Annotated in this window: 55 protein-coding genes, 1 pseudogene and 1 riboswitch; of the genes and pseudogenes, 35 read left to right on the plus strand and 21 right to left on the minus strand. The window is 65.2% G+C overall.

Annotation, left to right across the window (positions count from 1 at the left end; translation table 11 throughout):
• Window positions 1-359: 359 nt before the first annotated feature.
• Window positions 360-2912: an ATP-dependent Clp protease ATP-binding subunit gene (locus tag ACL02S_RS17530; protein ID WP_412803515.1), complete on the plus strand. Its 2553-nt coding sequence runs from the start codon at window positions 360-362 to the stop codon at window positions 2910-2912.
• 182 nt (window positions 2913-3094) lie between these two features.
• Here the strand turns inward: ACL02S_RS17530 and ACL02S_RS17535 are convergent, their stop codons facing one another.
• Window positions 3095-4474 carry a sensor histidine kinase gene (locus ACL02S_RS17535; protein WP_412803516.1) on the minus strand — a complete coding sequence of 460 codons (1380 nt, stop codon included), beginning with the start codon at window positions 4472-4474 and terminating at the stop codon, window positions 3095-3097.
• 120 nt (window positions 4475-4594) lie between these two features.
• On the opposite strand from ACL02S_RS17535, the gene ACL02S_RS17540 reads away from it, so the two are divergent.
• Both ACL02S_RS17540 and ACL02S_RS17545 read left to right on the plus strand, forming a co-directional pair.
• The gene (locus tag ACL02S_RS17540; protein ID WP_412803517.1) at window positions 4595-4732 is read left to right on the plus strand and encodes a hypothetical protein; all 138 of its coding nucleotides are present in this window, start codon (window positions 4595-4597) and stop codon (window positions 4730-4732) included.
• A gap of 104 nt (window positions 4733-4836) precedes the next feature.
• On the plus strand, window positions 4837-5277 hold the full coding sequence (locus ACL02S_RS17545) for an OsmC family peroxiredoxin (protein WP_412803518.1): 441 nt from the start codon (window positions 4837-4839) through the stop codon (window positions 5275-5277).
• Between the two features lie 85 nt (window positions 5278-5362).
• Here ACL02S_RS17545 and ACL02S_RS17550 read toward each other — a convergent pair whose 3' ends face one another.
• From ACL02S_RS17550 to ACL02S_RS17560, 3 genes are all read right to left on the minus strand, one after another.
• Entirely contained in the window at window positions 5363-6202 is an 840-nt protein-coding gene (locus tag ACL02S_RS17550) for a CbtA family protein (RefSeq protein WP_412803519.1), read from the minus strand.
• Complete coding sequence (locus ACL02S_RS17555; protein ID WP_412803520.1) at window positions 6193-6387, minus strand: CbtB domain-containing protein; 195 nt, start codon at window positions 6385-6387, stop codon at window positions 6193-6195. The genes ACL02S_RS17550 and ACL02S_RS17555 overlap by 10 nt, the downstream gene beginning before the upstream one ends.
• Before the next feature lie 30 nt (window positions 6388-6417).
• A riboswitch (cobalamin riboswitch) is annotated at window positions 6418-6570 on the minus strand.
• Between the two features lie 90 nt (window positions 6571-6660).
• Window positions 6661-6975, minus strand: a complete 315-nt coding sequence (locus tag ACL02S_RS17560) for an antibiotic biosynthesis monooxygenase family protein (RefSeq protein ID WP_412803521.1) — start codon at window positions 6973-6975, stop codon at window positions 6661-6663.
• A gap of 74 nt (window positions 6976-7049) precedes the next feature.
• Here ACL02S_RS17560 and ACL02S_RS17565 point away from each other — a divergent pair, with 74 nt between their 5' ends.
• Window positions 7050-7796, plus strand: coding sequence for an alpha/beta fold hydrolase (locus ACL02S_RS17565; RefSeq protein WP_412803522.1), 747 nt, complete (start codon window positions 7050-7052; stop codon window positions 7794-7796).
• A 23-nt stretch (window positions 7797-7819) separates the two neighbouring features.
• Here the strand turns inward: ACL02S_RS17565 and ACL02S_RS17570 are convergent, their stop codons facing one another.
• Window positions 7820-8728: an HhH-GPD family protein gene (locus tag ACL02S_RS17570; protein WP_412803523.1), complete on the minus strand. Its 909-nt coding sequence runs from the start codon at window positions 8726-8728 to the stop codon at window positions 7820-7822.
• A gap of 99 nt (window positions 8729-8827) precedes the next feature.
• Between ACL02S_RS17570 and ACL02S_RS17575 the strand changes: the two genes are divergently transcribed.
• Both ACL02S_RS17575 and ACL02S_RS17580 read left to right on the plus strand, forming a co-directional pair.
• Window positions 8828-9451, plus strand: a complete 624-nt coding sequence (locus ACL02S_RS17575; protein WP_412803524.1) for a carbonic anhydrase — start codon at window positions 8828-8830, stop codon at window positions 9449-9451.
• A 156-nt stretch (window positions 9452-9607) separates the two neighbouring features.
• Entirely contained in the window at window positions 9608-10249 is a 642-nt protein-coding gene (locus ACL02S_RS17580; RefSeq protein ID WP_412803525.1) for a hypothetical protein, read from the plus strand.
• Between the two features lie 18 nt (window positions 10250-10267).
• On the opposite strand, the gene radA is transcribed toward ACL02S_RS17580, so the two are convergent.
• Both radA and ACL02S_RS17590 read right to left on the minus strand, forming a co-directional pair.
• Window positions 10268-11665, minus strand: a complete 1398-nt coding sequence (gene radA, locus ACL02S_RS17585; protein WP_412803631.1) for a DNA repair protein RadA — start codon at window positions 11663-11665, stop codon at window positions 10268-10270.
• 50 nt (window positions 11666-11715) lie between these two features.
• Window positions 11716-12390, minus strand: a complete 675-nt coding sequence (locus ACL02S_RS17590; protein WP_412803526.1) for a copper chaperone PCu(A)C domain-containing protein — start codon at window positions 12388-12390, stop codon at window positions 11716-11718.
• Between the two features lie 429 nt (window positions 12391-12819).
• Here ACL02S_RS17590 and ACL02S_RS17595 point away from each other — a divergent pair, with 429 nt between their 5' ends.
• The 6 genes from ACL02S_RS17595 to ACL02S_RS17620 all read left to right on the plus strand — a co-directional run bounded on the left by ACL02S_RS17595 (window position 12820) and on the right by ACL02S_RS17620 (window position 17385).
• Window positions 12820-13308, plus strand: a complete 489-nt coding sequence (locus ACL02S_RS17595; RefSeq protein WP_028476308.1) for a CarD family transcriptional regulator — start codon at window positions 12820-12822, stop codon at window positions 13306-13308.
• Between the two features lie 2 nt (window positions 13309-13310).
• Window positions 13311-14036: a 2-C-methyl-D-erythritol 4-phosphate cytidylyltransferase gene (gene ispD, locus ACL02S_RS17600; RefSeq protein WP_412803527.1), complete on the plus strand. Its 726-nt coding sequence runs from the start codon at window positions 13311-13313 to the stop codon at window positions 14034-14036.
• A gap of 2 nt (window positions 14037-14038) precedes the next feature.
• Window positions 14039-14506 carry a 2-C-methyl-D-erythritol 2,4-cyclodiphosphate synthase gene (gene ispF / locus ACL02S_RS17605; protein ID WP_412803632.1) on the plus strand — a complete coding sequence of 156 codons (468 nt, stop codon included), beginning with the start codon at window positions 14039-14041 and terminating at the stop codon, window positions 14504-14506.
• 71 nt (window positions 14507-14577) lie between these two features.
• Window positions 14578-15984 carry a cysteine--tRNA ligase gene (cysS, locus tag ACL02S_RS17610; RefSeq protein WP_412803528.1) on the plus strand — a complete coding sequence of 469 codons (1407 nt, stop codon included), beginning with the start codon at window positions 14578-14580 and terminating at the stop codon, window positions 15982-15984.
• The gene (gene rlmB / locus ACL02S_RS17615; RefSeq protein ID WP_412803529.1) at window positions 15984-16958 is read left to right on the plus strand and encodes a 23S rRNA (guanosine(2251)-2'-O)-methyltransferase RlmB; all 975 of its coding nucleotides are present in this window, start codon (window positions 15984-15986) and stop codon (window positions 16956-16958) included. The genes cysS and rlmB overlap by 1 nt, the downstream gene beginning before the upstream one ends.
• A gap of 148 nt (window positions 16959-17106) precedes the next feature.
• Complete coding sequence (locus ACL02S_RS17620; RefSeq protein WP_412803530.1) at window positions 17107-17385, plus strand: DUF4190 domain-containing protein; 279 nt, start codon at window positions 17107-17109, stop codon at window positions 17383-17385.
• Here ACL02S_RS17620 and ACL02S_RS17625 read toward each other — a convergent pair.
• The 7 genes and pseudogenes from ACL02S_RS17625 to kstR all read right to left on the minus strand — a co-directional run bounded on the left by ACL02S_RS17625 (window position 17356) and on the right by kstR (window position 26116).
• The gene (locus ACL02S_RS17625) at window positions 17356-18189 is read right to left on the minus strand and encodes an enoyl-CoA hydratase/isomerase family protein (RefSeq protein WP_412803531.1); all 834 of its coding nucleotides are present in this window, start codon (window positions 18187-18189) and stop codon (window positions 17356-17358) included. The two genes, ACL02S_RS17620 and ACL02S_RS17625, sit on opposite strands and share 30 nt — an antisense overlap.
• Before the next feature lie 55 nt (window positions 18190-18244).
• A complete protein-coding gene (locus ACL02S_RS17630; protein WP_412803633.1) occupies window positions 18245-19417 on the minus strand; it encodes an acyl-CoA dehydrogenase family protein in 1173 nt (390 codons plus the stop codon).
• A 185-nt stretch (window positions 19418-19602) separates the two neighbouring features.
• On the minus strand, window positions 19603-20472 hold the full coding sequence (locus tag ACL02S_RS17635; RefSeq protein WP_412803532.1) for a metal ABC transporter permease: 870 nt from the start codon (window positions 20470-20472) through the stop codon (window positions 19603-19605).
• A gap of 275 nt (window positions 20473-20747) precedes the next feature.
• A pseudogene (locus tag ACL02S_RS17640) lies at window positions 20748-21575 on the minus strand (metal ABC transporter ATP-binding protein); the annotation flags it as partial.
• Between the two features lie 25 nt (window positions 21576-21600).
• Entirely contained in the window at window positions 21601-22485 is an 885-nt protein-coding gene (locus ACL02S_RS17645; RefSeq protein ID WP_412803533.1) for a metal ABC transporter solute-binding protein, Zn/Mn family, read from the minus strand.
• Window positions 22486-22638: 153 nt separating this feature from the next.
• Window positions 22639-25212, minus strand: a complete 2574-nt coding sequence (gene otsB, locus ACL02S_RS17650; protein WP_412803534.1) for a trehalose-phosphatase — start codon at window positions 25210-25212, stop codon at window positions 22639-22641.
• A 253-nt stretch (window positions 25213-25465) separates the two neighbouring features.
• Entirely contained in the window at window positions 25466-26116 is a 651-nt protein-coding gene (kstR, locus tag ACL02S_RS17655; RefSeq protein WP_412803535.1) for a cholesterol catabolism transcriptional regulator KstR, read from the minus strand.
• 142 nt (window positions 26117-26258) lie between these two features.
• Between kstR and ACL02S_RS17660 the strand changes: the two genes are divergently transcribed.
• The 6 genes from ACL02S_RS17660 to ACL02S_RS17685 are packed head-to-tail and all read left to right on the plus strand — an operon-like array spanning window position 26259 to window position 33270.
• On the plus strand, window positions 26259-28421 hold the full coding sequence (locus ACL02S_RS17660) for an acyl-CoA dehydrogenase family protein (protein ID WP_412803536.1): 2163 nt from the start codon (window positions 26259-26261) through the stop codon (window positions 28419-28421).
• 25 nt (window positions 28422-28446) lie between these two features.
• Window positions 28447-29511, plus strand: a complete 1065-nt coding sequence (locus tag ACL02S_RS17665; protein WP_412803537.1) for an acyl-CoA dehydrogenase family protein — start codon at window positions 28447-28449, stop codon at window positions 29509-29511.
• The gene (locus ACL02S_RS17670; protein ID WP_412803538.1) at window positions 29496-30710 is read left to right on the plus strand and encodes an acyl-CoA dehydrogenase family protein; all 1215 of its coding nucleotides are present in this window, start codon (window positions 29496-29498) and stop codon (window positions 30708-30710) included. The genes ACL02S_RS17665 and ACL02S_RS17670 overlap by 16 nt, the downstream gene beginning before the upstream one ends.
• Window positions 30711-30728: 18 nt before the next feature.
• Entirely contained in the window at window positions 30729-31664 is a 936-nt protein-coding gene (locus ACL02S_RS17675) for a bifunctional MaoC family dehydratase N-terminal/OB-fold nucleic acid binding domain-containing protein (protein ID WP_412803539.1), read from the plus strand.
• Entirely contained in the window at window positions 31661-32095 is a 435-nt protein-coding gene (locus ACL02S_RS17680) for a MaoC family dehydratase (RefSeq protein ID WP_412803540.1), read from the plus strand. The genes ACL02S_RS17675 and ACL02S_RS17680 overlap by 4 nt, the downstream gene beginning before the upstream one ends.
• A complete protein-coding gene (locus tag ACL02S_RS17685) occupies window positions 32092-33270 on the plus strand; it encodes a lipid-transfer protein (RefSeq protein WP_412803541.1) in 1179 nt (392 codons plus the stop codon). The genes ACL02S_RS17680 and ACL02S_RS17685 overlap by 4 nt, the downstream gene beginning before the upstream one ends.
• A gap of 26 nt (window positions 33271-33296) precedes the next feature.
• Here ACL02S_RS17685 and ACL02S_RS17690 read toward each other — a convergent pair whose 3' ends face one another.
• From ACL02S_RS17690 to ACL02S_RS17700, 3 genes are all read right to left on the minus strand, one after another.
• Window positions 33297-35036 carry an alkaline phosphatase D family protein gene (locus ACL02S_RS17690; protein ID WP_412803542.1) on the minus strand — a complete coding sequence of 580 codons (1740 nt, stop codon included), beginning with the start codon at window positions 35034-35036 and terminating at the stop codon, window positions 33297-33299.
• Between the two features lie 605 nt (window positions 35037-35641).
• Window positions 35642-35902, minus strand: coding sequence for a toxin-antitoxin system YwqK family antitoxin (locus tag ACL02S_RS17695; RefSeq protein WP_412803543.1), 261 nt, complete (start codon window positions 35900-35902; stop codon window positions 35642-35644).
• A 75-nt stretch (window positions 35903-35977) separates the two neighbouring features.
• On the minus strand, window positions 35978-36106 hold the full coding sequence (locus ACL02S_RS17700) for a hypothetical protein (protein ID WP_412803544.1): 129 nt from the start codon (window positions 36104-36106) through the stop codon (window positions 35978-35980).
• Between the two features lie 78 nt (window positions 36107-36184).
• On the opposite strand from ACL02S_RS17700, the gene ACL02S_RS17705 reads away from it, so the two are divergent.
• Window positions 36185-36619 carry an NUDIX hydrolase gene (locus tag ACL02S_RS17705; RefSeq protein WP_412803545.1) on the plus strand — a complete coding sequence of 145 codons (435 nt, stop codon included), beginning with the start codon at window positions 36185-36187 and terminating at the stop codon, window positions 36617-36619.
• A gap of 23 nt (window positions 36620-36642) precedes the next feature.
• On the opposite strand, the gene ACL02S_RS17710 is transcribed toward ACL02S_RS17705, so the two are convergent.
• Entirely contained in the window at window positions 36643-37245 is a 603-nt protein-coding gene (locus ACL02S_RS17710; RefSeq protein ID WP_412803546.1) for a TetR/AcrR family transcriptional regulator, read from the minus strand.
• A gap of 62 nt (window positions 37246-37307) precedes the next feature.
• Here ACL02S_RS17710 and zapE point away from each other — a divergent pair, with 62 nt between their 5' ends.
• From zapE to ACL02S_RS17755, 9 genes are all read left to right on the plus strand, one after another.
• Window positions 37308-38366: a cell division protein ZapE gene (gene zapE / locus ACL02S_RS17715; RefSeq protein WP_412803547.1), complete on the plus strand. Its 1059-nt coding sequence runs from the start codon at window positions 37308-37310 to the stop codon at window positions 38364-38366.
• A gap of 166 nt (window positions 38367-38532) precedes the next feature.
• On the plus strand, window positions 38533-39450 hold the full coding sequence (locus ACL02S_RS17720) for a DUF4129 domain-containing protein (RefSeq protein WP_412803548.1): 918 nt from the start codon (window positions 38533-38535) through the stop codon (window positions 39448-39450).
• 223 nt (window positions 39451-39673) lie between these two features.
• Window positions 39674-40171 (plus strand): hypothetical protein, encoded by a 498-nt coding sequence (locus ACL02S_RS17725; RefSeq protein ID WP_412803549.1) that lies wholly within the window; start codon window positions 39674-39676, stop codon window positions 40169-40171.
• A 29-nt stretch (window positions 40172-40200) separates the two neighbouring features.
• On the plus strand, window positions 40201-41163 hold the full coding sequence (locus tag ACL02S_RS17730; RefSeq protein ID WP_412803550.1) for an AAA family ATPase: 963 nt from the start codon (window positions 40201-40203) through the stop codon (window positions 41161-41163).
• Window positions 41160-42434: a DUF58 domain-containing protein gene (locus tag ACL02S_RS17735; protein WP_412803551.1), complete on the plus strand. Its 1275-nt coding sequence runs from the start codon at window positions 41160-41162 to the stop codon at window positions 42432-42434. The genes ACL02S_RS17730 and ACL02S_RS17735 overlap by 4 nt, the downstream gene beginning before the upstream one ends.
• Window positions 42431-42868, plus strand: coding sequence for a hypothetical protein (locus tag ACL02S_RS17740; protein ID WP_412803552.1), 438 nt, complete (start codon window positions 42431-42433; stop codon window positions 42866-42868). The genes ACL02S_RS17735 and ACL02S_RS17740 overlap by 4 nt, the downstream gene beginning before the upstream one ends.
• Window positions 42869-42989: 121 nt before the next feature.
• Window positions 42990-44141 (plus strand): alpha/beta hydrolase family protein, encoded by a 1152-nt coding sequence (locus tag ACL02S_RS17745; RefSeq protein ID WP_412803553.1) that lies wholly within the window; start codon window positions 42990-42992, stop codon window positions 44139-44141.
• A gap of 131 nt (window positions 44142-44272) precedes the next feature.
• The gene (locus ACL02S_RS17750) at window positions 44273-44515 is read left to right on the plus strand and encodes a hypothetical protein (RefSeq protein ID WP_412803554.1); all 243 of its coding nucleotides are present in this window, start codon (window positions 44273-44275) and stop codon (window positions 44513-44515) included.
• Window positions 44512-44838 (plus strand): hypothetical protein, encoded by a 327-nt coding sequence (locus ACL02S_RS17755; protein WP_412803555.1) that lies wholly within the window; start codon window positions 44512-44514, stop codon window positions 44836-44838. The genes ACL02S_RS17750 and ACL02S_RS17755 overlap by 4 nt, the downstream gene beginning before the upstream one ends.
• Before the next feature lie 71 nt (window positions 44839-44909).
• Here the strand turns inward: ACL02S_RS17755 and chsH3 are convergent, their stop codons facing one another.
• Both chsH3 and kstD read right to left on the minus strand, forming a co-directional pair.
• Complete coding sequence (gene chsH3, locus ACL02S_RS17760) at window positions 44910-45785, minus strand: enoyl-CoA hydratase ChsH3 (protein WP_412803556.1); 876 nt, start codon at window positions 45783-45785, stop codon at window positions 44910-44912.
• Window positions 45786-45964: 179 nt separating this feature from the next.
• The gene (kstD, locus tag ACL02S_RS17765) at window positions 45965-47665 is read right to left on the minus strand and encodes a 3-oxosteroid 1-dehydrogenase (RefSeq protein ID WP_412803557.1); all 1701 of its coding nucleotides are present in this window, start codon (window positions 47663-47665) and stop codon (window positions 45965-45967) included.
• Window positions 47666-47779: 114 nt separating this feature from the next.
• On the opposite strand from kstD, the gene ACL02S_RS17770 reads away from it, so the two are divergent.
• The 5 genes from ACL02S_RS17770 to ACL02S_RS17790 all read left to right on the plus strand — a co-directional run bounded on the left by ACL02S_RS17770 (window position 47780) and on the right by ACL02S_RS17790 (window position 53357).
• Window positions 47780-49435: an FAD-binding protein gene (locus ACL02S_RS17770; RefSeq protein ID WP_412803634.1), complete on the plus strand. Its 1656-nt coding sequence runs from the start codon at window positions 47780-47782 to the stop codon at window positions 49433-49435.
• Between the two features lies 1 nt (window position 49436).
• A complete protein-coding gene (locus ACL02S_RS17775) occupies window positions 49437-50222 on the plus strand; it encodes a 2-keto-4-pentenoate hydratase (RefSeq protein WP_412803558.1) in 786 nt (261 codons plus the stop codon).
• 16 nt (window positions 50223-50238) lie between these two features.
• Window positions 50239-51177: an acetaldehyde dehydrogenase (acetylating) gene (locus ACL02S_RS17780; protein WP_412803635.1), complete on the plus strand. Its 939-nt coding sequence runs from the start codon at window positions 50239-50241 to the stop codon at window positions 51175-51177.
• 12 nt (window positions 51178-51189) lie between these two features.
• Window positions 51190-52227, plus strand: coding sequence for a 4-hydroxy-2-oxovalerate aldolase (dmpG, locus tag ACL02S_RS17785; protein WP_412803559.1), 1038 nt, complete (start codon window positions 51190-51192; stop codon window positions 52225-52227).
• Window positions 52228-52538: 311 nt separating this feature from the next.
• On the plus strand, window positions 52539-53357 hold the full coding sequence (locus tag ACL02S_RS17790) for an alpha/beta fold hydrolase (protein ID WP_412803560.1): 819 nt from the start codon (window positions 52539-52541) through the stop codon (window positions 53355-53357).
• Here the strand turns inward: ACL02S_RS17790 and ACL02S_RS17795 are convergent.
• Entirely contained in the window at window positions 53331-54080 is a 750-nt protein-coding gene (locus ACL02S_RS17795; RefSeq protein ID WP_412803561.1) for an MmyB family transcriptional regulator, read from the minus strand. The two genes, ACL02S_RS17790 and ACL02S_RS17795, sit on opposite strands and share 27 nt — an antisense overlap.
• A 404-nt stretch (window positions 54081-54484) precedes the next feature.
• Here ACL02S_RS17795 and ACL02S_RS17800 point away from each other — a divergent pair, with 404 nt between their 5' ends.
• The gene (locus ACL02S_RS17800; RefSeq protein ID WP_412803562.1) at window positions 54485-56248 is read left to right on the plus strand and encodes a RodZ family helix-turn-helix domain-containing protein; all 1764 of its coding nucleotides are present in this window, start codon (window positions 54485-54487) and stop codon (window positions 56246-56248) included.
• Between the two features lie 31 nt (window positions 56249-56279).
• On the plus strand, window positions 56280-56609 hold the full coding sequence (locus ACL02S_RS17805) for a hypothetical protein (RefSeq protein ID WP_412803563.1): 330 nt from the start codon (window positions 56280-56282) through the stop codon (window positions 56607-56609).
• Window positions 56610-56816 lie beyond the last annotated feature (207 nt).

The raw sequence follows: 56816 nt of genomic DNA on the forward strand, positions 1-56816 counted from the left end.
CAGTCCACGGGCTGCCGCCTATGTGCTCAATGCGCTCGATCCCGCGCATCCACGTCCGGTGCCCTGCGAGTTCATCCCCCCGTTCACCGGGTAGGCAGCCGTCCCGACCGCCGGGTGCTCTGTTCGCTGAGGGCAAAACTGGGCCGGAAACGAATGCCGCGACGTCCGCGTTATGAGTGAATGACGGTGCTGTCGCGGGTCGGCAATAGGGTGGACTAGCGACGGTGGCATCCTCCGCCAACTAGAGTGGGAGGTGGGGGCCGCAACCCCCGGGCTTCATGGCAGGTTGACGCCCACGGTTGTAGACAGCGCAGGCGGCGTCTGTTGCCAGAATGTCGGAGCAGGAGAGTGAGGGAGCGATGTTCGAGAGGTTCACCGACCGCGCGAGGCGTGTCGTCGTCTTGGCCCAGGAAGAGGCCAGGATGCTCAACCACAACTACATCGGCACCGAGCACATCCTGCTGGGGCTGATCCACGAGGGCGAGGGTGTCGCGGCCAAGTCGTTGGAGTCGCTCGGCATCTCGCTGGAAGGCGTGCGCAGCCAGGTGGAGGAGATCATCGGTCAGGGGCAGCAGGCTCCGTCCGGTCACATTCCGTTCACCCCGCGTGCCAAGAAGGTGCTCGAGCTGAGCCTCCGTGAGGCTTTGCAGCTCGGCCACAACTACATCGGCACCGAGCACATCCTGCTGGGGCTGATCCGCGAGGGCGAGGGTGTGGCAGCCCAGGTGCTGGTGAAGCTGGGCGCCGATCTCAACCGCGTGCGTCAGCAGGTCATCCAGCTGCTGTCCGGATATCAGGGCAAAGAGCCGGTCGAATCCGGCTCGCGTGGTGAGGCGGGTACTCCGTCCACCTCGCTGGTGCTCGACCAGTTCGGTCGTAACCTGACCCAGGCCGCGTTGGAGGGCAAGCTCGACCCGGTCATCGGCCGGGCCAAGGAAATCGAGCGGGTCATGCAGGTGCTCAGCCGCCGCACCAAGAACAACCCGGTGCTGATCGGCGAGCCCGGCGTCGGTAAGACTGCCGTGGTCGAGGGTCTCGCGCAGGCCATCGTCAACGGCGAGGTTCCGGAGACGCTGAAGGACAAGCAGCTCTACACCCTCGATCTGGGTTCTCTGGTCGCGGGCAGCCGCTACCGCGGTGACTTCGAAGAGCGTCTGAAGAAGGTGCTCAAGGAGATCAACACCCGCGGCGACATCATCCTGTTCATCGACGAGCTGCATACGCTGGTCGGTGCCGGCGCCGCCGAGGGCGCTATCGACGCGGCCTCGATCCTGAAGCCGAAGCTGGCCCGCGGTGAGTTGCAGACCATCGGTGCGACAACTCTCGACGAGTACCGCAAGTACATCGAGAAGGACGCCGCCCTCGAGCGCCGGTTCCAGCCGGTACAGGTGGGTGAGCCGACCGTCGAGCACACCATCAACATCCTCAAGGGTCTGCGTGACCGCTACGAGGCCCACCACCGGGTCTCCATTACCGACGGCGCCCTTGTGGCCGCGGCGACACTGGCCGACCGCTACATCAACGACCGGTTCCTACCGGACAAGGCGATCGACCTGATCGACGAGGCGGGCGCCAGAATGCGCATTCGTCGGATGACCGCGCCGCCGGACCTGCGGGAGTTCGACGACAAGATCGCCGAGGCACGCCGGGAGAAGGAGTCCGCGATCGACGCGCAGGACTTCGAGAAGGCCGCGCGCTTGCGCGATAAGGAGAAGCAGCTCGTCGCCAAGCGGGCCGAGCGGGAGAAGCAGTGGCGATCCGGCGATCTGGATGTCGTCGCCGAAGTCGACGACGAGCAGATCGCCGAGGTGCTGGCGAACTGGACCGGTATCCCGGTGTTCAAGCTCACCGAGGAGGAGACCACTCGTCTGCTCCGGATGGAGGACGAACTGCACAAGCGGATCATCGGCCAGGAGGACGCCGTCAAGGCCGTCTCCAAGGCGATCCGCCGTACCAGGGCCGGGCTGAAGGATCCCAAGCGTCCGTCCGGCTCGTTCATCTTCGCCGGTCCGTCCGGTGTGGGTAAGACCGAGCTGTCCAAGGCGCTGGCGAACTTCCTGTTCGGTGACGACGACGCGCTCATCCAGATCGATATGGGCGAGTTCCACGACCGGTTCACCGCCTCGCGGCTGTTCGGTGCCCCTCCGGGCTACGTCGGCTACGAGGAAGGCGGCCAGCTCACCGAGAAGGTGCGCCGCAAGCCGTTCTCGGTCGTGCTGTTCGACGAGATCGAGAAGGCCCACCAGGAGATCTACAACACCCTGTTGCAGGTCCTGGAGGACGGCCGTCTCACCGATGGTCAGGGCAGGACGGTCGACTTCAAGAACACGGTGCTGATCTTCACCTCGAACCTCGGTACCGCGGATATCTCGAAGGCTGTCGGTCTCGGCTTCTCGCAGTCCAACAGCGAGGGCTCGAACTACGAGCGGATGAAGCTCAAGGTCAACGATGAGCTGAAGAAGCATTTCCGGCCGGAGTTCCTCAACCGTATCGACGATGTGATCGTCTTCCACCAGCTCACCAACGAGCAGATCGTCGAGATGGTGGATCTGATGATCGGTCGGGTCGCCACCCAGCTGAAGAACAAGGACATGGCGATCGAACTCACCCCGACCGCCAAGAGCCTGCTGGCCAAGCGTGGCTTCGACCCGGTGCTCGGGGCACGGCCGTTGCGCCGCACCATCCAGCGGGAGATCGAGGACCAGCTGTCGGAGAAGATCCTCTTCGGCGAGATCGGTCCGGGGCAGGTCATCTCCGTGGATGTGGAAGGTTGGGACGGCGAAGGCTCCGGTGAGGATGCCAAGTTCACCTTCACCGGTAAGGCGAAGCTGACCAAGGCAGGCGAGGACAAGCCGGAAGTCGTACTGACCGGTGCGTCCGAAGGCGCTACCGACGCGGCCGCAAGCGAGTAAATCGCGAACACAAGGGGGCCCGTATCACCACTGTGGTGATACGGGCCCCCTTGTGTGTGCTGGGCGGGGGATCAGGCACCGGCCGAGTTCGGTACAACGATCAGCGTGGCATCGTGGTGTGTGCTCATCGGCTCCGGTGCCGTCCTGACCGCGTTCGGGCGCATTCGAACCCGAATGGCCGGTTAGGGGTGGTTCGGGCTCGGTGTTGTCGCTGTGGTTGCGGTATCGGGTTCTGCTGCGCCCGGCTCAGGAACCAGGGTGGGTAGCCGTGCCGCGACCCTGAATCCGCCGCTGGGGCGCGGACCAGCCGTCAGTGCGCCACCGAGCGCATGTGCCCGCTCACGCATGCTGATGATGCCGTTGCCGCCGTTGTTCTCGGAACGCGATGGGACGGTGGTCGGGCGGGTGTTGTCGATGGTGATGTCGACCGAATCCGCGGTGTAGCGCACCGCGACTGTGGCCGCGGCGCCCGGCGCGTGCCGGAGCACATTGGTCAACGACTCCTGGATTATCCGCGCCGCCGCCGTGTCGATGACGTTCGGCAGTTGCTGCGGGGTGCCGAGCACTCGGGTATCGACCGTCAGCCCGGTAGTACCCAAGCGCTGCACGAGCTCCTCCAGGTCGCCGATGCTCGGTGCGGGAGTGGGCGGGGCGGGTGGGGGCTGCGCGGCCGCCGGCTTAGCCGTGGCCCGGCCGGAACCGCTGTTCTGCGGTGTGTCACGTGCGGTCGCAGGAGAAATGCGCGGGCGCTGCGGATCGGAGCCGGTGTGGCCCCGGCCTGCGGTGTCCGCCGTGTCGGTGGGATCATCGGGCATCGGCACTGTGTCGGAGCTGATTCTGTGGAGCAGTGTGCGTATCTCGGTGAGCGCGTCACGGCTCGAGGTCCTGATCGCGGTCAGTACTGTCTGTGCCCGCTCAGGTCGTTTGTCGAGTAGCTCCAGCGCCGTCGAGGACTGCATATCGATAATCGACAGGCGGTGCGCGAGCATATGGTGCAGGTCGCGGGCGAGGACCAGACGCTCCGTACCGGCTCGCCACTCTTGCTGCGCTCGCTCGCCCCTGCGCACGGCCTCAGCGTGCTGTTCCTGGGCGATGAGCGCCGCTTTGCGCTGGCGAAGCGCTTCGGTCACCGATAGCAGCACAGCCGAGCACGCCGACAATACGACGATCTGCCCCAGCTCGGTGGGCCTGCCGAGCAGCGAGGGCAGCGGCCAGACCAGGGCGAGGCAACCGAGTGGAACGAGTGGGTAAGTCCACCAACGGGATCGGCTACTCGCTGCAGTCACAAAGGCGACGATCAACGAGACGAAGATCGGCCCGTATCCGTAGTCACGCAGGAAGAACACCAGGCACCCGGCCGAGACCACGAGCAGCACCGGTAACGGCCACACCCGGCGCAGGAGCAGTGCCACCGGCCCGGCGAGCAGTAGCAGGTATCCAATGGTGTCGAGCGAGTGCACTCCGGTCTGCCGTGTATTCGCGAAAGTGCCCCCGACCACTTGCACTACGGCCACGATAAGCGCGATCCCCCAATCCACGCCTGCCGAACTCCGATCCGTCATCGTTACCACCCGCACCCACGTAGCCTATGCGGCAGAACCGAGACTCGCCGTCCGCCTGTGGCGGTATCGCGCAGATGGCCCGTCGCAGGATTCCGAGTAACCGACCAGACGCACGTGATCATGCGCTCGCTTCGCTGTTCACCGCTCGCCGAGAACGGTTTCCGCGATCCGCCGCAGCGCATCGCTGATCTGCTCGGAACTGAGCCCGCACTGATCCTCAGCGGGGTCGTGCCGACCAGAATCATCAACCCGGCGTGACAGTTCTAGAGGCGGTGCGGCGATCGGCGAACCGGTGGGCCGGGGGAAGCCCACCGGGTAGGTTCATGCTGAATCATCGAACGATCATCGGCGAAAGGATCGTGATGCCCACACGTACCGCGCGTACCGCCTGGTCCGGAACTCTGCAAGAGGGATCGGGGCAGGTCGAGCTGACCAGCTCCGGGGTCGGTAAGTATGACGTGTCGTTCCCCAAGCGTTCCGCCGAGTCGGCCGACGGCACCACCAGCCCGGAAGAGTTGATCGCGGCCGCGCATTCCTCGTGCTATGCGATGGCGCTCTCGGCGCAGATCGGCAATGCGGGTGGCACTCCGGAAAGCCTGGACGTCACCGCGGAGGTCACCCTCGGTCCGGATCCGGCAGGTGGCTTCCGGATCACCGGGAGCAAGCTCACCGTCCGTGGCCGGGTCTCCGGCATCGATGCCGATGCCTTCCACGCCGCGGCCGAGGCCGCCAAGGCGGGCTGTCCGGTAAGCAAGGCGTTGGCAGGTGTGGACCACATCACGCTCGACGCGGCTCTCGTATAGGACACCGCCGCGGTATTTCCCGTATGAAGAAAAGGCAGTGCCGGTTCGTGGGAACCGGCACTGCCTCAGCAGGAGCGGATACTGATCAGCTCGTGGTAGCGGCTGTCGCCGGAACCGGAGTATCCGTGCGTGTCGCGAACTCGGTGAGCGCCGCGAAGCCCAGAGCGAGGCAGACCCATAGTGTTGTGGTCTGGGCCAGCGAAGCCACCCGGAACTCCCACAGCAGGGTGGCCGGGAAATCCGCCCCCACTTCGTTCACTCCCGGTAGCAGGATGTAGCCGAGCGTGGTCACCAGGATGAATGCCGCGACACCGCCGATCAGCCGCACTGTGGGCAACTGTGCGCGCAGCGCGGTGGCCGCCGCGATCGCCGCGGCTACCGCCACGATGCCGAGCAGTATCGCAACCAACCACAGCAGGGTGCGCTCGTTGATGGTGTCCGGATCCCCCACCGCGGGCGGATTGGCCGGGTATTTGAAGAAAGGCACCGCGACGATCGCTGCCCAGCAGGCAGCGCCTACTGCCAGTGCGAGCCGCGGCCCGGACAGTGTGGTGTAGCGCCGCGCGATATGCACGACCGAGGCGTAGATGGCACCGAACGCGAGCCCGGCCAGCCCCAGCGCGAGGAATTGCCCGAACTTCTGGCCGGTGCGGCTCACCATCGGCTCTTCGCCGCCATGGGAATGCCCGCCCGATGGTGCTTCGGCCTGGTGGGAATGCCCTCCCGACGAGGCCTCGGCCCCGTGGGAATGCCCGTCCGCGGATTCGGCGGGCTCGGTAGCCGAGCCTGCTTCTTCGATGGCGATCGCGGCCTCCACCTTGGGCTCGCCGATGAAGAAGCCGACTGTCGCGGCCAGCATTCCGGCGATCAGGCCTGCCAGCAGGCCGCGCAGCAGCAATGTTGTGAGCGAACCTTTCAGTGGCACGGAAGCCCCAGTAGGTGGCGTCCGTCGTGCATCAGCTCATGCAGGTACATCCCGCTGCGCGAGATGGCGCCCTGATCGAATCCGACCAGGTAGAGCGTGAGCAGTGCGAGAAGAACGACACCGACTGTGGTGAGCACAGTGGCCAGGGAATCGGTTTCCCTGCTCGGCGAGTACGCGATAGCCATTCGAGTCCTCCTTGGGATACGCGTCCCATCGGGTGGTGGTGCGACGGTGCCGGTGTCTGGCTTTTCCGGCACCGGACTCGATGCATGGAACACAGTGGCGCGACCGCTCCGGAATCTCACCGGAATTACCGCATCACCCTCGCGTTTGTCCCTCGAACTGTGACATCCGCACATACCCTGCGTCAACACATCCGGCAGGGGCGCACCACAGCGCCGGGCGAGTCGTTACCAGGTGCGGGCCCGCCCGGCCGGCTTCGCTCACTCGGTTCGACGTCAGTTCGACGGCTTCGCCGTGACGTCGAGCACTACTTCGAATTCGAGTAGCGACGCCCCCGTCGCTACTGGTTTGCGCTGCTCGCCCGCATGCGCCTCCCTGGCGGGGCCATCGCGCCATGCCGCGAATGATTCCTCCGAATCCCATTGGGTGACGACGAAATACCGGTTCTCCCCGGCGATCGGCCGGAGCAGTTGGAAGCCGAGGAAGCCGGGTGAGCCCTCGACCGCGTGCGCACGGTGGGCGAACCGCTTCTCCAGCTCGGGCCCCGCGCCCTCGGGGATCTCGATCGCGTTGATCTTCACAACAGCCATGCCTCCACGCTAGCGGTTGGCGCTGGGCGGGCACGCAGTATCTCCTATGGGCTGGATCTCGTATTGTCGAACCGATGTTGCATGACGAAGGCGGAGCAGGCGCGCCGATCCTCCTGCTGCATGGCCTGATGGGAAGTGCGCGCACTTGGTGTGAGCAGCTGGACTGGCTGCGCGATTTCGGCCATGTCTATACCTTCGATGCCGCAGGGCACGGCAGGCCCGCGCCAGGGGAACTGACCACTGAGGCATTCGTCGCGGATCTGGCCGCGCACACCAGCGAGATCACCGAGCCGATGGTGGTGATCGGCCATTCGATGGGCGCGCTGCACGGCTGGGTGTTCGCGGCGAGTTACCCGCAGCGGGTGCGGGCGCTGGTGGTCGAGGATCTCGCGCCGGATTTCACCGGTCGCACCGCCGCGCACTGGGCCGCGATGATCGAGGCATGGCCGCAGCCGTTTCCTGACGCCGAGGCCGTGCTCGCGTACTTCGGCCCGGTAGCGGGGCGGTACTTCTTGAACTCGTTCGAGTGCGGGCCGGATGGGTACCGGTTGCACGGCTCGGTCACCACTTTCCGCGATATCTCCGAGGAGTGGGGAAGGCGGGATTTCTGGCAGCAGTGGCACGCCGTGCGGGTGCCCGCGCTGCTGTTGGAGGGTGAGTACAGCATCACCCCGCCGGGGCAGATGCGGCAGATGGCCGCGGCGCATCCGGACGCTGCTTACGTCTTGGTCCCCGGAGCGGGGCATCTCGTGCACGACGATCAGCCCGAGCGGTATCGAGCTGAGGTCGAGCGTTTCCTGCGGTACGTGCTGCGCGACTGAACCGTCCCGGCGGAGGGGCGGGCTCAGTCGGTGTGCGCGTCGTGGCCGCCTTCGCCCGCGAGTGCGAACAGCCCGTCCCGAGTCTGTTCGATCAGGCCGTCCACCAGCAGCGAGTCCAGAGCGCGGGCACGTTGTCCATGGTCGTGGGTCCACGCCAGATCCAGGCGTACCCGCTCGACCGGGCCGCTGGCGCGGCGAAGGACGTCCAATAGGCGACCTCGGGCCTGGCGGTCGGTGCCTTCGTACTTCTGGGTGCGGCGGACCACCTCGGTAGCCGGTTTGCCCGCGGCGACCCATGCGCAGTGGGTGAGCGGACAGCGGGCACAGTCCGGGGTGCGCGCGGTGCACACGGTCGCGCCGAACTCCATCAGAGCCGCGGAGAATACGGCGGCACGGTCGGCTCGGCGCGGCAGCAGGGCTTCGGTCTCGGGAAGGTCGCGCGCGGCCGGATTACCGGCCTCCGCCCGCCCGTGCACCGCTCTGGCGACCACCCTGCGGACATTGGTGTCGACCACCGGAACTCGCTGACCGTAGGCGAAGCACGCGACGGCGCGCGCGGTATACGCGCCGATACCGGGCAAGCCGAGCAATACCTGCACGTCAGCGGGGACCTCGTCGTTGTGCTCGGTGGCCAGCACTCTGGCACATTCGTGCAGTCGCAGTGCCCGGCGCGGATAGCCGAGCTTGCCCCAGGCGCGCAAGACTTCGGCCGGTACGGAGGCGGCCAGCGCCGATGGCACCGGCCAGCGCACTACCCATTCCCGCCAGATCGGCTCGACCCGCGCGACCGGTGTTTGCTGCAGCATGATCTCGCTCAGCAAGATCTGCCATGCGGTGGTGCCCGGCTCCCGCCACGGCAGCGCACGCGCGTTCTCCCGGTACCAGTCCAGCAGTATGTCCGGGTCGATGTCCTTCGCCGTGCTGTTGCGCACTACCCTCACTATTCCCGTTCTGTCGCTATGCGGTGACATTTGCTCACTTATAACCAATTGAACTCGCCAGTAGCGCAACCCTTGTGCACAATGGTCGACATGCCTGGTTCCACACCGATCAGCGCCTGGAAATCCCTGCGAGAGGGCAACGAGCGCTTCGTCAACGGCGCGCTGCTGCACCCTGGTCAGGGCGCGGCCGACCGAGCCAAACTCGTCAGCGGACAGCACCCGCACGCGATCGTCTTCGGTTGCGGTGACTCCAGGGTCGCCGCCGAGTTGATCTTCGACCGAGGTCTCGGGGACATGTTCGTGGTGCGTACCGCGGGGCATGTGGTCGACAGCTCGGTGCTCGGCTCGATCGAGTACGGGGTGCATGTGCTCGAAGTGCCGCTCATCGTGGTGCTCGGACATGACAGCTGCGGTGCGGTGCAGGCGACCATCGACGCGCTCGACGGCGGCGAGGTTCCCGGCGGGTTCATCCGGAGTGTGGTGGAGCGAGTCACGCCATCCATTCTGATCGGTAGGCGCGAAGGTCTGTCCACCGTCGACGAGATCGAGGCCAGGCACGTGGTGGAGACCAGCCACTTGCTCATGCAGCGCTCGATGATCATCTCGCAGCGAGTCGAGGCCGGTGAGTGCGCGATCGCCTGCGTAACCTACAAGCTGGCCGAGGGGCAAGTGAAACTGCACCGAGTCATCGGCAATATCGGCGAAGTGGCCTGAGCTGGGCACGGCGGTATCGCGCTCCTGGCCGAGGCATGCTGCCAGGAGCTTTGCGCTCGAAGCGCTGCCGGAATCTACCCGGCGCCGGTGAGTGCGCATGGCCGACACACCGTACCCCTGAGACGCTATGCCCAATCGTGCCCTTACCGTTGAGGCGTGCTGGAACCGAATGGACCGCTGCCACCGGAGATCTATTGGCGTCGCCGTGCGCTCGCCGTCGGAATTCTGGTCATCATTCTCGCACTGGTGGTTTGGCTCGTACTCGTGATCGCGGGCGGTGACGATACGCCCGATGAGGCCACTGCCGCAGGCTCCACCTCGTCCTCGGCGGTCGAGCCATCGGCCACCGAGGACGATTCGGACACACCGGAACCGCCCGCGGTGGCCACCGGCGTTGTGGCGGCGGAACCGTGCCCGGATCAGTCACTCGCGATCAAAGTGACAGTCGAGCAGCCCACCTATCGGCTCGGCGAGCGCCCGGTGTTCGGGATTGTCATCACCAATATCTCGACGGTGACGTGTACTCGCGATATGGGTTCTGGCCTGCAGCATGTTTCGGTATACACGCTCGATGGCAGGCAGCGGTTGTGGTCGAGCGCGGATTGCTATCCGGATGGCAATCCCGATGTGCGAACGATGAATCGTGGTGAGCAGGCAGCGTTCACGGTGACCTGGTCGGGTTCCACTTCGCGGCCTGGTTGTGCGGGTGAGCGTGTACAAGTGCCGCCGGGGGCGTACAACGTTGTGGCGCAACTCGGCACGGTGCGTAGTGCGGCCGAGCCGTTCAACCTCGCCTGAGTGGTGCGCGTTTGCTGTTCAGCCTCTTGCTTCTTCGCGTGCGGCACGTCGTGCGCGCAGGCCCGCTATCCGGATCGCGGCGCGGATATCGTTGACTTCGTGGATCTTCATGGTGCTTTTCATCGGCGCCGAGCCAGGGGGGACCAGAGCGGTGGTGAAACCGAGGCGTTCGGCCTCGGCTAGTCTGCGGGCCAGGCCGGTTACCTTACGAACCTCGCCTGCCAGTCCGACTTCGCCGAGAATCACCCAGCCGGGGGGGAGGGCGATATCGGCTTCGGCACTGGCTATCGCCAGTGCGATGGCCAGATCGGCGGCAGGCTCGGCCAGCCGCATACCGCCGACTGTCGCGGCGTAGACATCGTTCTTACCGAGGAACACCCGTCCGCGGCTCTGTAAGACGGCCAGCACCATGGCCACCCGGTTGTAGTCCAATCCGCTCACCGCGCGGCGGGGTTGCGGGATCTCGGTTTTCACCGTCAGGCCCTGCACCTCACCGACCAGTGGTCGTTTGCCGTCCATAGCGACGGTTACCGCGGTGCCTGGTACCGAATCGGTCCGGTGGTGCAGGAACAGACCGGAAGGATCGTCGACGCAGGCGATCCCGTCCTCGTGCAGTTCGAAACAACCGACCTCATCGGTACTGCCGAAACGATTCTTGATGCCGCGCACCATCCGCAGCGTGGAGTTTTTATCTCCCTCGAATTGCAGGACCACGTCCACCAGGTGTTCGAGTGTGCGCGGGCCCGCGACATTGCCGTCCTTGGTGACGTGCCCGACCATGAGCACCGCGATCCCGCTCGCCTTGGCGAGCGAAGTCAGTGCGATGGTCACCGCGCGTACCTGAGTGACGCCGCCGATCACGCCATCGGCTTCCGGGGCGAGCATGGTCTGTACCGAGTCGACCACGAGCAGGCTGGGGTGTACCTGTTCGATATGCCCGAACACGATGGACAGATCCGATTCCGAGGCCAGATAGACCCGATCGTGCACCGCTCCGGTGCGGTCGGCACGTAGCCGGACCTGTCCCGCCGATTCCTCCGCGGTGACATACAGCGATTTCTCGTCACGCTGCGCCGCCCACCGGTGCGCTACCTCGAGCAGGAGCGTCGACTTGCCGACGCCGGGCTCACCGGACAACAGCACAACCGAACCGGGTACGACGCCGCCGCCGAGCACCCGGTCGAGCTCGCCGACTCCGGTGGCCCTGGCCTTGGTGACCTGGGAATCGATCTGCGAAATCGGTGCTGCCGCTGTGCTCGGCAGCATCGCCTTACGGCCGCCCGCGCCCGCCGTACCCGGCTCCGCGACCACCGCGTCGACGGTTCCCCACGCCCCGCACCCGGGGCATTTGCCTACCCATTTGGCGACTTCGTGGGAGCATGCGGAGCATCGGAAGATCGGTTTGGTCTTTGCCATGCGCGCAGCCACACGCGCACCCTACGTAACGGGTACGACAAGTGGTCCGGTCAGTGACCGCCCTGATATCCGCCTTCGCTGGACCTGGAAAGGTCGGATTCGTGCCGTTCGGTGTGGATACCCGCGTCGACGGGCACCGAGAGCTGGACGGTGCCGTTCTTCTCGAAGTCGAACGAGATGTCGTAGGTCAGGCCGGGGGTGATGTCCTCGGACAGGTCGGTGATCTCGATGAGGACCGGATTGCTCTCCGGGTCGTCGGCGGTGGTCTCGCCTGCCTCGGAGTCCTGGTGGTCGGCGTCTTGTGAGTCGGTGGTGGCCGAATCGGCGTCGTGCTCGCCAGGCAGGCTCTGCGCGACGACTATCTGCTGCGGGCCGAGTTCGACAGTGGATTCACCCGTGGCCGGGGTGATCTCGACGGGGCCGAGGTCCGTGGTGACGCCGACCAGTTCGTCGGAGCCGTACTCGCTGTTGTTGATGAAGGACAGCGCGATGACCGCCTTGCCGCCCTTGGCGTTGGTGTACTCGGTGCCTTCGGCCGGGTACACGATGTGCACGTTTCGCAGCGCGATGCTTCCGACGTCGGCTCGGTTGCCGTTCACGGCGGCGACCTGGCTCGCGGTCTGCGAGATCTGACCCGCGCCGCAGCCTGACAGTGCGAGCACCGCTCCGGCGGCGAGTGCAGCAACCGGCACCATACGACGTCGCGCCCCCTTCGGGGCGGTCACAGCGTTCAGGGCAGTCACGGGTTGTCCCTCCAGTCGACCGGGCTCCGCTCTGCTCGGGAGCGTAGTAACTAGGCAGCGTAGTAGTTCCCTCGGCGGCCCGGGCGCGGGGGCTGTGTCAACTCGCGCCGAGTCGCCGTACGGGCTGTGCTCCACAGCCCGCGCGGTGGCGCGGGCAGCGTCGGTGCCGACACCTTTCGGGCCGGTAACAGTTCGGTTGATTTTCGAGGTTTGCGGAACGGGTGCCGGATCGCCGGAGTGACCGGGGGCCGGTGTGGCCAGGCGATAACTCGTTCTGGCACAAGGTAATGCACACCACTTAACGTCTGTCAAGTCCCCCGGTTGCCTCGTTGTGGCCCTGACCTGCACAGTTGATCGCGCCGTTACCGAGTCGCATGTTAAACTGTGAACATCGAAAGGGGCACGGGACACATGATGTTTAAGGTCGGAGACACCGTCGTTTACCCCCACCATGGAGCGGCGCTGATCGAAGCAATCGAGACTCGCACCATCAAGGGTGAGCAAAAAGAGTATCTGGTCCTGAAGGTCGCCCAGGGCGATCTGACTGTTCGCGTTCCCGCGGAGAACGCCGACGACGTCGGTGTGCGTGATGTTGTCGGCCAGGAGGGGCTCGACCGAGTCTTCCAGGTGCTACGCGCACCGCATACCGAGGAGCCGACCAACTGGTCGCGGCGGTACAAGGCCAATCTGGAGAAGCTCGCCTCCGGTGATGTGAACAAGGTGGCCGAGGTCGTGCGCGATTTGTGGCGGCGGGAGCAGGACCGCGGCCTGTCCGCGGGTGAGAAGCGCATGCTCGCCAAGGCCCGGCAGATTCTGGTCGGGGAGCTCGCGCTCGCCGAGGGCACCGATGACGGTAAGGCCGAGACGCTACTCGACGAGGTTCTCGCAGCGGCTTCCTGACCGTGAACACACTCGATAACGGTGCTCGTTCCGTCGGCGGGCCCGTGGTTGCACTGGTGCCTGCCGCCGGTCGCGGGGTGCGTCTGGGTGAAACGATCCCCAAGGCGTTCGTCGAGGTCGGCGGTACACCCATGGTCCGGCTCGCGGTAGAAGGCTTGCTCGCCTCCGCCGCGGTCGACCGGATCATCGTGATAGTTCCCACCGAATTCGCCGACAGTGCCGTTGCCCTGCTGCCGTCTTCGGACTCGGTGCGGGTGGTCGTCGGTGGCGCCGAACGTATCGACTCGGTGCGGGCGGGTCTCGCCGCGGCACCAGAGGCGGCCTACTTTCTCGTGCACGACGCCGCACGAGCTCTCACACCGCCCGAGCTGATCGCACGGGTGGTCGCGCGGCTACGCGCGGGCCATCGAGCGGTGGTTCCCGCGCTCCCGGTCGCCGACACCATCAAATCCGTGGACGAGGCGGGCACGGTAACCGGCACTCCGGACCGGGCCCAGTTACGCGCCATCCAGACGCCACAGGGCTTCACCGCAGATCTGCTGCGCCGTGCCTACGCGACCCACGGCATCCAGGCCACCGATGATGCGGGATTGGTCGAGCGGCTTGGTGTCCAGGTGACTACCATCCCCGGCGATCCACTGGCATTCAAGATCACCACTCCGCTAGACCTCCTGCTCGCGGGCGCGGTGCGCAACCATACGGGGGCGGGCCGGATGGTTGCGCCATGAGCATGCGCGTCGGCATCGGCACCGATGTGCATCCCATCGAAGCCGGACGTCCCTGCTGGATGGCCGGTCTGCTGTTCGACGATACCGACGGTTGCGCGGGCCACTCGGACGGTGATGTCGCCGCGCACGCGCTGTGCGATGCATTGCTGTCCGCGGCCGGTCTCGGTGATGTCGGCGCGGTCTTCGGTACCGGACGCCCGGAATGGGCGGGCGTCTCCGGTGCGGCCATGCTGAAGGAAGTTCGTCGACTGCTGGGTGAAGCCGGATTCGAAGTGGTCAACGCGGCGGTCCAGGTGATCGGTAACCGGCCAAAGATCGGGCCGCGGCGGGCCGAGGCGCAGCAGGTGCTCGGCGATTTGCTCGGCGCCCCTGTCTCGGTGTCCGGCACCACCACCGACGGTCTCGGGCTGACCGGTCGTGGCGAGGGAATCGCCGCGATAGCGACCGCTCTGTTACACGACTGTCGCTGATCCTGCTCCGAAATGTCACGGATCCGATCCGGTCCGTGAACGCCCTTGACCACCAGTTAGGATCGACTTCCGTGACTCTGCGCCTCTTCGACACCGATACGCGGACCATGCGTGATTTCGCACCCATGGTCCCCGGCCGTGCTTCGGTGTATCTGTGTGGCGCCACTGTGCAGGGGGAACCGCATATCGGCCATGTCCGTAGCGGAGTCGCGTTCGACGTACTACGACGCTGGTTGCTCGCGCACGACTACGATGTCTGGTTCATCCGCAATGTCACCGATATCGACGACAAGATCCTGACCAAAGCCGCCGAGGCGGGCAGGCCGTGGTGGGAGTGGGCCGCTACCCACGAGCGTGCTTTCGACCGCGCCTACGAACAGCTCGGCGTGCTGCCACCTTCCGCGGAGCCCCGCGCGACCGGTCATATCACCCAGATGATCGAGATGATGCAGCGGTTGATCGACCGCGGGCACGCCTACGCCTCGGCGGGCAATGTCTACTTCGATGTGGTCAGCTACCCAGAGTACGGAAAGCTCTCCGGTCACAAGATCGACGATGTGCACCAGGGTGAGAGCGCGGGCGAAGGCAAACGCGATCCACGGGATTTCACCCTGTGGAAGGCGGCCAAGCCGGATGAACCGCACTGGCCATCGCCCTGGGGCTCCGGCCGCCCCGGCTGGCATCTCGAATGCTCGGTGATGGCCGAGTTCTATCTCGGTGCGGAGTTCGATATCCATTGCGGTGGTATGGATTTGGTCTTCCCGCACCATGAGAACGAAATCGCCCAATCGAAGGCGTCCGGTGCGGGTTTCGCCAGGTACTGGTTGCATAACGGCTGGGTGACCTTGGGCGGGGACAAGATGTCCAAATCGCTGGGCAATGTGCTCTCGGTGCCTAATATGCTCACCCAGGTTCGCGCTGTCGAACTCCGTTTCTACCTTGGTAGTGCGCACTATCGATCGATGCTGGAGTACTCGGACAAGGCGCTCTTCGACGCAGCACAGTCCTACCAGCGCATCGAGGCTTTTGTGTATCGGGCGCTCGACCGGGCCGGTGATATTCCGGTGGGTAAATGGACCGACGGGTTCGCCGCTGCTCTCGATGACGATCTCGCCGTACCGAAGGCGCTGGCCGAAATTCATCGGGTAGTGCACGAGGGCAATAAGGCGCTGGAAGCCGAGGCCATCGACACCGCGCGTGATCTGGCCGGCCAGGTACGTGCCATGCTCGGCATTCTCGGTACCGACCCGCTCGACCCGCACTGGTGCGCGCAGGGAGACTCTTCGGCTGCGCTGGACGCCCTGGATGTGCTGGTGCACGCGGAACTGGACCGCCGCCAAGCGGCGCGGGAGGCGAAGGACTGGGCAACCGCCGACGCGGTACGCGCGCGGTTGCAGTCCGCTGGTATCGAGGTCACCGATACCGCCAATGGCCCAGGATGGGTACTCGGCGCACCACAAACCGGAAAGGCCAAGTGATGGCAGGAAATTCACAGCGTCGGGGCGCGGTGCGTAAGACTGGTAGCAAGAAGGGCGCTGTGGTCGGCTCCGGCGGTAAGCGCAGGCGTGGGCTGGAGGGCCGCGGTGCGACGCCACCTGCCGAGCAGCGGACCAAACATCCCGCCGCCAAACGGGCGGCCGCCAAAGCCAAGGCTACTCAGGGGCGTCCGTCCGGCGGTGGTCGGGGCAGGCCTGCGGGGCGTAAGAGCGATGACGGTCCGGAGTTGGTGCTCGGGCGTAACCCGGTGGTCGAATGTCTGCGTGCCGGTGTGCCCGCGACGGCGTTGTATGTCGCGGTCGGTACCGAGAACGACGATCGATTGACCGAGAGCGTGCGGATCGCCGCCGATACCGGCATCTCCATCCTGGAGGTGCCGCGCACCGATCTGGACCGGTTGAGCGCCAACGGATTGCATCAGGGCCTTGCGTTGCAGGTACCGCCGTATCGCTACGCCCATCCGGATGATCTGCTCGACCGGGCTCGCGATGCGGCGACGCCCGCGCTGCTGGTCGCGTTGGACAATATCTCCGATCCGCGCAACCTCGGCGCGGTGATCCGTTCGGTCGCGGCTTTCGGTGGGCACGGCGTGCTGATCCCGCAGCGGCGCAGCGCGAGTGTCACCGCGGTGGCCTGGCGCACCAGTGCTGGTGCCGCGGCTCGGCTTCCGGTCGCCCGCGCGACTAATCTGACTCGCACCTTGAAGGACTGGGCCGGGAAGGGTATTCAGGTCATCGGCTTGGACGCGGGTGGCGATACCTCCCTTGACACCTTGGACGGCCGCGATCCGATCGTGCTCGTGGTCGGTTCGGAGGGCAAGGGCTTGTCCCGCCTGGTGCGGGAGACCTGCGATGCGATCCTGTCCATTCCGATGGCGGGTCCGGTGGAATCACTCAACGCCTCGGTAGCCGCGGGCGTAGTGCTCTCGGAGATTGCCAGGCAGCGCCGGACGTGAGCGCCGTGCGGTAACCGGGCGATCTCGATCGCACCCTCGTTGCCGCTATGCCCGCCTAACGGGTTCGCCGCGCCGGAGCTTATCCGGCGCTTACCGGGCGACTGGCGAAATCCACGCAAAGACGGGAGTACCCAGTAGAATTCGGCTGGTGGTGATACCGAATCAGCCTATCGGTCAACCGGTCGAGCATCCGAATGCGACGGCGGTGCTGCTCCTCGGCGCGATCAGCATCCTCTGCTTCGGAATAACGGGGCCGGTGGCATGGGCGATGGGCAGGCGGGCGCTGGACCAGATCGAGAAATCCGGTGGTGCCTACGGTGGCCGTACCCAGGTGCTGGTCGGCTATGTCCTCGGCGTCATCGGCACCATTCTGATGATCTGTCTGGCCACGCTGTATCTACTCCTCCTGCTCCGAGGTGATGCCTGATCCCCTTGGTGGTTCTCGCTTTCCGGCGGCATCCCAGGCGGGCCATTCCGTGCTGACGCTACCGGACCAGTGCGGTTGTCTACGATCGCGAAACGCGGTCATGGCCTCACCGCAGTCGATGCTCTCGGCGACATCCTGATTGAGTTCGGTCTCCAGCCTGCCGACCACCTCCTGGCTCATCTCCAGCCCCGCCCACAGCAGCCGCTTGGACAATGCCACCGGCAGCGGGGCCGGACCAGTGGCGATATCCTGCGCGACGGCGAGCGCTATCGGCAGTACTTCGTCCGCGGGCAGGCAGCTATTGGCCAAGCCGAGCGCCTGTGCCTCCTCGCCATCGAAGGCCCGTCCGGTCAGCATGATGTCGGCCGCATTGGCCATGCCGATCAGCCGGGGGAGTAGCCAGTGGGCACAGCCGTCGGCCAGGACGCCACGGCGAACTTGGTTGAGCGCGTAGATCGCATCGCGCGCCATGTACCGCAGATCGCATTGCAGGGCAAGTGTCAGACCGATGCCTACCGCGTGTCCGTTCACCGCTGCGATCATCGGTTTGCGGACTCGCCATGGTGGCGGGTCGATGGTCGCGCTGACCGCACCGACCTGAGCGGACAGGTCCGCGCCCGCGCAGAACGCGGGCGGGGTACCGGTGAGAACCACGGCGCGGATGGTGTCTTCGGTATCGCAGCGCTGTAGTGCGGCGCTCAGTTCGGCGGCCAGCGCCGGGGTGAAGGCGTTCTGTCGCGCGGGTCGGTTGAGTGTGAGCACGGCGACCCCTGCGGAGACATCGATGTGCAGTTCCGGGCACATATCACAGGATGGTAGCCGACCGGGAGGGCCACCGGTTCGGTGCGGAGAATCTCGGCTATCCGCGTAAGACCTTGCGTCCGATCGCGTATTTGTGCACTTCAGTTGGCCCGTCGTAGAGCCGGAAGGCACGCATGTCACGGAAGATCATCTCGACCACCGTCTCGTCGCTGATGCCGATACCGCCGAGCACCTGCACGCACCGGTCGGCGACCTTGAACAGCTCTTCGGAGACGAACGATTTGGCCATCGAACTCTCATGCCGTGCCTGCTGGCCGTTATCCATCAGCCAGCATGCGTGCCAGATGGTGAGTCTGCACTGGTGCAGTGCTATCGCATTGTCCGCCAACATGAACGAAACGCCCTGGTGCTCACCGATCGGCTTGCCGAACGAGGTGCGGGTGCGCGCGTGTTCGATCGCGATGTGCTGTGCTCGCTCTGCCGCGCCGAGCCAGCGCATGCAATGGGTCAGGCGGGCGGGAGCCAGCCGGAGCTGAGCGTAGCGCAGCGCTTGACCTGCTTCACCGAGCAGTGCCGTCTTGGGTAGGAGCAGATTGTCGAAGCGGACCACCCCGTGTCCGGCGACGTAGTTGCGGTCCATAGTGTTCATCGTGCGTTCGATGACGATGCCGGGTTGGTCGCCATCGGTCAGAAACAACGTTGGGCCTTCGGGCAGATACGGATTGGCCGCGAGCCTGGCCATGATGATCCAGGTCTTCGCGCCGTTGGCACCGGTGATCAGCCATTTACGGCCGTTGATGCGGAAATTCGTGCCATCGAAGGTGGCTTCGGTGGCCAGCTGGGCCGGATCGGAACCGGCGCCGTCGGGCTCGGTCATGGCGAAGACCGAACGCTGCTGCCCGGCGATCACCGGGGCCAGATAACGCTGAACCTGTTCCTGATCGGCCACTTTGGACAGCAGGAACATATTCCCCTCATCGGGTGCCGCGCAGTTCATCGCGATCGGGCCGAGTGTGGACCAGCCCGCGGCCTCGTAGATCACCGCCTGCTCCAGGTGGGTCAGTCCGCGTCCGCCGAGCGATTCGGGCGCCTGCACGGTGAGTAGCTTCTCCGCGCGGGCGAGCTCGACCAGCTCTTGGCGCAGTTCATCGGTCGGGCCGTGCGTGGTAAGGCGCGGATCCCGTTCGTACGGGACGATTGTGTCGATGACGAATCGGCGGACTCGGTCGCGTTCGGCGGCGAGTTCGGCGGGAATCGCGAAGTCGATCATCGTGGTCACCATTTCTTCCTCGAGGCGATGCGTCGAGCATACGAAACTCACCGGAAAAAACTGAAGTCGGGTGCCATCAGAATGCGAACGCCACCCGAGCGCTGCTGCGGCTCATGGGTGGCGTTCGGTGGTAATGCGGTGTAGCAGTGCGGGTATTCGAGGCCACGCGGGCCGGGAGCACCCGCTCAGCGGACCTGTGCGGCCTTGCGGCGGCGGGCGCCGAGCACCCGGCAGATCAGGTAGATCAGGAACGAGATCGTGGTGACGAATGTCGAGACCGGCACACCGGGCGCCAGCGATAAGATGATGCCACCGACTGCGGCGATCTCGGCGAACAGCACGGCGAGCATGGTCGCCGTGGCGGGATTCGCGGTGAGCTGCGCCGCCGCTGCGGCCGGAGTGATCAGCAGGGCCAGCACCAATAGCGCCCCGACGATCTGCACCCCGAACGCGGCTGTGATGCCGAGCAGTACGGCGAACACTATCGACAGCATGCGCACCGGCACTCCGCGCGCTACGGCCACTTCGGGATCGGAGCTGGCGAACAGCAGCGGCCGGTAGACGAACGCGAGCACCGCCAGCACGCCTGCCGTACAGACGGCGAGCAGGCCGAGCCCGTTGTCACCGACGCTGACCACCTGTCCGGTCAACAGCGAGAACTTCGATCCGGCCCGATCGGGACCCAGCCACAGAAACAGCACAGAGAGCCCGAGCCCGAAGGAGAGCACCACCGCGATCACCGAGTCGCGTTCCCGCGCGCGGGTTCCCAACACCCCGAAGAGCACGGCCGCGACCACAGAGCCCGCGATGGCGCCGAGGCCGACTCCGATGCCTGCCAATAGTGCGGCGGCGGCTCCGGTCAGCGAAAGTTCGCTGGTGCCGTGCACGGCGAACGACATCTGCCTGCTGATGATCAGCGGGCCGATCACTCCGGACAGTAGTCCGAGCAATGCCGCGGCCAGCAGGGCTTGCTGGACGAAGTCGTAGGACAGCAGATTCGCGGTGGTCGAGACATCCAGCATCTTCGTGACGACATCGGAGAGTTTGTCGATCATGAGCGCACTCCGCTCGAATCCGAGGGCACGCTCGATGGGCAGGCGCTGTGGTTATGCCCGCCGTCGGTGCTCGGGTCCGCGGTGTTTCGAGGGGTATCGTGCGGTGCGGCGGCACCGGATGTCGAGTGGGCCGAGTCACTGCCGCTGTGCGTGGTGTCGCCGAGTGTCGAGTTCCCGGAGAGCAGGTCGCTCGCCGCCGCGGCACGGGCGGGCAGTGTTCCCTCCGGTGAGGAGACACCCTTGGCGAATCCGTCGCCCGCCGCGCCGTGGCAGTGCCCGCCCGCTGTGCCGAGCGCGTCCAGGGTGTCGCCGGTGCCGACAACCACCAGCCGCCCGCGTACCCGTACCACGTCCACCTCGGTCCGGTACAGCTCTGAGAGCACCGCGGAGGTCATCACCTCGTCCGGCGTCCCGATCCGGAACCGTCCGTCGACCAGGTACAGCACTCGATCCACCAGCGGCAGAATCGGATTGATCTCGTGCGTTACGAAAAGTACCGCGGTGGCATGGGTGCGCCGCCTGCGGTCGATCAGCTCGGCAACCAGGCGCTGATTAGCCAGGTCCAAGCTGAGCAGCGGTTCATCGCACAGCAGCACTTTCGGATCGCCTGCCAATGCCTGAGCCACCCGGAGCCGCTGCTGTTCGCCGCCGGACATGGATTCCAGTGGCGCGTGCGCGAAATGCTCCGCGCCGACATCCGCGATGGCCGCGGCCACCTTGCGTTTGCGTTCCGCGCGTGAGCGCAGTCCGAGCCCCCAACGATGTCCGTCGACACCGAGCCCGACCAGATCGATACCGCGTAACTGCACCCCGGCATCGATGGTCTTCTGTTGTGGCACATAGCCGATATCCGGATTGCCGGTGCGTGCGGGAGAACCCGCGATCCGCGCGGTGCCCGAACTCAACGGGAGCTGACCGAGCAGTACCTTCAGCAATGAGGTCTTACCCGACCCGTTCGGCCCGAGGACGGCGATGAATTCGCCTCTGGTGACGGTGAGGTTCAGTTCTTGCCAGAGGGTGCGGTCACCGAAGGACAGTCGAGCGGCTTCCAGTCGTACGGCAGCCGAGTCGTTATCGCGATCTGATTGCCGCTGCTGCGCCATTGGCTCGGTCTTTCTACTCATGTGCTCAGCTCACTGCGGCGGCGAAGGCCTGCGCGTTCGCTGTTTGCCACTGAAGGTAATCCATACCTTCGGGTATGGTTTCGGTCACTTCGACGATGGCGATGCCCGCGTCGCTGGCGATATCGCGCAGCTCCTCGGTGATCTTGTCACTGGTCTGCGCGTTGAAGACCAGTACGCGAACTCGTTTGTCGGTGAGCAGGTCTCTGGTGGCGGCGAAGGCCGCGGGCGCGGGGTCGGTCTCCTGCTCGATGGCTTCTTGGAACTCGTGCGGGGTCAGATCCTCGGCTCCGGCGGCGCGTAGCAGGTAATACGCGAGCGGTTCGGTCTGCAGCACCGGCGTTCCCGGCTGTTCGGCGGCGAGCTTGCCGGTGATCGCGGCGATATCGGTGAGCTGGTTTCGGAATGCCTGCGCGCGTTCGGTGTAGGCGGCGGCATGATCCGGGTCCAGTTCGCCGAGTTGGGTCGCGATTCGTTCGGCGACCACATCGACAGTGTTCATGTCGTACCAGACGTGCTCGTTATCGTCGCTCTTATCGGCCCGAACGGCGAATGCGTTCACGACGCGCGTGCTCGTGTCTGCCACTGCCTTCTCTGCGAACTCGTCATAGCCCCCGCCGTTGTAGACCACCAGGTCGGCGTCGCGCAGTGCGGCCGATTCCACGGCCGAGGTCTCATGTGAGTGCGGGTCGGCGTACCGATCGGTGATCAGCGCCCGGACGGTGGCATCGGGACCTGCGATGACGGTTGCGATATCGCCCCAGACATTGGTGGAGGCGACGACGATCGGCTTGCCGTCGTCGGGGGTCGAGCCGCCGCAGGCGGCGAGGGTTGTGGCGGAGGCGACCCACATGGCGATGCCTGCGCATCTTCGGGCGAATCGGGTTCTCATGTGGGGTACTCCTGGTGAAACTCTAGATAATGGAAATCGTTACCGTTTAACTTTAACAGGGGGCGTCAACCGGTATGACTTTGCGCCGGCGCCGGTTAGCGAATATGAAGGGCCCGCGAACGTTTCTCGTTCGCGGGCCCCGGGGTGGTGCCGTCAGACCAGTGCGGCTCCCACCGGCTGTCCGAGCAGCTGCGCGCAACGTAAGAGACCGAGGTGGCTGTAGGCCTGCGGATGGTTGCCGAGCGACCGTTCGGCAACCGGATCGTACTCTTCACTGAGCAGCCCGGTCGGGCCTGCGACATCGACCAGCTGGGCGAACAGCGCCTCGGCGTCCGAGCGCTTTCCGATCAACAGATACGCCTCGACCAGCCAGGCCGCGCACAGGTGGAATCCACCTTCGCCACCGGGCAGGCCGTCATCGTGGCGGTAGCGGTACACGGTGGAGCCGCTGCGCAACTCGGCCTCGGTCGCCACAACGGTCGCGGTGAAGCGCGGATCGGATGGATCGATCAGTCCGCTCAGCCCGATGTGCAGGGTCGCCGCGTCCAGGTCGGTGCCGTCGTAGGCCGCGGTGTAGGACTGCACCTCATCGTTCCAGCCCTTGGCCTTCACCTCGTCGGCGATGGTGTCGCGCAGTATCGCCCACGCCGGATCGACCTCCCGATCGAATTTCTGCGCCAAGGTCAACGCCCGGTCGACAGTGAGCCAGCCCATCACCTTCGAGTACACGTGATGGCGGGGGTTGCCGCGGATCTCCCAGATACCGTGATCGGGCTCTTGCCAGCGGCGCTGTACCGCCGAGACCATGGCGCGCACCAGCTCCCAGTCCGCGTCCGGCAGCACCTCCGCTGAGCCGGTGATCCCGCGCAGTTCCCTGGCATGGGCCAGAGCCGAGATGAGATCAACGATCGGACCGAAGACATCCAGCTGCACCTGCATATTCGCCGCATTGCCCACGCGCACCGGGCGGGAACCCGCGTAGCCGGGCAGCTGGTCGATCGATGCCTCCGGTGGCAGCGTCTCGCCGTACAGCGTATACAGCGGATGCAGGCGCTCTGGCCCTGGCAGTGTTTCCAGTACCCGGTGCACCCAGCCGAGGAAACCCTCGGCTTCGTCGAGCGAGCCGAGCGAGACCAGCGCCTGCGCGGTCAGCGCCGCATCACGCAGCCAGCAGTAGCGGTAGTCCCAGTTACGCACGCCGCCGATGTCCTCGGGTAGCGAGGTGGTGGCGGCGGCGAGGATCGAGCCGGAAGGCGCGTGTACCAGACCGCGCAGGGTCAGGGCGGAGCGCTTCATCAGATCCGGCTTCAGCGGCGGCAGCGCGAGCTGCGCGGCCCACTCCGACCAATAGCGCTCCGCCTCCTGCCTGCGCTGCGGCTCTTCGGTGGTGACGGGATCGAGATCGGTGGTGCCACAGCGTAATTCGAGCAAAATGGGTCCCCGGGAAGGGTCGACCACCGCTCGGGCGGACTCATGGATCCCGTCGAAGGCGATCTCCCACCGCACGCCGGGGGAGCGCAGGACGATCGGATCATTGGTGCCGTGCACCCGCAGCCCGTCACCCAGGGCTTCGATATTCACCGGAACCTGCCCGAACTCCGGACGCGGGGCGAAGGTGACCACTGCTTTCGCGTGGCCGGTGATCACCCGGGTCAGGTCGGTGCGGTTCGGGGCGACATCGTGGGGCAGGTAGTCGACAACCTGCAAACTGGCCCAACGGGTTTCGACGGTCATGGTGCCGTCGACATAACGTTGGGATAGTGGCAGGCCAGGGCGCTCCGGCTCGATGGTGAAGTGGCCGGCCTGCGTGCCGCCGAGTAGATGCGCGAACATCGCCGCGGAATCCGGCTCAGGATGGCACAGCCAGGTCACGGTCGCGTCCGGGGTCAGCAGTGCCACCGAGCGCGGGCTGGCCAGCATGGTCAGCCGTTCGATGCGTGGCGCGCTCGCGCCGGCAAGCCAGGTGCGGCGCTCTTCGAGCAGATATGCCAGTGCGCAGGACACGGCCTCGGTATTGTCCACCTGGAATTTGGCCAGGCTCTCACCATCGCCGACCTTGATGCCGACATCGGGTCCTGACAGCGCCCGGAAGGCCTTCTCGTCGGTGACGTCGTCGCCGAAGAACACCGCGGCCGATGCGCCCGTCTGGTGTCGAATGGTATCCAGTGCTACACCCTTGTCGGTTTGTACCACCGCCAGTTCGATGACAGCCTTGCCTTCGGTGACCTGTACGCCGAACCAGGATGCCGCGCCGAGCCGGACCTGGGTCAGTGCGCGGTGCCCGATCTCCGGGCTGGCATTGCGCACGTGCAACGCGACACTGGCCGGTTTGGTCTCGACCGAGACACCGGGATTGTCCGAGGCGATGTGATTCAGCGTCGACTGGATCTCGCGGAGCAACTGTTTGGCGTCATTGTCGATGGCATGGACGAAGCCGACGTCGAATTCCGAGCCATGGCTACCGATCAGTTGTACTTCGACCGGAAGCCGGGACAATGCCGCGAGATCCCGCAGTGCGCGCCCCGAGATCACGGCGGCGGTGGTTCCGGTCAGGCCGGCGAGCGCCCGTAAGGCACTCACCGATTCTCGATGGGGAAAGGCCTTGGCCGGGTCGGACACGATGGGCGCGAGTGTCCCGTCGTAGTCCGATGCGACCAGCAGCCGGGGTACGCGCGCGACCGTCGACAGTGCACGACGAAGTTCCAGTGGCAGATCCTGTGCGCTCACGCATCCAACCTAGTGATCGGAGGAGTTTTTTCCGGGGCGTGAAAAACAATACTGCGTCGAATTTGCCACACCGAAGCGTGCCGGTCCCGGTACGCGCTATAACGCGCGCACGGAACCGGCACCAGAAGGATCTGCCCAGCTAATGACAAGGGGATCGGAGCGGGTGAGCTTCGTCGCAAAACAGCCGATCCGCGCCGGATGGGCGTCGAATTCGCCGCGAATGTGTTGCCGATTCCGCCCGGATGAACCCGGCTTACTGGTTACGGTCGCCGAGTAGCAGGTCGACAGTGAGTTCGAGTCGTTGGGTGACATCGGTGGCCGAGGCACGCCGGGTCAGCCAGGCCACCAGGTTCGACAGCCACACATCGCTGATGACCCGCGCGATGGCCAATTGCCGTTCGGTGGGCTCGCCGTCGTTCATCGCCCGCGCGAACACCCGGTCCATCACCTTGCCGACGCGGTCGACCTCGGCGGCGGCGGAGGCATCGGCGAACATGAACGCGCGGGTCATGGCCTCGGTGAGCAGCGGGTCGCGCTGCATCATCCTGGTGATCTGAGTCAGCAGCAGGTGCATCCGTTCCTGTGGAGTCTGCCCGGCCAGTGGCCTGCGCTTGCTCTCGATCTGCTCGAATTCGCGGGACAGTGCCGACACCAGCAGGTGCACTTTCGAGGGGAAGTACCGGTACAACGTGCCGACCGCGACATCGGCGCGCTCGGCCACCGCGCGCATCTGGACCGCGTCGTAACCGCCCTTGGAGGCGAGAGCCAAAGTCGCGTCCAGAATCCGCTTGCGCCGCTCACGCTGCGCTGCCGAGCTCAGTTCGTCTTCACTGAGTGTGGTGACCGTTGCGGTGGATAGCCCCACGCTCGGGTCGGCTGGCTGCGAACGAGACGGGCTGGCCATCGATGAAAGTCCTTTCCAGAAAAATCGTTTCGTCTGCTGCGCGCGATGTGCCGTTGCGGCGATGGTCTCTTGACTTACGCCCGGCTAGGATATTAGAACATGTTCTAGGTGTGGGAGTCACGCCGGAAAGGCGGTATGGAGTGTGACCATCGCCACCACTGAAGAGCACAAAGCCGTTCAGGAGTCGATGCGCGGGTGGGCGGAATCGGTCCGCCCAATTGCAACAATGCGGGCCGACCAGGCCGGTTTTTGGCGGGCCTACTGGCAGGCATTGGCCCAACTCGGGGTCTTCCGCGTCGCGGTGGCCGAGGAGGCAGGCGGGGCGGGCGGCTCGGTTGCCGATCTCGCCGTCCTGCTCGAGCAAGCGGCGCACGATCTGGTCGGCGGTCCCGTGCTCGCGACGGCTCTGGCCAATCTGATCACCGCGGGACACCTCGACGAGGACCTGCCCTGCGGTGTCGCGCTCGACGGCATTGTCGATTCGCCGGTGAGCTTACCCGCGAGCGCCACCGCGGACGATGTGCTTGTGCTCACGGGTACCTGGGAATGGGTGCTCGGTGCCGCGCCTGGTACCGCCGTGCTGCTGCCGGTGCAGCTGGAGCAGGGGCAGCGCTGGTGCCTGATCCCGCCGGAGACCGAGGGGCTGCAGGTCCAGCCGCTCGCACCGCTCGACCCGAGTACGCCACTGGCCCGAGTGCACTGTGCGCAGCTGCGGGTGCCCGCCGAACTGGTGTTCACCGCGCCGCATGCCGCCGAGGATCTGCTCATCGCCTTGGTCGCCGCCGAACTGGCCGGTATCGCGGGGTGGTGTCTGGAGACCGCGGTCGCCTACGCCACGGTGCGGGAGCAGTTCGGACGCAAGATCGGATCATTCCAGGCGGTCAAGCACATCTGCGCCTGGATGTTGTGCCGCACCGAACTCATTCGCGCTGTCGCGGCCGACGCCGCGGCTGCCGTGGACGAAGGCGGCGCCGAATTGCCGATCGCCAGCGCGATCGCGGCCGCCATCGCGCTGGACGCGGCGGTCGAAACCGCGAAAGACTGCATCCAGGTGCTCGGCGGTATCGGCTTCACCTGGGAGCACGATGCGCATTTCTACCTGCGCAGAGCGCTGGCACTGCGGCAGCTGCTCGGTGGTTCGGCGCGCTGGCGGGCCAGGGTCACCGAGTTGACCCGCCAGGGCCTGCGGCGCACTACCGGCGCCGATCGAGTCTTCGCCGCCGACGGGGTGGCCGCGGTGGACGGTGACAGTACGCACGGCCTTGCGGCCGAGCTCGCCGGGATCGCCGCGCTACCTGCGGGACAGCAGCGTGCCGCGCTAGTCGAGGCAGGGCTGGTCATGCCGCATTGGCCCCGGCCCTATGGCCGCGCCGCGGACCCGATGACCGGTCTGGTGATCGCCGAGGAGTTACGCCGCGCCGGGCTCACGGTGCCGGATCTGACCATCGGTGGTTGGGCGATCCCCACGCTGCTGCACCATGGCACCAAGGAACAGATCGACCGTTTCGCTTGGCCGACGCTGCACGGTGAGGTGCTCTGGTGCCAGCTGTTCAGCGAACCGGAGGCGGGCTCGGATCTGGCCGCCTTGCGCACTACCGCGAAGAAGGTGGACGGCGGCTGGGTGCTGCGCGGGCAGAAAGTGTGGACTTCTCTGGGCGATCAGGCGAATTGGGCGATATGCCTGGCTCGTACCGATCCCAGCCTGCCTAAACATCGCGGTATCACCTACTTCCTCGTCGATATGCGCAGTGCCGGACTCGAGGTCCGCCCGCTGGTGCAGATCACCGGTGAGGCGCGTTTCAGCGAAGTTTTCCTCGACGATGTGTTCGTCCCGGACGACTGTGTGGTCGGCGAGGTGAACAACGGCTGGCGGATCGCCCGTTCCACCCTGTCCGCCGAGCGGATAGCGATGAGTGGCAGTGGTATCGGACCGACGCTGGAGGAACTGATCGCGAAAACGCCCGCGACCGGCCCCGGTGCGGAACTGCGCAACGACCGGCTCGGCGGTTTCGTCGCCGAAGCGATCGCCGGGCTTTTGCTCGAACAACGGGCCACGCTGAAAATGCTGGCCGGCGGTGATCCCGGTGCGCAGAGCAGTGTGCGCAAGCTGATCGGGGTGCGGCATCGGCAAGCGGTCGCGGAATTCGCCGTGGAGACCGCGGGAGCAGCAGGCGCGACTGATACCGAGGTGGCGAAGGAGTTCTTGCTCACCCGCTGCCTCTCGATCGCTGGTGGAACCGAACAGATTCTGCTCACCGTCGCCGGTGAGCGGATTCTGGGGCTACCTCGCGACACGGACAACTAGCCACCGAGACGACGCGGAGAAGAGCGTGGATTTCACCAGGGACGAGGGCCAGGACGCGGTGGCCGAAGTCGTCGTGAGCTTGCTGGAGCGCGAGCCCGCACGCGATATGCGGCTGTGGCCGCTGCTGGCCGACTCCGGCCTGCTTGCCCTGCCGGTACCTCAGCAACACGGCGGCGACGGTATGGGGTTGCCCGAGGTATCGGTATTGCTCACCGAGCTGGCGATGGACGCGGTCGCGGTGCCTGCCCTGCCCACGCTCGGCTTCGGTGTGCTGCCTTTGGTCGCCTCAGCACCGGAGAGCGTCCTGGCCAGGGTGCTGCCAGAGGTCGCGGCTGGCGCGGTGCTCACGGCCGCATTGAGCGAGCCCGCGGCGCCGTTCACCGATAAACCGGAGACCACCGCGGTCACCAGCGGCACAACGGTACGGGTGCACGGAAGCAAGGTGGCGGTGCCCTATGCCGAGCAGGCACGCTGGCTGCTCGTACCGACCAATTCCGGTATCGCTCTGGTCGATTCGGATGCCGATGGGGTCACCGTGACACCAACGCCGGTCTCCGGCGGCATTCCCGAATGCACCGTGACACTGGACCAGGTGGAGATTCCCGCCGAACAGCTCTGGTCCTCGGGACTCGCTGATCTGCACCGGATCGCGCTCGCCTCGATCGGTTCCGTGGCCGACGGACTGCTCACCGGTGCGATCGTCCTGACCGCCGAGCACCTGCGCACCCGCAATCAGTTCGGCAGGCCATTGGCACAGTTCCAGGCGGTAGCCCAGCAGATCGCTGATCTGTATGTCGTTTCGCGCACCCTGCATGTCGTCACTGCCTCGGCGAACTGGGCTCTCGCTCAGGAGGATTCGAGTCAGAAACACCGCGAGCGCATCGATGACGATCTGGATGTCCTCGCCTACACCATTGCCGCCGAACTGCCCGCCGCCATGCAGAAATGTCACCACCTGCACGGCGGTCTCGGTGTCGATATCACCCACCCGATGCATCGCTACTACGCGCAGGCCAAGGATATTGCCCGCTGGCTCGGCGGGGCATCGTTCCGACTCGATCGATTGGGAGCACGATGTTCATCGATCTGACCACTGAACAGTGCCGACTGCGCGACGAACTGCGCAAATACTTCGCCGATCTCGTGACTCCGCAGGAGGAGGCCGAGATGGCGGAGAACCGGCACGGCGAGGCGTACCGCGCGGTAGTGCGGCGGATGGGACGTGACGGCTGGCTCGGTCTCGGCTGGCCGAAGGAATACGGCGGGCAGGGCTTGGGGCCGGTCGAGCAGCAGATCTTCTTCAATGAAGCAGTACGCGCCGATGTCCCGCTTCCGCTGGTCACCCTGCTGACTGTCGGCCCGACGCTGCAGCAGTTCGGCACCGAGGAACAGAAGCAGCGGTTCCTGCCAGGAATCCTTTCCGGTGATATCCACTTCGCGATCGGTTATTCCGAACCAGAGGCGGGCACCGATCTGGCGGCGTTGCGCACTTCGGCGGTCCGCGATGAGTCCGGGGACTGGATCGTCAACGGGCAGAAGATTTTCACTACGGGCGCGCATGAAGCCGACTATGTCTGGCTGGCCTGCCGCACCGGATCGACCGAGTCACGCCACCGGGGGATCACGATCCTGATCGTCGACACCACCGCGGCCGGGTACTCGTGGACGCCGATCATCACCTGCGACGGCGCGCACCACACCAACGCGACCTATTTCGACAATGTGCGGGTGCCCGCGTCCATGCTGGTCGGCACGGAGAACAAGGGGTGGAAGCTGATCACGACGCAGCTCAACCACGAGCGGGTGAGCCTTGGTCCGTCCGGCAAGATCGAACAGCTCTACGACCGGGCGCGGGACTGGGCGCAGGCACACGGTGTGCTCGGGCATCCCGATGTGCGCCGGACACTCGGTCGTATCCACGCCATGGTCCGGCTGAACGAACTGTTGAATTGGCAGGTGGCCGCGGGTGCGGCGGGACCGGGGGCGCGTAGCTCCGTATGGTCGCGTTCCGCGCAGGCCGCCGCCGCGGACGACCAGTCCCAGGTGATCGCCGACGCCTCGGCCACCAAGGTTTTCTCCACCGAAGCGCTGCAAGAGGCAGGCAGGCTCGCCGAGGAGATCGTCGGCCGTTACGGCGACCCAGCCGACCCGGCCACCGGTGAACTGCTGACCTGGTTGGACCGCAGGACCAAGCAGAACCTCGTGGTCACTTTCGGTGGCGGCGTCAACGAGGTGATGCGCGAGCTGGTCGCCTCCTCCGGCCTCCGGCTGCCCCGAGTACCCCGATAGCGAACGAAGGAGTCCGGCATGCCGGAAACCGCTACTCCGGAAGCGATCATCGCCGCGGCTGAGGCAATACAGGCGGCAGGTGAGTCCACGCCCCGTTTCGGACGTGATCCGGTGAACCAGCCGATGATCAACAATTGGCTCGAAGCGCTCGGCAACACCAACCCCATCTACGTGGATGCGGAGGCGGCCCGCGCCGCCGGACATCCCGGCGTGGTCGCACCGCCTGCTATGGCCCAGGTATGGACCATGTTCGGGCTCAGGGGCTCCCGCCCCGACGACGATCCGATGGGGGCGGCCATCCAGATGCTCGACGCCGCGGGGTACACCTCCGTAGTCGGCACCGATTGCCAGCAGACCTATCACCGTTATCTCCAGATCGGCGAAGAGGTTTCGGCCACGAGCAGATTGTCGGATCTGCGCGGACCGAAACAGACCGCGCTCGGCGAGGGCTGGTTCGTCACCTTTCAGACCACCTGGCGGGCCGGTGACGAAGTAGTCGCCGAAATGCTGTTCCGGCTGCTGAAGTTCGCCCCTGGTACTGCGAAGCCGAAACCTGATCCAGGGCAGCGGGTCACCCCGCTGATCTCGAGGGACACCGAGTTCTTCTGGGCCGGAACCGAAGTCGGTGAGCTACGCATCCAGCGGCTGCCGGACGGATCATTGCGGCACCCGCCCATCCCGGCCATCTGGCAGGACAAATCGAAGCCGACCGATTACGTCGTCGCGACCGGGCGCGGCACCGTGTTCAGTTACGTCGTACACCACGCGCCGAAGGTGCCTGGGCGGCAGCTGCCGTTCGTGGTCGCGCTGGTCGAATTGGAGGAGGGCGTGCGCATGCTCGGAGAGCTGCGGGGGATAGATCCCGCCGAAGTGCGGGTGGGCCTGCCGGTCGAAGTCGGTTTCGAGCGGCTCGACGATGCGGCGATCCTGCCGTACTGGCAGGTGACCACATGACCGCCACCATCGAGCCTGCGGCCGTCCGGGTCGGCACCGTGCTACCGGAGCTGGTGATCACCGCCGATCCCACATTCGTGGTCAGCAGTGCCCTTGCCACAAGAGATTTCCAGGATGTGCACCACGACAGGGACAAAGCTGTCGCACAAGGCTCCAAAGACATCTTCGTCAACATCCTCACCGACACCGGTTTGGTGGAGCGGTTCGTCACCGACTGGGCAGGCCCACGCGCGATCATGAAGTCCATCGCGCTGCGGCTTGGCGTGCCGTTGTACGCCGGAGACACGCTGACGCTCACCGGCACGGTGACCGCGCTGGAAGGCGAGGACATCCACCTCGATGTGATCGGCACAGACAGCCTCGGTGACCACATCAAGGCCACAGTCGTCCTCGCCTTGCCGAGGACCGAGCACAGAGCGGAGGGACGATGACCGAGCAGAGCATTTCCCGGCGCGCGGCCATCGCGGGTATCGGCGCCACCGATTTCTCCAAGGACTCCGGCCGCAGTGAACTGCGACTGGCCGCCGAGGCGGTGACCGCCGCGCTGGCCGATGCGGGCCTGACCCCAGCCGATGTGGACGGCCTCACCACATTCACCATGGACACCAACACCCAGGCCGCCGTGGCCAGGGCGGTCGGCATCCCACAGCTGACCTTCTTCAGCCATATCGGCTACGGCGGTGGCGCCGCCTGCGCCACCGTGCAACAGGCCGCTATGGCGGTAGCCACCGGCATCGCCGAGGTGGTCGTGGCCTACCGGGCATTCAACGAACGTTCGGTATCCCGGTTCGGCCAGTTCTCCACGGCCCTGGCCGCCGCGCCCACCTCCTCTGGTATCGACGCCGGTTGGTCCTACCCGCAAGGGCTCGGCACCCCCGCCGCGCAGGTGGCGATGGTCGCCAGACGCTATATGCACGTCTACGGGGCCACCAGCGCGGACTTCGGACGGGTCGCGGTCGCCGACCGCAGACACGCCGCGGTCAACCCGGCAGCGTTCTTCTACGGCAAACCGATCACCCTGGAAGAGCACCAGAATTCCCGCTGGATCGCCGAGCCGCTGCATCTGCTGGATTGCTGCCAGGAGTCCGATGGCGGTGTCGCGATCGTGGTCACCAGTGCGGAGCGCGCCCGCGATCTGCCGCAGCGTCCCGCCGTGATCGCCGCGGCCGCACAGGGTTCCGGCGCCGATCAGTACGTGATGACCAGCTACTACCGCGACGCCATGACCGGTCTACCGGAGATGGGCCTGGTCGGTGATCAGCTCTGGGCGCAAAGCGGGCTGCGGCCGGAGGATATGCAGGCAGCCATCCTCTACGACCATTTCACGCCCTTCGTCCTCATGCAGCTGGAGGAGCTCGGCTTCTGTGGTCGCGGCGAGGCGAAGGATTTCATTGCCGATGGCGCCATCGAGGTCGGCGGTCGGCTACCGCTGAACACTCATGGCGGACAGCTCGGGGAGGCCTATATCCACGGGATGAACGGTATCGCCGAAGCTGTTCGGCAGATTCGCGGTACCTCGGTCAACCCGGTGGAGGACCTGGAGAACATCCTGGTCACCGCAGGTACCGGGGTGCCGACCTCCGGGCTCGTGCTCTCCGCTTCCTGATAGTGAAACGGTAGCCCCGGTTCGCGTTATAGGCGGTTTATGGTGGCTTCTCGGGTCGGAACGTGGAACGAAGCCCCTGTTGTCACTCCAGCATTCGGATCCAGCTTGTCGACGTGGCGGAAATGGAAGCGCATGTCATCGGCCGTCGCTTCCAGGACGCCGTAACCGTGCGCGACCATGTCGATATACCGAAGGTGCGGATTTCGCGAGAGCCGCTGTTGTTCCTCGGCACGCGCGCCTGCCTTAGCGTCGCTACTGCCGAGATTCGTATAGCCACCGTCGCCGGTGTTCGTTGATGTCACCGAAGGCACGACGAACTCGACCCCCGCCCGTCTGGTGCCGCCTGGATTCACCTGGGCGCCGCTCGCGGTTCCCTTGGCGAAGCCGGTATCCCATAGTTCTCCGGCGAACCCATCGTGATCGTCACCGGTGACCACGACGAAGTTGTCGACCTTCTCCGCGACCGTGGACAACAGCTCTGCGCGCTCGGCGCCGTACCCGTCCCAGGTATCCATCCAGGCCCGAGCGCCGTCATCGGCGACAACCATGCCCATCATCATGTTGGCGTTGGCCATCACCTTCCACCGAGCGTCGGTTCTCGTCAATCCGCTCAGCAACCAATCCTTCTGAGCGGCACCGAGAACCGACCTACCTGGAGTGTCGGCATCGTCGCACACGACATGCCCCGTGAAGTTGTCGCCGCATCCTTGGACATCGCGATACTGCCTGGCGTCCTGCGCGAACAGTTCGACAGTGCGACCGATGCGCAACGATCGATAAGTACGCCACCGATCGTCGGCGAAGCGGGGAACGGGCATGTGCTCGAACCACGACTGCCATGCCCACTGCTTCTTCTGCTGGAAATCGAACGCCGTGTCCACATCGGAGACGACTGGGAACGTCCAGCCGTTCTTCCAGTAATTGTTACGGAACTCGTGGTCATCCCAGATCGGCAGGAAGGCGTGGCCTGCGTGCATGGATCGCAGATCGGCGTCACTCCGATAGTGCCGATACTTCTCCCGCATCTGCTCGAGCACCTGGGGATAGACATTGGCATCGACGCCACGGACACCTGGTTTGGTGAACTCATAGACGTAGTCGCCCAGACATACGACCAGGTCGAGGTCCTCATCGGCCAGGTGGCGATGAGCGGCGTAGTAGCCTTCTTCGAAACCTTGGCAGGTGAACCAGCCGATGCGGACCGTTTCGTTCGAGTCCGCGGGCCGCAAGGTCTTGAACCTGCCGATCGGGGACTCACCGCCACGGCCGCGGAACTGATAGAAGTACATCTCGCCGGGGCGCAATCCGGAGACCTCGAAATGGACCGTGTTATCGCTGTTCCCGTGAACCACAACGGTCTCGGCGACTACAGGATCCGAGAGGTCTTCCCTGGTCGACACAATGATCGCAAGCGTGCCGTCGGGCCCGGAGCCGCCGGCACTGCCGGAAGCCGAACCGCTGGCACTGCCGGAATCGGCAGGGTATGCCAGGCCGGGAGCGTCGGTGACCCGAGTCCACAGTGTCGCGCCGTCGGTGCGAGGGACGCCAGCCATGACTCCATTGTCGAACTCGGGGTTCCGCAGGAGATCGCCTGCCGCATCCGGCGCCTGCCGCAGCAAGGGGCTCGCCACCGCGGTCGGTGTCGCCAGTGCTGCGCCTGCGAGCACACTCGCACTTACCAGAAAGGAACGCCGGCCGAGCTGGGTGTCGGAAAGCACTGGTGAGGAGTTCTTCGTCGACGTCGTCCGGCCATTTCGAAAGATCATACGCAGACGGTAGCAGGTATGAAACGATATCATTTCCGATTGAATCGAAATTGGCGGAGCAGGGGCAATGAGATGATCTCACCCACTGTCATGCGAATCGCCCGTGTTCGAATTGGGTGAGGATAAGTGCGGCTTTGTCCGAAGGCGTTGCCATGCAACGAGAAAATGCGTCCGACGTTTCTTCTCCGCTGTGACCGATGGGGCATCCGAGGCGAATTCCTGACATTCGAAGCCTTGGTAGAGCGCTCGCATGATGTCCTCCATCCGTCTGGACACCGAAGTCGGTATCGACCTCAGGCCGACGATGTTCGCTGCCCGAATGCCTGGCGCAAGCAAGTGCCGCCGCGCAGCTCACCGATGTGAGCGCCGCTCGCGCCGTGTCCGTTCCATAACACCCGAAAATCAGCGTATCGAAACATATCTCGGTTGTTCGGGATGTCAGAGAACGAATTCACCTCAGTCCTGGTGTAACCACTGTCACTTATCTGTGCAGCAGCCCCGGAGGTTCAGTGGGATGTGGAGTCGTAGACAACTTCCCCTTTGTCATCCCATCTCTTCCTCCACCGCGCATCGCCTTGATTGTTGAAAAGCGTCAGTTCAGCCAGTTATCCGTTGGCATGCCATTCCCGCCATTCCCCTACGGGATGGCCATTGATACTTCGGCCTTCTTCTCGTACATCGCCGTTGGGGTACCCTTCGCGCAAGGGGCCGTCCGGTACCCCGTCCTTGTACATTTCCCTTCCGATGACCTCGCCAGTGGGCGTGGTCTCGATCAACTCGCCGGTGAAAGGTTTTCCCTCATAGTAGTAGTCATAAGGGTCGTCGAAGTCAGCATCAGTGAGGTCATTTACATTGATATGCAGCATTGGTCACCACTCTGCTTCTTCCCATCGAACGACGACGCCAGTGCATCACCGATCATTACGGCCCCGCAACTGAATTCACGCGCTGAATACGGCATCGATCTCGTCGTCGATACGTTGCGGCAGGTGGCGGATCGTTTTCTCGTTCGGTGCCTGCCCGCCGATTCCGAAGCGCCACCAGCGGGTACCTCCGCCTGCGTAGATCATGGGGCCGATCAGCCAGCCCTGCCATCCTGGGTATCCGGAGCGTATGGTCCTGAATACTTACAACCTTATGGAGAGCCGATGACCCATCGCCATGTGGTTGATGTCCATGTCCTGCTCGTTCGGGCAGATGAGTTGCTGTTGAGCAGGCGGCGTAGCGCCGACGAGTTCGACGGACGGTGGCATCTTCCGGCGGGAAAGCTGGAAGCGGGGGAGCCTGCGACGGCCGGGGCGGCGCGGGAAGCGCGGGAGGAGGTCGGAGTCGAGATCGATCCGGCTGACCTGAGTTTCGTGCACGCCGCTCATGTGACCGGGCCTGGTCGGGAACCGCGGCTCGGGTTGTTCTTCGAGACCTCGCGGTGGGCGGGGGAGCCTGCCAATCTGGAGCCGGACAAATGCTATGAGCTGAAATGGTTTCCGCTGCACCAGTTACCGGGCGACATCATCGAATACCCGCTGAGCGCGATTCGTGCTCGGGGGCGCGGCGTGCGGTATTCCGAGCGCGGCTGGCGGTGACGGCAGTCGGAATTCGCTATCGCTCACTGGGCGTGCAGGTACACCGACAGCAAGTTCGTGAGCTGATCGATACTGGCCGCGCTGCCGGGAGCCAGGGAGGCGCGGTTCCCGGTGCAACGGTCGAAGACCGCGCCCTCCAGTACGGCCACGAAGTCGGTGGCGGCTGTTTCCGGGTCGGTGCGGTCCATGGCGCGAAACAGTTCTCGGGCCCGGTCGAGAGAGAACAGGCTGTGGGCGAGACGAGCGCGCAATTCGAGGTCGGTACGTAGTTCCACCAGGAGGGCGTGCCTGGCGATCAGGTGGTTGCCACGTTCGGCGAGTAACCGATCGACCCATACCGCGATGTGTCGAGCGATCAGCTCTGGGGCGGGTATCTCTGTGCCCGCGGCTGCGGAGGTGGGGGTGGTGAGCTCGGCAGCGGTGAAGTCGGCGCGGGAACGCTCTGTGATGTGGTCCGCGATACCTGCGAGCAGTGCGCGTCTGGTACGGAAGTAGTAGGAGGCAGAACCGGCGGGGAGGCCGAGTTCGGTATCCAGTGCGCGGTGGGTGAGTGCGCGGATTCCTTTGGTCGCGATCATGTCGATGGCCGCCTCCAGTAGCCGTGCCCGCCGGTCGTTTGTGGACATGCTCACCCTCTCTGGTGGTCGCTCGACCAACCCTCTACAAATGTAGAGGGCGAGGAGGTGGCATGGGAACCGATGTCATGCAGTGGGATTCCGGTCAAGCTATGGCAGCGGCGCGGTTACGGGAGGTGCTCGACCGGCGCGGTAAGCCGATTCGTCGCGCGCGTGGCATCTACCTGTACGGCAGACCGGGGCGGGGCAAGACCATGCTGATGAACCGGTTCTTCACCGAAGTGGCTTCGAAACGCAAGCGGCGCTATCACTTCCATCGGTTCTTCAACGAATTGCACACCGCGAAACACGAACTGGGCTCACTCGATGCCGCGGTGGACGCGCTGCTCGGCGATGCCCTGGTGGTTTGTTTCGACGAGTTCCACGTCCATGACATCGGGGATGCGATGTTGCTCGCCCGGCTGCTGGATGTGCTGTTCGCCCGCCGCGTCCTGCTGGTGCTGACGTCGAACTATCCGCCGCATGATCTGCTGCCCAATCCGCTGTTCCATGATCGTTTCGTGCCGACGATCGAGCGCATTCTCGCGGGTATGGACGTGCTGCCGGTCGATGGTCCGGTCGATTACCGCACTCTCGGCGTATGGGACAGTTCCCGTACCGGATTCACGGCTGGGCGATACCTCGTTGCCCCAGGGCCGGACACCGCTCGGGCCGCTAGTTCCACGCTGTCCGCATCCACGAGTGGTTCGAAGAGTTCGGTTGTGAAGCAGGGAGATTCGGTTGCGGAGCAACAGGCGAATGAATCGGCTGTCGAGATAGTCCTCGGCGCGCGAACCGTGCGTGCCATTGCCGCGTACGGCGCCACCCTCGTCATCGACTTCGCCGGTCTCTGTGGTGTCCCGACCTCGCCTGCGGATTACGTTGCCCTTGCCCAGCGGTTTCGGCGCTGGGAGATCCGCGATATCCCGCTGTTGCGCACGGCTGCGCCGGATCCGGTGATGCGTTTGGTGAACGTGATCGATGTTCTCTACGACGCTGATCGCGAACTCACGGTTGTCGCGCCCACCCCGCTGGATGAGCTGGTGCGGGATGTTCGGGGCATACCGGATATCGCACGGCTGGCCAGCAGGCTGGGCGCACTGTCCCGGTCGGTGCCCGCGGTGGCCGAATAGTCACAGGCGCTTCGGGGCTCCACCACGGTTGCCGTGCCATAAGGAGGCTCTAAGTATTCGATTCCGTCCCGAGCAGACCGCATGGCATGAAACTATGTGCCTGGAACGTGCAGCACTCTGATTTGGTGGTAACGCAGTGGCTTGGGGGCACGCACTGGTATCGCGCGTGATCGTATTGATCGCGCTGCTGGCTTGCGCTGTTGTCACGCTCCGGGGATACATCCCAGGAATTATCGAGTCCGGGCCGGGCCAGCGTACTCCCTCCGCGCTATCGGTCGCACTCATGCCGGTGCTGCTGACCGTATCGACGGTGATCCTGCTGGCCGGGGTGCTCGCCAGTCAGCACCGGCTGCCGTTGGCCATGCCGGAGCCGCGGCATGACGACGAGTATCGGCGGGGGCGGCTCGGGCGGGTGGGGCTGGCAGTGCTCGGGGCGCTGATGCTGCTGGCCTTGCTGCTCGCCACCGTGGTCGCGATCTACTTCATCGCCCCGGGCCGTTCGAGTGAACCCGCGCCCCCCGCATCGCCTGTCGCTACCACCGAAGCCCCACCGGAGCCGGGCAGTGCCACATCGGCTGAGCCGAGCGCGCAGTCGCCGGAGTTGCACGGCGCGGCGCTACTACTGGCCGGGATCGTGGCCGCGGGTTTGCTTTCGGTCGCCGCCACCGGTGTGGTCGTGGTCGCGATGTCGTCCCGGCGTAGTCCGATACCCGCTCCGGCGCCACCGGACCCGGCGGTACCTACCGAGGTCGACTCGTTGGCCCGCGCGGCTGAGCTGGGACTTGCCGCGATGAACGCACCCGGTCAGGACGCGCGTACCGCGATCATCGCCTGTTATCTGGCGATGGAGCACGGACTCGCCTTCGACCACTCCACCGCTCCACTGATCTCGGATACCCCGATGGAAGTGCTGGCCCGCGCGTTCGAACGGGGCGCATTGCGTGACGCGTCCGCGCGTGAGCTGGTCGCGCTGTTCGAAGAGGCCAGATTCAGTCCACACGCCATGTTGGAGTGGCAGCGTATGCGGGCCGAACAGCTACTGCGCATCGTGCTCGCCGACCTACGCGAAAGGGTGCCCGCATGAGCGGTCAGGCCCGGAGGCGGCAGCGGAGCGTAGCCATGGAGGGCTCCGCTCGTGCGGAGTGGGGATACAGCATGAGCGGTCAGGCCCGGAGGCGGCAGCGGAGCGTAGCCATGGAGGGCTCCGCTCGTGCGGAGTGGGGATACAGCATGAGCGGTCAGGCCCGGAGGCGGCAGCGGAGCGTGGCCATGGAGGGCTCCGCTCATGCGGGAAAGGTAGGGATCTGATGACCCGGGTAGGAGCCGTGCTCGCCTGCGTACTCGCCGTTGTGCTGATCGAACTGGTGGCGATAGGACAGGCGCGTGAGTTGCTGCTTGTCGCGGCGGGGATTCCGGTGGCGGTCGGGCTGGGCTGGCTGGTCTGGTCGCTGTTCGAGCAGTTCGACACATCGGACGAATCCGATATCGATGAGATGGAGAACGGTCCCGCGGAAATCCTGCGTCGCTGGCAGGCAAGGGCGCAGATGCTCGTCGACCGCGCGGACGGCACGCGCGCCGAATGGGACCGGCACTTGCGTCCATTGCTGGCCAAGGAGTTCGAACTGGCCAGCGGCCAGCGGGCGACACGGAACCGCAGAGCGGTCGAGGCGGCGGGTATCCACCAGTTCGGGCACGAATTGTGGCGCTGGGTGGATCCGGTCAATTCGGCTTTACGTGATCAGACCGGCAGGGCGCCGGGACGCGCGGCGCTGGCGGAGATACTGAGCCGCCTGCAGAGAATGTGAAATGGGTTGAGACAAATGCGGGTACATATATGACCACGCCGATGGATGCGACTATTCAGCGCAGCGAGGCGGTGTTCCGGGAGCTGTCCCGGGTTGTGGTCGGCAAGCGGGACGAATTGCAGTTGATCATGATCGCGGTGCTGTCCGGCGGCCACGTGTTGATCGAGGATCTGCCCGGTCTCGGTAAGACACTCATCGCGCGATCGTTCGCCACCGCGCTCGGGTTGCAGTTCACCCGTGCGCAGTTCACCCCTGATCTGCTGCCGGCCGACCTGCTCGGGTCGACCATCTACGATATGAACTCCGGCCGGTTCATGTTCCGGCGCGGGCCGGTGTTCACCAATGTGCTGCTGGCCGATGAGGTGAACCGCACCCCGCCGAAGACGCAGGCCGCGCTGTTGGAGGCGATGGCGGAAGGCCAGGTCAGCATTGATGGTGAAACCTTCTTGCTGCCGCAGCCGTTCATCGTGCTCGCCACCGACAACCCGATCGAGTACGAGGGTACCTATCCGTTGCCGGAAGCCCAGCTCGACCGGTTCGCCATCCAGCTGCGTTTGGGATACCTCTCCGAGCACGACGAGACCCAGATGATCCGGCGCAGATTGGAACGCGGGGCACAGCAACCCCAGGTCGATCAGGTTGTCGACGCCGATGGGGTGCTGGAGATGCGGCATTCCGTCGAATACGTGACGGTGCATCCCGATGTGGTCGGCTATGTCGTCGCACTGGCCGCGGCGACCAGGGGGCATCCGCAGGTCGAAGTCGGCGCCAGTCCCCGTGCCGAGCTCGACCTGGTCCAGATGTCAAGGGCGCGGGCACTGTTGCTCGGCCGTGACTATGTGATCCCGGAAGATGTGAAAGCGCTGGCCATTCCGGCCATGGCGCACCGGATCACGCTGCGGCCGGAGATGTGGGTACGCCGTATTCGCGGCGAGGATGTGATCGCCGAACTGTTGCGCCGCCTTCCGGTCCCGCGCGCCAGCATGACATGAAGCACCGCGATTCCAGTTCCGCGGTCGCCACCGAATTACAGTGGCGGCCCGCACCGCTGGCCTTCATGCTCGCGGGATGTGCTGCGGCGGTACTGGTATTCGCGGTGGTCCTCGGTAGCTGGCAGCTGGTGGTGTTCGCCGCCCCGCTGCTCGGCGTGCTCGCTACCGCCCCATGGCAGCAGTCTCGGACCATTATTCAGCTCGACGGTGGTGATACCCTGCGCTGTTTCGAATCCGAGGAAGCGGTATTCACCGTGGCGGCTTTCGTGGAGCGGGGGCATGCGCTGTTGCGCCTGAAACCGGAGCACCTGCCCGGGCTGGAGATGCGGGTCGAGGCGGCAGGCGATTCCGGGCAGGAGCCCGCGAGACTGCGGCTGGCGCTCTGTGCGCGGCGGTGGGGACGCTATCCGGTTTCGGTGCGGGTATCGGCGCTGAGCCCGGCGGGACTCGCGGTCGCCACCGCGGTATTGCCCGCGGGGCAACTGTTCGTTTATCCGATCACCGATCCACAGCGGATGCGGTTACCACGGATCGAGCTTCCCGAGCGGCTCGGCACGCATTTGACCCGTAGGCATGGCCCCGGTGTCGAGTACGCGGATATTCGCGCCTACGTACCCGGTGATCAGTTGCGCACGGTGAACTGGCCGGTGAGCGCACGGCGCGGGCGGCTCTATGTGACCGAGCGTCTGACCAACCGCGCCGCGGACGTCGTCGTACTGGTGGACACCTCGCAGCAGGCCCCAGGACCGGCCAGCGCCGCGCTGGAGCTGTCGGTGCGTGGCGCGGCGCAGGTGGTGCAGTCGACATTGCAGGCGGGCGACCGGACCGCTGTGGTGTGCCTGGGCCGGGAACCGCGCTGGCTGCGGCCGGATATCGGACGCCGCCAGTTCTACCGGATCGTCGATACTGTGCTCGGTGTCGGTGACGAGCACATTCCGACCACCGGCACCCTCGCCCCGCATACGGCTGTGCCGCTCGGCGCGATAGTGGTGGCGTTCTCCACCCTGCTGGACACCCAGTTCGCGCTGGCGTTGATCGACCTGCGTAAGCGCGGGCATGTGGTGGTTGTACTCGATGTGCTGCGTGGTGCGCCGTTCGACGAGGATCTCGACCCCATCCTGGCCAGTATGTGGCAGTTGGAGCGCACCGCGATGTACCGAGATATGGGCGCGGTCGGCGTCGATATCGTGGCCTGGCCGCCGGATGCCAGGTTGGATCAGATCATGCGCGCGATACCGGAACACCGCAGAACTGTGCGGGTACGCCGGTGACCCGATTTCTCGCCGTACTCTCCGGGGCGCTGCTGGCGACCTCGGTGGCGTTGTTGGAGCCGTGGTTCGGCATTCCCGCCGTGCTCCTCGTGGTGCTCGGCTGGTGGTTCCGGTTGATCGCGGTGGGTGCGGTACTGCTGGCGGCCGGAGTGCTCGCGGTAGCCGATGCGGGTGTGCTCGCCGCTGCCGCGACAGGATTGGTGGCAACGGCGTATGTGCTCAATGCCGCGACGGTGACCGCACCACGCGGGGTAGTGCCGACCACCCTTCCCTCTGTGCTCGGCGCGATCGGCTTCACGGCGGTCGCGGTCGGCGCGGCAATGGTTCCTTTGCATATGGTCTGGGCGCCGCTGGCGGCACCGATAGTGATCGTCGTGCTGTACGGCCTGGTGATCCAGGGCATTGCCGCACGTCGCCAGGCAAACGAAGCCTGACCCCTCCTGAACAGGCAAAGGTATATCGAGCGAAGGTATCGGGTAAAGGTTCCGTCTGCTAGCGTCTCGGGAAACGCAGTTCTGGTCCGAGACACAGTGCGGGGGAACGTTGTTCAAACGAATGGCTGTGGTGGCTTTGTCGGTGTTCGCGCTGGCCGTCGCAAGTACTGCGGGATCCGGCGCGGCACCGCTCGGGGTGCGGGTGCTTCCGCAGCCGGGTGGGCAGCATCCGGTCGGCGAGACCGTATTACATCTGGTGGACGATTCACGATCGGATCCATTCGAACCGGATCGGCAGCGCGAGCTGATGGTCTCGGTGTTCTATCCGGCCGCCGCGATCGATGAGTCCCCGCGGGCACATTACCTTTCCACCGCGTTGATCCCGGATCTGGAAAAGCGTTTCGGTGTCGAGCTGCCGGGCTTGTTCGGCAATTCCTATGCGGATGCGCCCGTTCGCGCGGGGGCCACCTATCCGGTTGTGCTCTATTCGCCTGGCGCGGGTGTCACGCGGCTGCTCGGCACCGGTTTGGCCGAGGAGCTGGCGAGCCGGGGCTATATCGTTGTCACCGTCGACCACACCTATGAAACTCTCGTGGAGTTCCCCGGCGGCAGATTGGTCCAGTCCGCACCCGCTCCGAATGGTTTCGATACCGCGATCCGGAAAAAGTACATCGAGGCCAGGCTGCTCGATATCCGGTTCGTGCTCGATTCGCTCACCCGGCTGGCCGACGGCGAGAATCCGGACGCCGATCAGCGTGCTCTGCCCGCCGGGCTCGACGTCGCTATCGACCTCGACCATATCGGGATGGTGGGTCATTCCTCCGGCGGGTATACCGCGGTCGAGTCGATGCACGAGGATCGGCGTATCGACGCCGCTATCGATCTCGACGGACAGCTCGGTGTCGACGAGGACTTCGGTAGGTCGGTTATCGACGGTGTCGATCGACCGGTCCTGGTGATGACCAGCGGTCAGGTCGAAGAAGTCGGTGACGCCAATCCGTCGCTGGACGCGTTCTGGCAGTCCGGTACGGGATGGAAACAGCAGCTGATCATGAGCGATTCGGCGCATTACGACTACACCGACTTCCCGCTGCTGGTGCCCGGTCTCGTACGACCTGCCGCCGCGACCTATATCGGGCCCATCGCCGCCGACCGTGGCAGCAGTTTGGTCCGCAAGTATGTGGTGGCGATGTTCGATAAATTCCTGCGCGACCGCACCGATACCGCTCTCGACCAGCCGCTGTCCGATCCGGAGATCACCCGCGGCCGCTGAGCGGTAGCGGTCCCACGTGCGAAGCCCCTGCTGAACAGGGGGCGGCCCTATGGGCCATAGGAGCATAAATTCCGCTCGGAATACCGGCGCTTGCCCAACTGATTGACCATATTGAAAGTATGGTGTGAAGTATGGCGAAATTGACTATCGAAGTACCGGACACAGACCTGGCACTTTTCCGGGCCGCTGCCGACCGAAATGGGATGAAGCTCTCCCCGTACTTCGTGCGCGTTGCCAAGATCGGCGCACTGTGGGAAGACGCCAACCGACCGCGCCGCCGCGACGAGGCCGCCGACCTCGCCCGCGCTGAGGAACAGGCCGCCCTTGCCGAGGCCGCCCGCGCCGAGGAACATCAGGGCGGGCACGCCGCGTGAACCACGGCGATATCTATACATTCGATCGAGAACGACCCAGCCGCGAAGACGACGAACGCACCCCCTACCGGGTGATCATTACCCCCGGCTACCTGCTCGGACCAGGGGAGAACTGGGTCATGGTCGCGCCCGTCGAGCGTTTCGACCCTGACCGCCTTGTCGCCGTCCCGCTCACCGATGCCGACCCTATCGAGGGTTGGATACGCACCGACCGCGTGACCACCGTCTACCGGCCCTGGCTGTCCGGACCGGTCGGCAGACTCACCGATGAGACCACCGGCGTGTTCGATGACCGGCTCAAAGCCGCCCAGGGGCTCGAATGACGAACTACCGGGTGCGGGCCTGCACCACCGTCCTGAACAGTGGTGCACTGGCCCGCACCCGGTAGTTCGGCTCAGCGCGGGGAACCAGGGCCGAATCGCAGCGTGACGTCGCCGAGTACCGGGGCGTCATCGCGTTCGACGACGGTCGCGGCGATGCTCAGCTCATCGCCTTGCCGCCAGATGCGGGTACGGATCGTTTCGCCAGGGTAGAGCACGCCGGCGAACCTGGCGCGGAATCCGGTGACCCGGCTGGCGTCGGCGTCGAGCACGGTATCGGTCGCGGCTTTGCAGACGATGCCGTAGGTGCACAGCCCGTGCAGGATCGGGGCGGGAAAACCCGCCGCACGGGCGAATTCCGGATCGGAGTGCAGTGGATTGCGGTCACCGCACATCCGATAGAGCAGTGCCTGCTGCGGCAGGGTCGGTGTGGTGATGTCGAAATCCGGCTTTCGATCCGGCAGCTGGGATTTGGTGCTCGGTCCGCGTTCGCCGCCGAAGCCGCCCTCGCCCTTGGCGAAGATCGATGATCGTGTCGTCCACAGCGGTGCGCCATCGGAACCGGTGACGGTGTGCTCCTGCACCACGACCGCCGCCGAGCCCTTATCCCAGATCTCCGCGATCCGGCCGGTGCTTGTGGCCTTGCCCGCGGCCGGGATCGGCCGGTGCACTTCTACCTCCTGGTGACCGTGCACCACTTTCGCCAGGTCGATATCGATACCGGGGAAGCTCACCTTCGGCGGCTCGGTTTCGTGCAATGTCGCTGCCACGGTGGCGAAGGTCGGCAGCACCTGTGGTCGCCGATCATCGAGGTAGCGCAGCTCGGCCGCGTCGGTCGAGCGTGTCCCAGCCCCCAGCGCGAGCTGGTAGAGCTGCACGTCCGACGGTGTCCAGGCGAACTCAGCGCTCGGCAGTTCCGCGCCGAGCGCGATCGTCGGGTCGATGGGCATCCGATTCTCCTTGTGCGTGATTGTGGATGGATGCGATCCGCCCATACTGCGCTCGGGGACGCATCCGATCGTGTTGTCCCAGTCCTACCGCCACAGTGCGTTTCCCCTGAGTCGTGACACCGAATCAGCCCGCTCTGCTGGATTCGCGGGACGACCGAGGGGTGGCACGCGGTATCACCTCACGCACCGGGCGCTGTGGTGGTCGGCTGTTTCTTCTTGCGCTCGGCGATATCGAGTACCGCGAGGTAACCGAAGGTGATCGCGGGGCCGATGGTGGCGCCAGGGCCTGCGTAGGTGTGACCCATCACCGGGGCGCTGACATTGCCGGAGGCATAGAGACCGTCGATGACGGTGTCGTCCTCGCGCAGCACCCGGCCCACGGTGTCGGTAACAAGTCCGCCCTTGGTGCCGAGATCACCCGGCACCATCTTGGCCGCGTAGAAGGGTCCTTCCTGTAACGCGGCCAGGCACGGGTTCGGCTTGACGGTGGGGTCGCCGTAGTACTTGTCGTAGGCGCTGTCGCCGCGATGGAAGTCCTCGTCCACGCCGGTGGCGGCGAATCCGTTGAATCGTTCGACGGTCGCGAGCAGGTTCTGCTCCGGTACCCCGATCTTCCCGGCCAGTTCGGCGAGGGTCGGTGCTTGGACGATGAGGTCGTCTTCCATCCAGCGGGACGGGAACCTCTGCCCTGGCTGCAGCCCGGCGAAGATATAGCGGTTGCGGTAGCGCTGGTCGAATACCAGCCAGGCCGGAATGTTCTCTCCTGGCCCCTCGCCTTGACCGTACTTGCCGCCGTACATGGTGTGCACGGCCTCCACATAGGGTGCCGACTCGTTTCCGAAGCGTTTGCCCGTGGCGTTCACCATGATGCCGCCGGGCAGATTCCGCTCGGCCAGACAGAACCACGGCTTGCCGCCCTTGAAGATCGTCGGTCCCCACCAGGCATCGGACATGATGTCGACCGCCCCGCCGAGTTCGAGACCGGCGCGGATGCCGTCGCCGGTATTGGCGGGTGCGCCGGTGGTCCACTCGGTGCTGATGGGCTGGCGCTGATAGGTCTGACGCATCTCGGCATTGTGTTCGAAGCCGCCGCTGGCGAGTACAACGCCGTAGCGGGCGGTGAAGCGGACGGACTCGCCATCGTATTCGGCCTCGACACCGGTGACCCGGTCGTTCTCGACGAGCAGCTTGGTCATCGGGGTATCGAGAAGTAAAGGCACCTGCATGTCCAGCAGCCCCTTGCGTAGGCAGGCCATCAGCGCCTGCCCCATGCCGAGCAGATGTTTCTTGGTGAGCTGGGCCCAGGTGGTGCGGGCGCCGACGCGCATAGCGCGCAGCATGCCGCGCGGGTGGCGCCGGACGAGATTGAGGTGCTTGAAATCGGCTTGGGTGACCACCATGTTCAGTGGAGTCTTGCTGTAGGGCGGTTCCAGCTTGAAGCGCTCCTGACCGAGAACTTTCGCGTTGAACGGCTTCGGCTCACAAGAGCGTCCCGCGGCGCGGCCGCCAGGTGCCTCGGGGTAGTAATCGGAGTATCCCGGCACCCAGCGCATCTTCAGCGGAGTGTGGTCGATCACGAAGTCGAACGCTTCGGCGCCGCGGTCGATGTAGGTGTCGATCCGCTCCTTGGGGACGACATCGCCGATGATGCTGTGCAGGTAGGTGCGGGCGTCTTCCCTGTCATCGGGGCGACCGGACGCGAGCAGCGCTTTATTGCCCGGGATCCACACCCCACCACCGGAGCGTGCGGTCGATCCGCCGTAGTGCGCGGCCTTTTCGATGACTACCACGCTCAGCCCGTGATGGGCCGCGGTGAGGGCGGCGGTCATGCCGGCGGCGCCGCTGCCGACCACCACCACGTCGTATTCCCGATCAGTCATGTAGAACACGTTATAGAATGAACGCGCTATTGGTCTATGTTGTGTGGCAGAAGACTTGCTCGGCATTCCATTTGCCGAGGAAACTTGTTTCAGTTTGAGACCGGAGTGAAGGACATGGCCCTGGAATGGGACCTGGCCAGCGACGTTGTCGTGGTCGGATATGGTGCCGCGGGTGCGGCGGCCGCGTTGGCGGCGACCGAGGCTGGCGCGCAGGTACTGGTACTGGAACGGTTCGCCTGCGGTGGCACCTCGGAGCTGTCCGGCGGCATCATCTACGCCGGTGGCGGTACCTCGGTGCAGCGGACGGCCGGGGTCGAAGACACCCAGGAAGCGATGTACGCCTATCTGGAGCGTGAGGTCGGCGATGCGGTGGCCCCGGAGACGCTGCGCCGGTTCGTCGAGCAGAGCCCGGAACTCATCGAGTGGCTGCAGGGGTACGGCGTCCCGTTCGAACCCACCCTGTGCCCGTACAAGACTTCGTACCCGAACGACGACTACTACCTGTACTACTCCGGCAGTGAGATCTCCGGCGCGTTCCGGGATATCCCGGCCGCGCCGCGCGGCCATCGGGTCAAAGGCAAGGGCACCTCGGGTAAGCAGCTCACCGGTCCGCTCACCGCAGCGGCGGCCGGGCTCGGCGTGCGCGTGGAGACCCGCACCCGAGTCACCCGGTTGATCACCGATGACGCGGGCGCGGTGCTCGGTGTCGAATGCCGGACATTGCGCGAGGCACCCCGCCGGGTGCGTAACCGCTACACCAGGATGGCGAAGATCGCGGCGAAGCCCGGCATCTACTACCCACCGTTGCGGCGGGCGCTGGAACAGCGGTTGGCTCGGCTGGAACACCGCTACGGCAAGACAATTCGGGTATTGGCGCGGCGGGGAGTCGTGCTCAGCGCGGGTGGGTTCATCGCCAACCGCGAGATGGTGCGGCAGTACGCGCCCGCCTACCGAGGTGGTCTCGCGCTCGGCATCACCGGAGACGATGGCAGCGGCATCCTGATGGCGCAGCAGGCAGGCGCGGCCGTCGACCGCATGGACAATATCTCCGCCTGGCGATTCCTCTTGCCGCCGAGCGCTTTCACCGGCGCGGTGCTGGTGGACGCCGACGGCCGCCGGGTCATCGACGAAACGCGCTACGGCGCCGCGGTCGGCCACGCGCTGATCACCGAGCACGGCGGTAAAGGCTGGCTGCTGGCCGACAACACCGTGATGCGTACCGCGATCGGACAGATCGGCACGCAGGGCGCCTGGTTCCAGCGCGCGCAGTTCGAGGCCATGCGGCGCACCGCGATCCGTGGCGCCACACTGGAGGAAGCCGCGATACGAGCGGGTATCGATCCCGCCGGATTACGTGCGACGGTCGAGGCGCACAACACCGCGATCAGCACCGGCGCCCCCGATCCTGTCGGTAAACCGGCTGAATTCACCGAACCGGTTCGCACCGGCCCGTTCTGGCTGTTGGATGTGGGTATCAAACCGAGCCTGCTCACTCCGTGCCCCATGCTCACCCTCGGCGGTGTTGTCGTGGACGAGCACACCGGCGCGGTCCGCTCGACTGCGGGCACACCCATTCCCGGGCTGTTCGCGGCCGGGCGCACTGCGGTCGGTGTCTGCTCGAAGTCCTATGTCAGCGGTCTTTCGCTGGCCGACTGCGTCTTCTCCGGCCGGAGGGCCGGTCGGTCCGCGGCGGGGGAGGAACTCTCGGCGCCCGAGCGAATATCTCGTGAGCAAGCGGCTCGCGAACAAGCGATTGTGGAGGGAAACTAGCGTGCTGTCCGACGCGGTACGAGCCGAATTGGCCGACGAACTCGAACGCGCCGAGCGCGAACGGGTGGCAATCGATCCGCTGATCACCAGGTATCCCGATATCGACGTGGTCGACGCCTATGAGATCCAGCTGATCAATATCCGGCGCAGACTGGAGCGCGGCGCGCGGGTGGTCGGGCACAAGGTTGGGCTGTCCTCGAAGGCCATGCAGCAGATGATGGGTGTCGACGAGCCCGATTACGGGCATCTGCTCGCGGATATGGAAGTCCACGAGGATGTTCCGGTCGAAGCGGGCCGCTATCTGTTCCCCCGGGTGGAGGTGGAGGTCGGGTTCGTGCTCGGCGCCGACCTGCCCGGCGCAGGCTGCACCGAACAGGACGTACTGGATGCCACGGTGGCCTACGCGCCCGCGATCGAACTGATCGACTCGCGGATCAAAGACTGGAACATCGGCCTGGCCGACACCATCTCCGATAACGCGTCCTCCGCTGGCTACGTGCTCGGTACCGAGCGTGTCGCGCCAAAGGATATCGATATCACCGCGATCGACGCGGTACTCACCCGTAACGGCGAGGTCGTCGCCGAGGGCCGCAGCGACGCGGTGCTCGGTGATCCGGTGATCGCGGTGGCCTGGCTGGCCCGCAAGGTCGCGAGCTTCGGTGTCCGGTTGCAGGCCGGTGACATCGTGCTGCCCGGTTCGTGTACCCGTGCCATCGATGCCAGTCCGGGCGATGCGTTCCATGCCGAGTTCGCCGGACTCGGTGCTGTCCGTTTGCAATTCACTTAGGGAGGCTGTCGTGTCCGTGAACGGGACCGTCACCGCCGCGATCGTCGGGTCCGGCAATATCAGTACCGATCTGCTCTACAAGTTGCTGCGTTCGGAGAAGATCGAGCCGCGCTGGATGATCGGCATCGATCCGGACAGCGAAGGTCTGAAACGAGCCCGTGGACTGGGGCTGGAGACCTCGCACGAAGGCGTCGACTGGCTGCTCGGTCAGTCCGAACTGCCGGAACTGATCTTCGAGGCGACCTCGGCGTATGTGCACCGTGCCGCCGCATCGCGCTACGCCGAGGCTGGCATCCGCGCCGTTGATCTCACCCCCGCCGCCGTCGGCCCCGCCGTGGTGCCGCCGGTGAACCTCGGTGCGAATCTCGACGCGCCGAACGTCAATATGATCACCTGCGGTGGGCAGGCGACCATCCCGATCGTCGCCGCGGTCTCACGGGTCGTCCCTGTGCCGTACGCCGAGATCGTCGCCTCGGTGTCCTCGGTCTCCGCGGGTCCCGGCACCAGGGCGAATATCGACGAGTTCACCAAGACCACCAGCCGCGGCGTCGAGACCATCGGCGGCGCGCAGCGTGGCAAGGCGATCATCATCCTCAACCCGGCCGAACCGCCGATGATCATGCGCGACACCATTTTCTGCGCTATCCCCGAGGACGCTGATACCGAGGCGATCGCCGACTCCATCCACCGGATGGTCGCCGATATCCAGCAGTATGTACCCGGTTACCGGCTGCTCAACGAGCCGCAGTTCGACGAGCCGTCGGTGGTGTCCGGTGGTATGGCGAAGGTATCGGTATTCGTCGAGGTCGAGGGCGCAGGGGATTTCCTGCCGCCGTACGCGGGCAATCTCGACATCATGACTGCCGCCGCGACGCGGGTCGGTGAGGTCATCGCCGACCAGATCCGGGGCGGAGCGCAGCGAGGCGACCAATCGGGCACAGCGGCCCGGGTGTAAGGAGCTTTTCCCATGGTTTATTCAGCAGAACTCGATATCCGCGTCACCGACACCTCACTGCGGGACGGATCGCACCATAAGCGCCACCAGTTCACCACCACCGAGGTCCGCGATATCGTGGCCGCCCTCGACGGCGCAGGCGTTCCGGTGATCGAGGTGACTCACGGCGACGGGCTCGGCGGCTCGTCGTTCAATTACGGCTTCTCCAAAACGCCGGAGCAGCAACTGGTAACCATCGCCGCTGAGACAGCGAAGCAGGCGAAGATCGCCGTGCTGATGCTGCCCGGTGTCGGTGTGAAGGAAGATATCAAGGTCTCGCAGGACAACGGTGCGTCCATCTGTCGTATCGCCACCCACTGCACCGAGGCCGATGTATCGATCCAGCACTTCGGGCTCGCCCGCGATCTCGGTTTGGAGACCGTCGGATTCCTGATGATGTCGCATACCCAGCCGCCGGAGGTCCTGGCGAAGCAGGGGCGCATCATGGCCGACGCGGGCTGCCAGTGCGTCTATATCGTCGATTCCGCGGGCGCCCTGGTGCTGGAACAGGTTTCCGACCGGGTCGCCGCCCTGGTCGCCGAACTGGGTGACGACGCCAGAGTCGGTTTCCACGGCCATGAGAACCTCGATTTGGCCGTCGCCAATTCCGTCTACGCCATCCGTGCGGGCGCTACCCAGATCGATGGCAGCGCACGTCGTTTCGGCGCCGGTGCGGGTAACACTCCGGTCGAAGCCCTTGTCGGTGTCTGCGACAAACTCGGCATCAAGACCGGTATCGATTTCTTCGCCATCGCCGATGCCGCCGAAGACGTGGTCCGTCCCGCTATGCCTCAGGAATGTCTGCTCGACCGCCAATCCCTGATGATGGGGTATGCGGGCGTTTACTCCAGCTTCCTCAAGCACGCCGAGCGCCAAGCCGAGCGTTATGGCGTCTCCGCCGCCGAAATGCTCGTCCGCGCGGGCAAGCGCAAGCTCGTCGGTGGCCAGGAGGACCAGCTCATCGATATCGCCTTGGAACTGCAGCGGGAACAGGCGACAGTCTCCGCCTGATCGGCCCGTCAGACGGGCCGCGAACGGAATATCCACCGTTCGCGGCCTTCGGGTGTATGCGGGATCTGCCATGGGGCACGTAGACCGCGGAACTGTATTCGACTGGTGCTTGCCTGGATCGGCCGGCCACGGCTGCTCACGCTGTCGGCATCATGTATGACGAACATGGCCGTGTCACTTCAGGGTGTGGTCGGCGGAGAACGATCGTGGAGCAGCGAGCAGTGCCTGATCTCGGCGGTGCCACTCACACACAAATTGGAACATGTTCTTGTTAAGGTGTGTGGTAACTGCCTGAGAAAGGGAGAAGTGTTGTGCCATACGCGATATCGGCTGGAGCGAAAGTCTACTTCACCGACACCGGCGGGGACGGGCCTGCGGTTGTGCTCGGTCATGGTTTCTTTCTCGACCAGGAGATGTTCGCAGCTCAGGCTGCTGCCCTGAGCCCGAGGTATCGCGTTGTGTCGATCGACGCGCGGGGTCACGGGCTGACCGAGGACGCCGGAGAGTCGTTCAGTTACTGGGATCTGGCTCGTGACGCGTGGGCGGTGGTGGACGAGCTGGCTATCGAGCGCGCGGTCGTGGGCGGTATGTCGCAGGGTGGGTTCACGGCGTTGCGGATGGCGCTGCTGTGCCCGGGTCGGGTCGACGGTGTGGTCCTGATCGGCACAGCCGCTGAGGCGTACAGCCCGAAGCAGAAGGTCGGCTACCGCGAGGTCATGGACGCGTGGATGGGTTCGATGCCATTGGCGCCGATCGCCAAGGCGATGGCTTCCGTGATGATCGGTGGTACCGACGACGACAAGCGTCCCTGGCTGGACAAGTGGCTCGACAGCGACCGCACCCGGATCCGGTTGGCGGCGGAGTGCTTGATCAATCGTGAGTCGATCGCCGATATGGTGGGCAGCATTACCTGCCCGGCAACGCTTATCCGGGGTGTCGGCGACCAAGCCTTCAGTCACGACGAGATGGCGGCCCTGGCGGATCAGCTCGGCGGAGCCGCACAGTTGCACACGGTTGCCGGGGCTACACATGCGGTGAACATCACCCACCCACACGAAGTGAACGAGATTCTGCTGGCATTCCTCGATGAGATCTACCGAACGTCAAGCCACATCGGCGTCGGTCGGTAGTCCGAGAAGCAGAAGGTGCCGCCGCTGTCCGGTTGTACTGAGTTCTTCGATCCGGATGATACGTACGACACCGGTTCGAGGGTCGCGCAACCGCATCGTGGAGTCCGGCCGGTGCGTCATCACCCGTTGCGACGTCCACAGTCGCCGGAAATCGGGCTCGTCACCCAGTTCGTCGAGAAGTCGCCGTAGCGATTCCGGCGCTTCCGCTGTGCCTGCGCAGTGCCGCAAGCGCCCAACCGCCAGGCCGGCTTCTCGCTCCCATTCTTCGACTACCAGTCGCGCATAAGGATTGGTGAACAGCCAGCGCAGCGTGCTCCCCGATGCTCGGATTCCCGGAAATGCCGCATCGCAGGCGGAGTTACAGGCCAAGAGCTCCGAGTAGGCGCCAAGCGCCGCCGCAGGGTGGGGTGCCAGCGCATCGAGAGTTGGTTGCAGCGTAGCGGGGATGATGTCCGTTTCCTCTTCCTGAGGTGTTCGATGGGCCAGCCGATACAGGTGAATCCGTTCGTCGGCATCGAGGCCGAGCACGTCGACGAGCGCATCGAGGACTCCTGGACTGGGCGAATGCGCATCGCCTTGTTCGATTTTGGCGATGTATCCGATGCTGGAATGGATCGCTGCGGCGAGTTGCTGGCGGGACATCCCTGTCGGTGCTGACCAGGTTGGTCTCATACGGCGTAATCGTACGAATTCAGCAAGTGTCGGTACCTGAAGCTCGCTCAATCCATCCTCCTGAACCGCAGTGTCCCTCGACTCGGGGATTGCAGATGCGGGTCGATTGTCCAGTAGTACTACTCGTAGGTGATACCACTGGACATGGGATGGATATGACTGGGTGTTCTCGATGCCTTGCCCGCACAGGGGATTGCTGATGACATTGATTCAGTCGGCCGGTACCGAATCCCCTAGAGGGGAGGAGGGTTCGGCACCGTGCCGTTCCCATTCGAATTCCCCTTGCGACGTACTCGATGCCATCGGCAACGCACATCGTTCTATTGGTTCGCTTCGAACGGCGCGGCCGATGTCGAGGTGCGTCGGGTCGGCTCCAGCAGGGTGCTGCTTGTTAGACTGCGTCGGGTAATCCTGCTGGGGGCCGCGCCGATCAGGAAGTCGAGGGGGACGCGCGTATGGGTGAGGATAATTCATCGTCTTCGAGTGGCAGTATTCTCCCGTCGATCCTCGGTATCGATCCCACCTTGGTGGAAGGGCAGCGGGCAGTCGAGGCGCTCGGCGGGACTCGGGAACGGGTGCGGAATACCACCGACGAACTGACCGGCAAGGGGGCCGGTACCGACTCGGATTACGCGATCACCGATGATCGGTTCGAGGGGATGTCCGCACAGCAGATATACGACGCGGTGCACGGACCAGGTGGTATGGATGTCGCGGGCTTGGAGACGGTTCGGGGAGTGTGGAACGACGTTTCCGTGCGGCTCGGGGGACTCTCGGTCGCGATGCAGGCCCGGGTGAACACCCTGTTGAACGACGGAGCACTCACCGGAAGCGCTGGTGACGCGGCGCGGGCAGCGGCGACGCGGCTCAGCCAGGTGACCAATCAGATCGCCCAGGTGTTCTCGGCAGTCACCACCCGCACAGAACAGTTGTATTACACCGCGGAGGCGACCCGCGCGGCTGTCCGGCAGCCGCCGCCGACCATGATGGTGCCTGCCGACCCGGACGATCCGGTGCAGGTGATTCTTCCCGGTATCCTGAACCCTGAGAACGCCACGCGTGCCAGGGAAGTCGAGCGGCAGGTCCAAGCCGCGAACGTCGCCGCGATGAACTCCATCTACAAGCCTGGCTATCCACCCGCAGGCGCGGGGGTTCCCGCCTATGCGTTCGTTCCGGATGCTCTCTCCGGCGATGCGGGCGCATCTGGAATCGCGGGGACATCGTCCGCTGGCGCGCATCTCGGTGGCGCCCCCGTGAAACCCGTGGCCGAAACGGAAACATTACGGAACGAAGCCTCCGCACCCACCGACGACTCGTCTGGAGATCCTGGTCAGCCGAATCCCGATGGCAGTCAGCCGAATCCCGATGGTGGGCAGCATGCTGAGGGCGACCCTGCCACGGAGTCGGCAGCGACGGAGCAGGCAGGCACCACCCAGGCTTCGGCCGCACCAACGCAGGCGGATACGACTCCGGCTTCGGCCGCGCAGGCCAACTCGGTGCCCGCCACCGGGAATTCCGGTATCGGGACGCCAGGAGCCGGATCGTCGGGCAGCGGAACCTCCGGTTCCGGCTCCGGCCTGCCGGGAGCTGCCACGCCATCCGCCCCAGTTCCAGGACGAACGGTGCCAGGCCCCGGTGGCGCCGCACCACTCGCGGCGGCTGCGGGCACTGCCGGGCCGAGCGCGCGGACAGGTATTCCGGGAGCCATGGGGCCCATGATGCCTGGTGCGCCTGGCCAGAAGCAGGGTGAATCGGGTGGCGAGCACACCACAGCTGAGTATCTGCGTAGGGTGCAGCCCGACTGGCTCGCGGGTATAGCCGCGTCTGCCTCGGTGATCGGCGCCGATACCGTCGGCGATGCGCCGGAACCGTTCCGGATCGACCCGCCGGAGCAGATTCGGGTAGCACCGGTATCGGCCCCCGAACAGTACGAGCCGGTATCGAGCACCGGCACGGGAGCGCCCGGTCCGGCCGCTGAGTCCGCCCCACCGCCCACCTCGTCTTCGGACACGTCATCTACGACGTTCACCGAGACCGCAGCCGATGCACAGCCCGCACCACCACCAGCGGCTCCCGCCATGTCACCGGAGATCGCCGCATTGCTGAGCGAGTACGACTGGGGAACCGAGAGTGCCGATGCGACAGGTTCGGGTGATACCACTGCGGAGACAGAGCTGGTCAGATCGAGGACGCCGACGCGGTCAACCAGAGACGGCTGAAACACCATGCCGAACTGATCGAGGGGGCATCGTGAAGATCAGACGAGCACTAGAGACAGTAGTTGTCACCTGTTGCATGGTCGTACTTGCCGCGTGTGGCACAACTGATGCGGATGCCCCCACCGTGACTTCCCCGCCGACGACGACCGCTGTGGCGATGGAGGTTACGGTGGAACCGACACCCCATAAGCCGGAACGAGCCCGGACCGCCGTCGAGTACGATCCATGCTTCACATTGCCCGATCAGGTAGTCGCCGACTTGGGGTTCGCGCCGGACTCACCTCAGACCGAGTGGGACTCGTGTGAGCACGTCCGTGCGGCCGCCGAAGCGGTCGAGGCCATTCTGTCGCCAGAACAGTAGACACCTCGTCGATATCAGGAGCTTCTCGTGTCATCCCTACGTGCCGATCTCGAAACACTCGGCCGACTCAGCACGACCTTGCACACCTTGGCCGACGAGGCATCGGCCCTGCACCCGCAGCGCCCATTAGGCCCGGCTGTGGCCAGCCCGCTGCTGGCGGTGCGGGCTGCCGAACACCTAACCACGGAGCTGCTGATGAAGACGCTG

Origin of the sequence: Nocardia spongicola (genome assembly GCF_047200775.1) — a bacterium.
GTDB lineage: Bacteria > Actinomycetota > Actinomycetes > Mycobacteriales > Mycobacteriaceae > Nocardia.

Bases quoted from the DNA above. Each gene is read 5' to 3' on its own strand.
- ACL02S_RS17595 (WP_028476308.1), top strand. From the start codon at position 12,820: ATGATGTTTAAGGTCGGAGACACCGTCGTTTACCCCCACCATGGAGCG.
- ACL02S_RS17575 (WP_412803524.1), top strand. From the start codon at position 8,828: ATGCCTGGTTCCACACCGATCAGCGCCTGGAAATCCCTGCGAGAGGGC.
- ACL02S_RS17800 (WP_412803562.1), top strand. From the start codon at position 54,485: ATGGGTGAGGATAATTCATCGTCTTCGAGTGGCAGTATTCTCCCGTCG.
- ACL02S_RS17700 (WP_412803544.1), bottom strand. From the start codon at position 36,106: ATGATCTACGCAGGCGGAGGTACCCGCTGGTGGCGCTTCGGAATCGGC.
- kstD (WP_412803557.1), bottom strand. From the start codon at position 47,665: ATGACTGATCGGGAATACGACGTGGTGGTGGTCGGCAGCGGCGCCGCC.
- ACL02S_RS17630 (WP_412803633.1), bottom strand. From the start codon at position 19,417: ATGATCGACTTCGCGATTCCCGCCGAACTCGCCGCCGAACGCGACCGA.
- ACL02S_RS17555 (WP_412803520.1), bottom strand. From the start codon at position 6,387: ATGGCTATCGCGTACTCGCCGAGCAGGGAAACCGATTCCCTGGCCACT.
- ACL02S_RS17680 (WP_412803540.1), top strand. From the start codon at position 31,661: ATGACCGCCACCATCGAGCCTGCGGCCGTCCGGGTCGGCACCGTGCTA.
- chsH3 (WP_412803556.1), bottom strand. From the start codon at position 45,785: ATGCCCATCGACCCGACGATCGCGCTCGGCGCGGAACTGCCGAGCGCT.
- ACL02S_RS17710 (WP_412803546.1), bottom strand. From the start codon at position 37,245: ATGTCCACAAACGACCGGCGGGCACGGCTACTGGAGGCGGCCATCGAC.
- ACL02S_RS17750 (WP_412803554.1), top strand. From the start codon at position 44,273: ATGGCGAAATTGACTATCGAAGTACCGGACACAGACCTGGCACTTTTC.
- ACL02S_RS17725 (WP_412803549.1), top strand. From the start codon at position 39,674: ATGACCCGGGTAGGAGCCGTGCTCGCCTGCGTACTCGCCGTTGTGCTG.
- ACL02S_RS17730 (WP_412803550.1), top strand. From the start codon at position 40,201: ATGACCACGCCGATGGATGCGACTATTCAGCGCAGCGAGGCGGTGTTC.
- ACL02S_RS17675 (WP_412803539.1), top strand. From the start codon at position 30,729: ATGCCGGAAACCGCTACTCCGGAAGCGATCATCGCCGCGGCTGAGGCA.
- ACL02S_RS17745 (WP_412803553.1), top strand. From the start codon at position 42,990: ATGGCTGTGGTGGCTTTGTCGGTGTTCGCGCTGGCCGTCGCAAGTACT.
- ACL02S_RS17705 (WP_412803545.1), top strand. From the start codon at position 36,185: ATGACCCATCGCCATGTGGTTGATGTCCATGTCCTGCTCGTTCGGGCA.
- dmpG (WP_412803559.1), top strand. From the start codon at position 51,190: ATGGTTTATTCAGCAGAACTCGATATCCGCGTCACCGACACCTCACTG.
- ACL02S_RS17560 (WP_412803521.1), bottom strand. From the start codon at position 6,975: ATGGCTGTTGTGAAGATCAACGCGATCGAGATCCCCGAGGGCGCGGGG.
- zapE (WP_412803547.1), top strand. From the start codon at position 37,308: ATGGGAACCGATGTCATGCAGTGGGATTCCGGTCAAGCTATGGCAGCG.
- ACL02S_RS17565 (WP_412803522.1), top strand. From the start codon at position 7,050: ATGTTGCATGACGAAGGCGGAGCAGGCGCGCCGATCCTCCTGCTGCAT.
- ACL02S_RS17635 (WP_412803532.1), bottom strand. From the start codon at position 20,472: ATGATCGACAAACTCTCCGATGTCGTCACGAAGATGCTGGATGTCTCG.
- ACL02S_RS17645 (WP_412803533.1), bottom strand. From the start codon at position 22,485: ATGAGAACCCGATTCGCCCGAAGATGCGCAGGCATCGCCATGTGGGTC.
- ACL02S_RS17690 (WP_412803542.1), bottom strand. From the start codon at position 35,036: ATGATCTTTCGAAATGGCCGGACGACGTCGACGAAGAACTCCTCACCA.
- ACL02S_RS17625 (WP_412803531.1), bottom strand. From the start codon at position 18,189: ATGTGCCCGGAACTGCACATCGATGTCTCCGCAGGGGTCGCCGTGCTC.
- ACL02S_RS17530 (WP_412803515.1), top strand. From the start codon at position 360: ATGTTCGAGAGGTTCACCGACCGCGCGAGGCGTGTCGTCGTCTTGGCC.
- radA (WP_412803631.1), bottom strand. From the start codon at position 11,665: ATGGCAAAGACCAAACCGATCTTCCGATGCTCCGCATGCTCCCACGAA.
- kstR (WP_412803535.1), bottom strand. From the start codon at position 26,116: ATGGCCAGCCCGTCTCGTTCGCAGCCAGCCGACCCGAGCGTGGGGCTA.
- ACL02S_RS17695 (WP_412803543.1), bottom strand. From the start codon at position 35,902: ATGCTGCATATCAATGTAAATGACCTCACTGATGCTGACTTCGACGAC.
- ACL02S_RS17545 (WP_412803518.1), top strand. From the start codon at position 4,837: ATGCCCACACGTACCGCGCGTACCGCCTGGTCCGGAACTCTGCAAGAG.
- ACL02S_RS17735 (WP_412803551.1), top strand. From the start codon at position 41,160: ATGAAGCACCGCGATTCCAGTTCCGCGGTCGCCACCGAATTACAGTGG.
- ispF (WP_412803632.1), top strand. From the start codon at position 14,039: ATGCGCGTCGGCATCGGCACCGATGTGCATCCCATCGAAGCCGGACGT.
- ACL02S_RS17540 (WP_412803517.1), top strand. From the start codon at position 4,595: ATGCGCTCGCTTCGCTGTTCACCGCTCGCCGAGAACGGTTTCCGCGAT.
- ACL02S_RS17685 (WP_412803541.1), top strand. From the start codon at position 32,092: ATGACCGAGCAGAGCATTTCCCGGCGCGCGGCCATCGCGGGTATCGGC.
- ACL02S_RS17535 (WP_412803516.1), bottom strand. From the start codon at position 4,474: ATGACGGATCGGAGTTCGGCAGGCGTGGATTGGGGGATCGCGCTTATC.
- rlmB (WP_412803529.1), top strand. From the start codon at position 15,984: ATGGCAGGAAATTCACAGCGTCGGGGCGCGGTGCGTAAGACTGGTAGC.
- ACL02S_RS17770 (WP_412803634.1), top strand. From the start codon at position 47,780: ATGGCCCTGGAATGGGACCTGGCCAGCGACGTTGTCGTGGTCGGATAT.
- ACL02S_RS17670 (WP_412803538.1), top strand. From the start codon at position 29,496: ATGTTCATCGATCTGACCACTGAACAGTGCCGACTGCGCGACGAACTG.